Here is a 57,671-nt window from a genome sequence, read left to right on the forward strand (position 1 = left end):
ACCACTATTGATAATCGCACTACCTAACGTAATACGATGTTTCGGTATCGCTTCTGAAGATAAACCATATTGAGGGCCATAATAGAAGCCTTGAAAGATACCCACCATGACCCATGCAAACATAAAGGTCACGTAAGTTGGCATCATACCCGCAATAATGGTGAACCCACCAAAGAGCACAACCCCGGTTACTAATACTTTTTTCTTACCTAAATAGTCACCAATCATGCCTGATGGAATATTGAGTGCTGTATATCCGATAAAGAAAATACTCATAATAGAACCAAGTTGAGCTTTAGTAAGATCAAACTCAGCACCAATATTTACCATTAATGGGCCGACAATAGCGCGGCTACCATAAAGTGCAATCCAACCAAAAAAGAAGATAATGGTCAGTTTGACCCAATAAGGGACTTTGCCTTTCTCATTCACTTGTGCATCGTTCATAATGACGCTCCTGAAAGAATTTTTATTAAGACTTATAAATTAAAGTGCCAGACTGACCTTCAATAACTTGTTGAATATTTTGTAATGCACCAATATGGGCTTGTTGCCCAGTTGCGTTAACAAAATCACTCACCGCCATAATTTTTGGTCCCATTGCGCCATCAGCGACAGCCATTGGTGCAAGTTCTTCTGGTGTTGCTTCACGAATTGCGGCTTGTTCTGGTGTACCCCAATTTTTATAAATAGCATCAGCCTCTGTTAAAATAACAAAGTGCTCTGCATTTAATTCACGAGAAATTAAAGCCGCGGTTAAATCTTTATCAATAACCGCTTCACTACCAATAAATTCATTATTTGTATTATTGACTGGAATACCGCCACCACCACCACAAATAACAATATGACCTTTATCTAATAAAAGTCTTACCGCTTCGATATCAATAATCTTTTTCGGTGTTGGTGATGGCACAACACGACGGTAATGTTTACCATCTTGTTTAAATGTCCATTGATACTTAGCAATCAATTCTTCTTTATCAGCTTCATCATAAATAGGGCCAATAAATTTACTTGGATCGTTAAATGCTTCATCATTAATATCAACAGAAACACGCGTCATTACCGTTGTAATAGCTTGATCTGGGTTATTTTGATTAATTTTTTGCATCATCATATAACCAATCATACCCTGGCTTTCAGCCACTAGAATATCCAACGGATATGCAGGAACATCTTGATATGCCAGATTTTGTAGTGCAAGTAGTCCAACTTGAGGCCCATTGCCGTGTACTAATACAACACGGTACTCTTTTGCTAATTTATTAATTGTCTCTGACATTAATTCAATATTTTTATATTGATTCTCAGCAGACAAAACTTCTCCGCGTTGTAATAATGCATTTCCGCCTAAAGCAATAACAATTGTTTTCATAATTATCCGTATCCGAATGTTTATATAAATTCTTTTATTAAAAAAATTTAATCAATATGCTGTCGTTGTTTTTTAGTTTGGTAACCAATCCATAATCCCAGTAATGTATCTGCACCGGAATGATGACCAATAGAGAGTATTTCCAACATATCCTTAAAAATAATCTCTTTATTCTTTATTTTTTTACCTAGTTGAATGAGATAGGTAGAAAATATTCCCTGGGTGGCATATTCCAAATAATGCTTACTGACAACGGTGGTCAATTCAGATAAAGGGGGAGTGTTATTAAAAAAATAATTAAGTTTTTTTTCTGGCTCTGCTAAATAATGTGCAAATAACATTCCCACTAGCATATCATCTGAACTTGGTGTTAATCCGGGGCCTTTCCCTGTAAAAATGGCCCAGTTAACCGCATTGCCCACTGACTGATTATGAAATAGCTTAATTAATAACTTAATTTCACTGAGTTGCGCGATTTGGCGATAATTTTTTAATGGTCCATACAACCCTGTTGCAATCGAGGGTGAGAGCAGAGAAAAAAAACTTTCTAACCAACGCAAATCTAGTTCCGCTTTATCTTGTAAACGTAAATTCTCACTCTGACCTGCGAGTAGAGTGAGTTTATTTGCAAGTATTGCTTGATGATCTTTTAGACTCATCATGACCGAGGGATGGCACTGTTTAGCAAAATAATCGAAATCATTTTGTTTCAATAACCATCCCATCGGGCTTAATCCTCTCCCTTCGCGATGAAAAGTGATTAAGCGTTGTTGAGGGCAAATGAAATTCAAAGCATGGTCATAAATGCCCACACATTTAATCTCACCTTCAAAATCAGTGATATGCTGGCTGGTTTGAAGTGCTTGAATTTGCATAATGCCCCCTTTATTGCTGTGATTTATCGTTACAAAGTACGATTAAGCGTCGATGCCTAACTCTTCTGCCAATGCAACAATCGCTTTTTCAAAGCAACCTAAAGGTGCGCGTACAGTACCTGCACCAATCTGGCCAACACCCGGCTCTTTATGTGCAATACCCGTATTAATCAGTGGTGTAATACCCGTTTCAACAACGCGACGAGCATCTAATCCTAAACATGCACCTTGGAAATCCCAAGTTGGAATTTGCAACATCATGTTACGAGCAAGGTAGATCTCAGCCATTTCTTCAGTCACTTCACGTGCGGCATCCATACCACCTGATGCACCAACAAAGCGTGTTACACCTGGTGCTGCAACCATTGCTGCGCCACCAATACCGAAAGTTTCAGTAATTGCACTGTCACCGATATCTGGGTTTGCATCTGCTTGACTAAAACCAGAGAAGAACAGACCTTGTGGTGTATTTACTGGAGCAGTAAACCATTGGTCACCCATTCCACTGATTTTGATACCAAAGTTGCTACCATTACGGGTCATAACCGTAACGATGGTGCCTTGTTTGATTTGAGCACCAGCATCCATCGCAGCTTTACAGTAAGCCATTGCTAAGTTCAGGAAGAACTGGTCTGTAATGCTCAGGAATTTTGTTACCTTTGTGATTTCAGCATCTTCAAAATCTAATGTGCTTAATACTGGTGCCAATTGACGCAGTAACAGGGCTGAAGCAGCGATATTACGTTGGTGGAATTCATCACCCATAGTAATTGCTTGGCCCATAATTGCAGTCAGGTCGATACCATTTTCAAAAGTGGCAATCGCTGCTTTTAACACCGGCGCTAAGCTTTTTTGCATCCAATGTAGACGCTCTTGCACGTCTGGGCCGTAAGCACCAAAACGCATTACTTTACCGATACCTTCGTTCATGTTGCAGTAAGCGTAGTTACCGTGAATGTGGTTTTTAATCACCAACATTGGCATGTGAGCAGAAGTAATACCGCCCATTGGGCCTACTGCATTTACGTTATGGCAAGGGATAAACTCAATTTCACCTGCTTCTAACATCGCTAATGCTTGTTCTTCTGTTTCTGCCCAGCCTTCAAATAAAGAAGCTCCGATACATGCACCACGAACAGGGCCACTCATTTCCCCCCAAGTTACAGGAGGACCAGCATGAAGTAATTTTTTGCCTGTTTCTAAAGCCGGTACAACTTCTTTTGCTAAGTTAACATCACACCAGTGAGGACGGGCTTCACGGATACGTTCGATAACTGCTTCATTCGCTTGTTCGATAGTTGAATACATATCTGCAATTCCTTATTTCAATTTCTTTAATATTTCAGCCAGTTTTTTATTACCACCTGCGACAGGTGCCCACTGATAATGCACAACAGGAGTCCCACTCGATTGCAGATCGTCTGCAAAACTACGTAGACCAGCGTTGATCACAGAGATCCCGTTAAGCAGTGGTGACACTTCAGCATGTGCTTCTGCTGGATGTGGCTGGATTAATTCTTTTGCTAATAAAACCGCTTCTGGCAACGTATCCATAACAATAATGCCCGCTTCTTTTAGCTGTTTTTGCTGTTCGCTACGGTTTTGTGGATCGTCTTCAGTACCAGTAATGGTTGCGATGGTGATTAATGGATTGGCTTCGCCACGTTTTTCATTCAGTTTTTTGATTTCTTGTATTAACGCACCGGCAGGATCTTGAGTTGCACCATAACCAATAACAAAATCAACCAGTAACACGCCAGCTTCTGTTTTATTGCTTAGCTCACTGATAAATTTGTTACGTGTTGATGGGTCAATCATTGGGTGTGGTTTACCCTGTGTATAAAAATCATCACCCATATCGATGATTTTGTGACCATCAGCATCTAGCATTGTGCCTTGCTTATGCTCGTTATCGACTTCAACATTAAGTTTTTCAGATAACAACATGGCGCATTCAGCCGCTAGCGTACCACCGGCATAAAGACCAATGATTTTCTTACTTGTAACTTTTGGTAACTCAGCCGCGATATCTTCAACACGCGCTAATTCAGCCGCAATACGCGCTGTTTCATCTAACGTGCGAGTAAAATAGATATTGTCGTCTTGGAATTTCTCAGGTGTTGTCCCTAAAAATTGCGCCACAATCGGTTTATTATGGCGTTTCATTTCAGCAATGATTTTTTGGCGCACAGCAGGTGCGGGTGGCTTAGAAACAAAAGCAATAACACGCGTATTAGGATCTGCTGCCAGCATATTGATAGCAGTGATTGCACTGATACCACCAATTTGCTCTGTTAAATCACGACCACCTAGGCCAATTGAATGAGAAATACCTTGGCGTTGTAAAACGATTTGAGAGGTAATTTCTTGAATACCTGTACCTGATGCGCCAACAATACCAATAGAGCCTTTAGGTGCAATGTTAGCGAAAGCAAGAGGCGCGCCTGCAATATTTGCAGTACCACAGTCAGGACCCATCACAATCAGACCTTTTGCGGCTGCTTTCTCTTTTAGTGCTTTTTCATCTGCAATAGAAACGTTGTCAGAGAACAGCATGACGTTACAACCATCTTCTAAGCCCGTGTCAGCCAATTCCGCGGCATATTCACCTGCAATAGAGATAAGTAACATATTGGCATTAGTGCTTTTTTGTTTAGCGGTACGCCAGCTACGTACTGTCGTTAATTTGTTACCGCCTTTCTGACCACTTGCAATTTCAGCTAATGCTTCTTCTAAAGCAGTCGAAATCATATCGATAATGGCAGGGTCTTCTGATTCTGCCTTAATCGAAACACAGATGTCATTCGGCGTTGCTTCGTTAAACATGTCATGCCAAAAGCCGGTGACATCAAGAAGAGATTTATTCGCTGGTGTTCCCATCATGACGGAAATTTCTTCCACCTCTGGGGCTTCACTTAATTTTCGGGAAATAATCATCAGGCTAACTGAATCCTGAAAGCTCCCTTTTTTAATAAAAGCATGGATCATTATGATATCCTTAATGCATTTAATATATGTAACAGCACATATCTATTTGCATTTCGTTTTTTTGATAATAAGAAGCCTATTTGCTTAAACTGTTAAGCAATATAAATAAATGTCTGATTTATTAATTTTGAATCTCTGCGTATAAACATACTGAAGAAATATCGAAATGTAGAGTGATTGAAGTCACACTTATTTATTGTAAAAAATTTTTATTTAATCGGATGATATTTATTAAATAAATTATGATGAGGAAAGTTTATTAATTCAGAGATAAAATCAAAAATAGAAAGGCAAAATTTAACGGATCAGAAACAAAACAATGGCAATAAAAATCATACAAAACAATAGGAAACAAAATCAAAGCAACAATTTCATAACATACAGCAATAAATCATTATTATCAACAATTAAAAACAAACTCTCTTTTAACTCTATTTTTAGAATTTAGCACCTAACTTAAATTATATTTATTGTTATATAAAAACAGAAAAGGCCTCATATTTAACAAGGCCTTTTCTATGAAATAAAAATAAAATATGACTTAATTTACTGCTTAATAGCTTCAACTTGAATTTTTAATGTCATATTATCAGCCATCCCTTCTTTGACCAAAAAATCCACGCCCCAATCTGAACGTTTAATAGTTGTTTCAAAATCACCACCACAGACTGATGCATTAAATACAGGACTTTCATAACAATTAAACTTGGTTGTTGTTAATTTAACTGGCAATGTTTTTCCTTTTATCGTTAATAGCCCTTCTATAGATGTGGGTTTATTATCCGAGAAATACCATTTTGTTGATGAAAACTGAATTGTTGGGTATTTATCCGCATCTAAAATATCTGCACTTTTCACATGATTATCAAATGCCGTTAATCCCGTATTTAGAGTTTTAACTGGAATAGAAACGTTTATTTTTCCTATATTTTTTTCTGGTGAGTATGTTAAATCACCTTCAATTTCATAGAAACCACCACTGTTGGTAGATGTCCCAAAATGATCAATATAAAACATTGCCTTAGTATGCGTTGGTTCAAGTTTATATTCATTGGCTTGTACTGCTGGCACAAGTAATAATGAAGATAATACAGCCGGTAAAATAAATTTCATTATAATTTCCTAATCTATTTTTATAGAATAATGCCCATAAAGAAAATACTTTATGGGCATTTTTAAACACAGATAATATAAAGTACAAAGAGAGTTGAGAATTAATTAACGCTGAGAATCTAATATCTCGTTATTTTTTAATACATCTTGAGCTTTGCTATAACTTTCAATTAATAATTGATAAGCTGGGAAAATTTGGGTATATGCTTGCGCCCATTGTGCAGCATCATCACGGTTCCATGTCTTCTGAATTTCAGAAGCAACCGCTGCGGTATCCATTGGCACAACCCCTGCTTGAACGATACGAGCTAAGGTAATTTCTTCCGCCATTTTACTGTAAGTTCCTGATGCATCAATAACTGCAAAGACTTGATAACCCTCAGCAACAGCACTAATAGCAGGGAATGCCATACAAACACTCGTAATAGTACCAGCAATAATTAATTGTTTTTTACCGGTCGCTTTAACCGCTTCAACAAACTCAGGGTTATCCCATGCATTTATTTCACCTTTACGTGCAACATATTTAGCATGTGGTGCATTTTGATGAATTTCAGGAATTAATGGGCCATTTGGGCCTTGTGGAACAGATGCTGTAGTAATTACTGGCATATTAGCTAATGTTGCCATTTTCGCTAATACTGAAGCTCGTGCTCGTAATTCAGTCATAGGCATATCACCAACCGTTTGGAATAAACCACTTTGGTGATCAATTAATAACATAACCGCATCTTCTGGATTAATAACAGGACGTTGGCCATTAAAATTTGCTGGAGCGCTCATTTGTTTATTCCTTTTAATTAATAAATATTGATTATTAACTGAGTTAAGGAGAAATATTAAAAGATGATATCTTTATATCGTTCCCCCCTCGTTGTAATAAACAATAGTCAATTAATTAAAATATCGCTAGAGTCAATTATGATAAACACTATTCTAAAAATAGAACACTGAAACATTTTGTTATTGTTCTATTCTTAGAATAATGAAATCTATTTTTAATACTATTTAAATATATTAATTACTTTAAAATACGTCCTATAGAAATTTTATAGGAATATCATTATGAAAAAAGTTATTGGTATTTATAAAGCACCTCGTCAACATTGGGTAGGTGATGGCTTTCATGTGCGTTCACTGTTTAGTTATGGTGATCATGGTAAATATTTAAATCCATTCTTACTGTTAGATAGAGCAGGACCAACCGATTTTCCTGCCTCTCAAGGCCATAACCGAGGTGTGGGTGAACATCCTCACCGTGGATTTGAAACAGTGACCATCGTTTATAAAGGCGAAGTTGCACATCATGATTCAACGGGTGAAGGCGGTGTTATTGGTCCTGGTGATGTGCAATGGATGACTGCGGCATCGGGTATTTTGCATCAAGAATATCATTCTGATGCATTTACCAAAGAAGGGGGTGTATTAGATATGGTGCAATTATGGGTTAATCTCCCATCAGATGCCAAATCAGCACCTGCTGGCTATCAATTACTGAAAGAAAGTGCGATCCCAGTACTCCCATTGCCTGATCATACAGGACAACTTCGTATTATCGCAGGTGATTACCATGAAACTAAAGGTGCTGCTAAAACCTTTTCGCCTGTGGATGTGTGGGATCTGCAATTAAAGAGTGCAAAATCAGCCACACTGCCAACGAAAAAAGGGCGTTATGTTGGCTTAGTCGTATTACATGGTAGTGTTTATCTTGATAATCAAACCCAATTACAAACTGGAGATTTGGTTATTTTAGATAATGAAGGAGGCTCTGTTAATCTTGAAGCAATTGAAGATGCCGTTGTCTTATATCTCAGTGGTGAGCCTATTAATGAACCTGTCGTAGGTTATGGCCCTTTTGTAATGAATAGCGAAGCGCAAATCAGACAAGCCATTGATGATTTTAACCAAGGTAAATTTGGCCGTATACCTAACGAATAACGTTGTTATTTCATACAAAAACAATAGAAATCAAACGGCTCCTTATTCTATTTGGAGCCGTTTTTATATCAATTTTACTCTTTCATTGGTGACATATTTTCAGCAAGGTATTCCAATAATACTTGGATTGCAGGTAATAGCCCTTTTCTTGATGGATAAACGGCATGGATCACATCTTTAGGAAAACGCCAACTTGGCAATACCTCAATTAACTTGCCATCTTGTAACTCTTTTTCAACCACACTCAAGGGTAATCTTGTTATACCCAATCCCTTTAATGTTGCCTTATAAAGAGTCAAAACATCGGTTGTGGCTAATTTAGGGGTAACATGCTGAGTGGAAACAGAACCCGTTTCATGTGTCAGCGTTAGTGTATATTGTTGTGAGTGTTCGCTATTTGCCAAAATAGGATAATCTGCAAGTTGTTCTGGTGACTCAGGGATCTCACGTCCTTTAAAAAGCAAGGGACTAGCGACTAATACACGTCGAGAATAACCTAGAATTTTCATTGTTAAGCCTGAATCATCTAGTGGCAATGCTCTGACTCGTAATGCAAGATCAAGGCCTTCACTAATCACATCAACTGGACGATTAATGGCTAATATCTGAATATTAATATCTGGATATTTTTCCATAAAATCGACCAAAATATCTTGAATATATATTTGTAATAATGCAACAGGACAAGAGAGTTTAATTGTGCCATGAGGGTACCCTTGTGCTGAACAAATAACCTCTTCTGCAATTTCAGCTTCTGCAACCACATTTTTACATTGTTGATAAAAAGTTTGCCCAATTTTGGTGACATGAAATTGACGAGTAGAGCGATAAATTAAAGAGACATTGAGTTTCTCTTCTAAATCTGCGATACGACGACTGAGTTTAGATTTAGGTATTCCGAGTGTTTCTGCCGCTTGAGAAAAACCGCCGAACTCAACAACTTTCACAAAATAGTAGAGGTCGTTTAAATCATACTTCATTGCGTATCACCTATTAGGTTATTTTCAATATTGAGCTGAATTGTTTCAGGCAACAATATTATAGCAAAAAAAGATATTATTTTTCTTTTCTATTATTCAATTATTGTTAAAAGTATTTTTATTTTCGTAGATTAATAGAACAAAGGCGATTAGAAATAATAACACAATCTATCTTTGTTAAATGTATGAAATATGATAAATGTGATATCAAATCACTTCACTTATCACAACTATATTTTATTTCCACCTATTATTGAATTTAATGCCAACCATTAAGAAACGACAAAAATCACAGAAAAAACAAAAGGATAAAGAATCGCTCTTTATTTTAACAACATCAAGTTACATAAAAACACTTATTAAGAAAACAAGTTAACAAATAATTTTATTTTTATGACATCAGTCAATGAATGTTTAATAATATGTTAATAAGATTACTAGCAATAAAAATACTTATTAGTTTCATTTTTACTTCTGATTATTTATTTAACCTGCAACTTAATGGAATAACCTGATGAACAAATTAACTCCATTACGACCCATACCTACTTTAATCGCTGTTTCTATTACCCTTATTATCTGGTTTTTGATTCCCGTTCCAGAAGGCGTTGATCCCAATGCTTGGCATTTATTAGCTCTTTTTGTTGGGACTATCGCTGCTATTATTGGTAAAGCACTTCCTATCGGTGCTGTTTCTATAATTGCTATTGCCTTAGTGGCTGTTACTGGTGTCACTAACCCTAATTCAACTAAAGCCGCTATTGGTGATGCATTAAGTGGTTTTTCTAATGATCTTATTTGGTTAATTGGTATTTCTATTATGGTTTCAATGAGCCTAAATAAGACTGGGCTTGGTGCGAGAATTGGTTACTATTTTATTTCACTATTTGGTAAAAAAACGATTGGAATAGCTTACTCATTAGCCATTGCCGAAACAATATTAGCCCCAGTAACACCAAGTAATACTGCTCGTGGTGGAGGTATTATTCACCCGATTATGCGTTCAATTTCAGACAGTTTTAACTCTAAAGCAGAAGACGGTACAAGTGGTAAAATAGGTCGTTACCTCTCTTTAGTGAACTACAATATAAATCCAATTACTTCTGCCATGTTTATTACGGCAACAGCGCCTAACCCACTTATAGTGAGTTTAATTATCAGTGAAACTGATCCTACACATGAACTTAGTTGGTCTATGTGGGCAATTGCTGCGTTTGTGCCCGCTATCGTTTCATTAATATTAATGCCCATTGTTATCTACCTTCTTTATAAACCTGAAATAACCAGCACCCCGAATGCGCCACATTTTGCTAAAGAGCGTTTAGCACAATTAGGACCTATTTCATTACCTGAAAAAATAACCCTTGCAGTATTCGCCTTATTATTAATTATGTGGGCAGGTGTACCTGCATTGTTATTTGGTGATGGATTTAGCGTAAATGCCACCACTGCGGCTTTTATTGGTTTATCTATTTTATTATGTACGGGTGTTTTAAACTGGGATGATATTTTAAAAAATAAAGGTGCTTGGGATACCGTCGTTTGGTTCTCAGCTTTAGTGATGATGGCATCCTTCTTAGGAAAATTAGGATTAATTAAGTGGTTATCACTCAGCGTAGGGGCAAGTATTGATAGTATGGGAATTAGTTGGGTCAGTGGCATGATATTACTGGTGTTAATTTATGTGTATTCTCACTATTTCTTTGCCAGCACTACCGCGCATATTACTGCAATGTTTGCCGCTTTCTATGCCGCAGGTTTAGCACTCGGCGCGCCACCGATGTTATTAGGGTTAATTTTAGCTTTTTCCTCATCATTAATGATGTCTCTTACCCATTATGGCACAGGTACAGCACCGATTATTTTCGGCTCAGGTTATGCCTCTTTAGGAGAGTGGTGGAAAGCCGGTTTTGTTATGAGTGTAGTGAATTTAGTTATTTGGTTAACACTCGGAAGCTTATGGTGGAAAGTATTAGGGTATTGGTAAAAAAGACAAGAAATTTATCTTTACTATTTAATTAATTTAAACTTAAATGCCTAAGTATCAGCGATTATTTCATTTTTATAAATGTTTATTCAGCTCTTAGGCATTATTTATATTTAACTTCATTTTAAAAATAATGATTCAGCAATATAGTGATTTTTATTACATTCAATCCTATCCTTATCTAACTTATTATCCTCAATCTGTAAATCGCTTAGAAAATACTCTGGATCAACATCAAAAAGGTAAGATAAATTATAAAGAGTATCAGCATGAATATTAGTTACTCCATTTTCATAACGAGATTGATGCTGCTGGCTAATGCCGAGTAAAGCACCAAAATCATTACCACTCATAGAGTATCGCTCTCTCAAACATCTAATTTTTTTTCCAACTATCTTCGATATTCTCTTGTTCACAATATATCCTTAAAAATAAATTAATATGTACTTATTTTTATAAATTTATTCATATAAAATATTTACTGTTGCGGTTGAATTAGCCGAACCAGCTGTTATCTTACTACCCGTTTTAATATAACGTGCTTTCCAGTTAAAAATATAATCTCCAGATGAGACGTTATTTTGTAAACTAAGCTTTGTATTTAACCTAATCGGATTATTATTACGGTCAACTAGTTGTATCCCTATTCCCGTAGCTCTGTTTGAACCCGACAAATTTAACTTTCCTGTATTTACGTCAATATATCCAGCACTACTTGTTACAGTTGCCTTTATATTTGTTCCTGCTGCACAATTTAAGGTGATCGGAATATTAACATTTTGACTAACATCTCCAATGTTTTTAAACTGGGTATCATACCATGTGCCTAAATTGATATTATAGCTATCCGCTTTAGTGGTGCATTTTAATGAATTTACCTTTATCGCACCGATAGGTATTCTTAATGTCGATAAAATCCATCGGCTATTATTTGGTAATGTATTCGTTTGTACCATTCGTGCTAAATTTCCTGCGGTTAAAGAGTTTGATTGAGTTACTCTACCTGTTTTTATTATTTCCACAGTCCAATAAGGATTTCTAATTTCATACTTAAGATTATCTGCGAATCGACTAAACGTGGTATTTATATAACCAATTTCTGTCATCTTGACTCTAATCCCTATACCCGGAATATTGGTTGCCGCTATTTTATTTGAATTAGTTACCCATCCATTAATATAATCACCTGAAATAACGGCATTTCCGCATTTACCATCTTTTCCTGAGAATGTATTAATAAAATTTTGTTTATACGTAATTTTAAGCTCAGCAAGTGTTCGTGTTGTGGTGTCGTCATATTGAATATTAAACTCTCGATTAGGCACATTAACAATAATGTTATTAAAGTTTGGATTTTGAATGCAAGCCGCAACCGAATAAGTGGAATAAAACAAAAAACCACTTAATAACAATGATTTAGTTATTGTATCTTTCATTTTTCATCTCATTTTTTTTCAATAGAATTTTTTTAATTTCACTATCGTCTTTTTCATCGAGAATAAAAAAATCCTTTAAGTGAACACCAAATATTTCTGCATATTGATTTAATCTATCTATATTAATTCTATTAATACCTCTTTCATATCTTGATTGTTGTTGCTGGCTAACACCAATTTTTTCCGCTAATTCATCCAATGAAATCCCATACATTTTTCTGTAGTATGCAATTTTTTTACCTATTGCTTTTGATACTGGATATTTATTTGTCACATTTATCTCCTAAATTAAATATTTTTTAATTATAAAGTAATGTAAATTCAAGGTGACTTTTAAATGAGCCTGTAGTTATTTCATTACTTGTTCTAATTAATCTAGCAGCAAAGAGATATTCTGCTGTTTTTGTTCCGCTATTAATCGTAGTTTCTAATTTAGTCCCATTTTTTACATTTGTTTTATTAATGTTTTCTATCAAATTTAATGAAATATTTTTCGCTGTCCCATTATTAATAAAATAATTTCCATTATTAGGATCTGCAACACCTGTTATTGTCATTATTGCTTTCTGGGTACTTATAGGACAATTTTTTAATTTTACTGAGAAATTAATCCAATCAGTATATTGTGTACTTTTTAACTCTCTGATATTTACCTTTTTAAAATCGATTAAATAATCTTTACTAACAACTTCGCAAGGTGATACTGTCACTGAACCATAAATATTGATATTGACAGTATTTGCCATTGTAAAAAATGAAAAAAAATACAATAAAAATATTAAATTTCTCATGTTTTTCTCTTTTATAAATAAACAATATTGGCAGTTACTTTCGCTGATATTGTCCCCGGCATTCCTTTTCCTGATGGACTAAAAGCACGTGTTCGTAACCATAAATTAACGTCTGTTTTCCCATTTAATGTGAGAACTAATGATTGTTTATTTCCTAGCTTCACCGTACCCGTTCCATTCTCTAATTGCACAGCGATATTTTTAGCACTTCCTTGGTTTTTATATAGGCTATTCGCATCTGCAGTATCAGCAACACCTGAAAATGTCAGGTGTATTTGATTAATAGCTGTAGAACAATTTGTAAAATTAATATAAAAGTTATTCCATTCAGATGAGGTATTCGCTTTCTCAAATTTAGCCGCAGGAATATTTTTCAAATCAACATTAATATTACTTCCATTAGATATATTACAAGTTGAAACCCTTATATTCCCAGAGAAATTCAAGGTAATATTATCTGATGCTTTAGACCAAAAACTTATTAAAAATATATTTATTAATATAAAACTACTGACTCTTTTTTTCATTTTATTTACCTACGCGCAGAGAACACCCTTAGCTATATTTAAATTAGCCAAAAAGAGATTATCTTATTAATATGTAAACTTATGTCAGTTTATTTTTGACAAATAGCAGTGATTTTATAAAGCCCTAAATAATTAGACACTCCTGATAAATTATAATTTACACTACATTGAGCATCGTTATATTTAACAATAAATTTCCCCGATTCATTAAGCCCTGATAAATACACTTCTCCATCTTTTCCAACAATACTGTTTAATTGTAAATTATTATTAAAAATAACCTGTGCCCCAAATGGAAGTGGTTCACCGTTTTCAAATGTTAATTTTACTAATGCTCTATATCCGACATTAGCTGCAAATTTTGCTTTAACTAAAGCACCTCGGCTTGGTGAAACGGTCTGACTTGTCAGCGCCATTTCGGTATCTTCTGGTAATGCCGAAGTATCAACATCAATTGTATTTTTACGATATGGCGTAATATAAGGTACTAAAGCATAGCCATTATCATTCGTTTTAACTCCCGCCTGATTTAAAATAGCAACATCTGCGGCATCTGGAATATCAACAATAGCCGCCGTTTCTCCAAGCTGTTGCCCTAAAACAATCCCGCCAGAGTGAACAACTAAACTTCCATTTGCGCCATAATATAAATTATAATTATCCTTGCTATACCCACTTCCTCCTGACAACTCCCCGTATTTTCCCTTATAAGATGCGTTTAAATTTCCAGAAGATCCTTGATCTTGATTCGTAAAAGCTTGTTGAAGATTCCAATTTAACCGATTATTTAACTGAGATGCGGAGATGCCCACACTTCCTGTGCTCGGACTATTACTACTGCTATTCGTATTAAAGTTATAATAAAAGGTATCTTCAAAGAAACTAAATGGCACACTAACCGAAAATGCTAATTGATGATCATCTTCATTCTTAGAATAACTATCTGATTTATAAGAATAGCGATTCGTATTTTTATTATAAATATAGTTCAGCCCATAGCTTATCCCCTGCCAACTATTGTTATAACCGACTGTCGCTGATTGTGTTTTTCTCTCACTATTCCAATAATTTTCTCTAACATAACCTACAGAAAGTGAACCATAACTTTCACCTAAATTTTGATTGATCGTAATTTCAGCACGATTACGACGTCGTTCAATCTCTGGTGCATTCATTCCACTACGATATTCATCAAAAACCTCAGATAAACTGTAATATCCACCAGTAGAATAACGATATCCTGCTAACGCAATATTTGTTCCTAACGTATTTAAATTCTTGTTATATCTAAAACGATAAGACTGTCCACGCTCTGTGCTACCGTTATTCAAGGTTGAATTAGCCTGAGTGACATCAATTGATATCGCGCCTAAAGCGCCTAAATTTTGCCCTAAACCAAGAGAGTATGATTGATATTTATTACTTATTTGGCTACCACCATAAGCAGTCGCTCCATAAGGTAAACCATAAATTAAAGTCGCCTGTCCAAATTTCTTTTTTTCAATATCTTTATCATAAGAGCGATATTCTCCCCCAGTAATACTATAAGATAAATACCCTTCTCGTTGTAAAACAGGTAAAGAGGCAAAAGGGATTATTTGATGTTGTTCACTGCCATTAGACTCTTTAATTGTTACATACAAATCACCACTACTTCCCGTTGGATATAAATCATCGATTTCAAAAGGCCCAGCGGCAACCTCAGTTTGATAAATTGTATAACCATTCTGTCTGATCGTAATTTGAGCATTACTACGGGCAATCCCACGTACAACTGGAGCATATCCACGTAAGCTTTCAGGATGCATATCATCATCTGTAGCGAGTTGTATTCCCCTAAACGGCACACTATCAAAGACAGATGAGGGAGAAACACCATCACCTAGAATTAATTGGCTTTTAATTTGGTTAATACTACGAGATAAATACGTATAAACGGTATCCCATTGGCTTGAGCTGTCACTACTATTTGACCAAGTTGTATAATTTCTCAAGCGCCAAGGTCCCAGATTTATACCGGGTCTTAAATTAAGATAATTTGATGTTATATTTGAACCATTGCTCTTCCTATCATAATTTTTTGAGCCACTGTAACTGTAATTTAAGAGCAATGCGGCTATCCCATTATCAACATTATCTAAATTAACAAATCCTCTCGGTTTATTATCTAACGCAATTTGGGGAATACTTAAATACAAGCGTTGAGAATTAAAATCAAATTCGCTTTTACTATTAGGAATAATCGATAAGTCCACACATTGATCATTCGATTTTAATTGCTCTTGGTATTCTTTTGTTTTAATACCAAAACTATCAAGATCTTTTATTGATAAACATGGGATTAATTCACCATTATCTTTCTTATCAAATTTGACTTTCTTAGTACCAATTAAGTTAGTGTTAACATAAATATCAACATAATAAATACCTGCTAACTGTTCATCATTATCGAATTGAGATAGATCAATAGAGCCTTTATTGGGTAACTCTAAAAAATCCGGATCGAAGTAGGTATTTTTTGAGTTTATCTCTTCTGCATATAATGAGGCTATATAGCCTAAATATAAAAATAGGCTAATACATACTTTATTTAATTTCATATTAAAACCTAAATTTATTAGATATTATATTTTAACTTCCGATAGTTCAGTGGTTGCACCATAGTCATTAATAATCTCCCAACTTATAATGCCATGATTTTCATTATTATTAATATCAAAAGATTTTGTTGAATAAGGTTCGACATATGAAACATCATTAACAGAAAAACCATTAAATTTGACTATTTGAAAATTAATAAAGTAAGGGGTCGGGTTTTTTACATTTATTTTATTCCCATTTTTTGACCACTCTAGTTTTTTCTGTTCTTCTATAAAATTAACACCTTTCAAACCTTCAGGGCGAAAAATTAATTTAATTTGTGTTTTAAAGGCAATTTGTAATGAGTTTTCCGTTTTTTCTGTTGCTGGAATTGTTTTTATATTTAACCAAAAAAGTGATTCTCTATCTTTAGGTAATTTATTTTCAGTCAAGAATATCCTTAACGCATTAGTATTCTCACTATTTAACCTAAATAATGGAGGAGTTATAGTAAAAAAAGGTTGTTCATTTTCATTAATATCATCAATCCAAGACTGGATTAAATAAGGAATAGCATCAGGGTTTTCAACACCAATACTAACGTCTTTTTTTCCCTCGTCATAAATAACCCGAGTACCACCGATAATGACACCAGCATTCGCAGTATTTATCAGAGGTAAAATAAAAATTAAAACATACAGAATATATTTCATATTATCACCATAATTTTAAAATAAAGGATCAAATCCCTTTAATCCTTTTGTTACTACTTAATTATTTTTAATTATAATTAATTGTAAATGTTGCATTACCATTTGCAGGACCTACAGTCACTGTGTCAGATTTTGCAATATAACGAGCACGAAAATCTAAATTATTTTCCACCCCTGTTTTTAATGCATACGCTTTAGATGCTGTAAATAATGGAACTACCGTATTTGTATCATCTGTAATTTGAATACCAACTCCTGTCGCTACCCCTGTATCCTTTCTTAATGCAATAACAGTGTCGTCACCTAAGTAAGAGTCAGCATCAAATTTTACGGTTGCACTATTAATAGTTGCAGGGCAATTAATTAATTTAATTGTAAATTTCGTTGCTGCTGCTGTACTTCCTGTACTTGGTAATGCTGTTTTAGAAACTTTACCAAGATTCACTTTTAATGCATCTGAACCAGCCGCTAATTCACACGCGTTATCGATGATTTCCCCTGTAAAATCAATAGTGCCATCCGCGGCTAATGTATTATTAGCGACAAAGATAGTGGTAGCAGCAATTAATGTTGCAAGTAAGTTTTTTCTCATTTTTACTCCGATTAATTTTTATTAATAAAACCAAATTAATTAAAAATACTTAATTAACTCAGAATGTGAGTATTATCTAATTGTTTTTTATAATAAACAAGTTTTGGTTATAGCGGTATAATATTCACTTTTTTGATTTAAATCAGAATTTAAAACCAAGTAAACTCTTCATTAGTTAATTAATGAAGTTTATTTTTAATTATTTTAAATTTTCATATATTGATACAACATTGTTAAATCAAAATAAAAGTTAAATACTATTTCTTATTAATAAATGTGTTTTTTATTTCGTTTTATAACGCATATAGTGTGAATAAAGAAAAGTATTATTTTCTCTTAACAATAAAATCTACTTTTTATTCTTTTTTGATTAAATTAAATCCTTAACTTGCTATTTTTGAACAAAATTCGATTTAACTTATCAGTTACAATTTGAATAAAAAAAGAATAAAAAAATATTGCATATAAAATATATGATTTTTTTTCATTTCCATAAGCAAAAAAAGAGCAAGGTTTCCCTTGCTCTGATTTAATATCGGAGTGTTTTTTAGATAGCTATATAAATTAAATTACAACGATTAATTTTAAAACCACTTCTTATTAATCTTAATCAGCGACATTCTTATCTGGCATATAGGAACCAATATTATAAGCTTCTAATTTTGGTGCTTTATCAGAATTCAAGTCAAAATTTAATATTGTTATTGTTCCTGGTGTTGCAGGTAATAAAAACTCTGGAGATAGATTTAAAAAAACTTTGCAAGCTGCTCGAATAACCCCACTATGTACAACAGCTAATAAATCACTATCTTCTTTACGTACCCATCCTTGTAATGCAGCCCCTATGCGATCACAAAAATCAAACCAATTTTCGCCTTTAGGTGGTGTATAAGTTCCAGCTCGCCAATTTTTATATTTATCTGCATGGTGTCTTATCAGTTCTGGTTTTCTTTGTCCTGTCCATTCACCCATATTTAGTTCTCGCAATAATGGCTCTTTTATAGCTTTTGGATGACCAACAATTTCTGCTGTTTGTACTGTTCTACCTAAATCTGATGTGATAATCCGAGCTGGCGATAATAATTTAATACTCTCTTTTATCGCCATTGCTTGATTAATTCCTTTTGGTGATAAACATGAATTAGCATGCCCTTGTAAGCGCGATTCCATATTCCATAAGGTTTCACCGTGTCTTAATAAAATTAGTCTCATTATTATTCCTTAATTTAATGGTTTATAGGCCATATCCAAGAATTTGGAACCAAGTAAATATCGCGATAGAAATTACCGACGCCCCAACAAAACAAGTAATTAATCCATATTTCATTTGCTCTAATACACTAAAGTAGCCACTTGAGAAATAGATAGTATTTACTTTTGAATGTGGTGGTAGGGTAATGGTATAAGTCAGTGTAAATGACGCAGCTAATGCTAATGTAACCGGATCCATGCCCAATGTTTTAGCAAGTGCAATAATGGCTGGAATTAATATGGTTGTTTTTACTGTTTTACTCGTAAAAATTAAATGGCTATACATACAGATAAAAACAACCACAATATAGACCATTGTAGTGCTCATATTTTCTAGCCCAAGCCCATAAACCATTTTACCAATTAACCATTGCGCACCTTCTGTAGATTCTAAGGTGTTACCAGCCGCATAAGCACCTGCTGCAAATATCATTAGATCCCATTTGATATTGGCTTCATTCCACGTTAATAAACCAATACGTGGCATCAAACAGAGAATGGCAGCAATGACAGCTGTCATATAGACGCTAATTTTAAAACCAAACATATCTTGGTGATAACTTTCTGTTGCCCATAAAAAGACCGCCATTAAAAAGATATACATGGCTTTTTTCTCATTCTTGGTTAATAAACCAAGTTGTGAGCGTTCTTTTTTTAATTTCTCTAAAGAACCTTCGAAATCGACCTCTCCTTTAAAAGAGAAAAGTTTTAATCCAATAAAAAAGGAGATAGTCATTCCCACAATTGCCAATGGGAAAGAAGCAATTAGCCAATCCATATAACCAATAGAGCCACCGGCTTGTGAGTTGATAAACCCAACCGCAATAATATTAGCCGCCGTTCCTGTCATCACTCCTGATGTTGCTAATGCATCGGCTTGCACACCTTGCAACATCATTAATTTTCCGTAATTACTTTTTCCAGGAATAGCCTTATGTATTTCTAATAAGATCATACATATCGGCACCATTAATGTTGCACGAGCAGTTGTTGATGGAACAAAGAAAACTAAACAGAAGTTAATAAGAATAAGAACAAAGAGTGCTTTTTTGGGAGTCTGACCAAAATTTGTGATCATCCACAAGGCAAAACGTCTGGCAATATTTGATTTGATCATTGCAGAGGTTAAAACAAATGCTGACACCATCAACCAAATAACGTCATAGCCTAATGTACCAAAAACAACTTTTTCTTTTGCTACAGTGCCTGTTAATGGGAGTAATACAATCACTAACATTGACGTTAAATAAATGGGCAACGATCCACACACCCATAAAATTAATGCCGCACAAAAAATAGCAATCGCTTTTTGTCCTTCAATGCTTAATCCATCTGGTGTTGGCATAAAGAACAGAGTGAGTAATACCAATAAAGCTAAAGGTATTCCTATTGTTTTTAATGTTATTTTTTTGCCGTTTTGTTCTGGTGATGATGGCGCTGGTTTAGCGATATCATCTCGCTTCGCAGTCTTTTCCATAACCGGTTCCTCTTAATATGTAGGGTAGGAAGTCCAGTATAGAAATATTGAGGTATAAAGATAATTGTATTAATATATTATCATTATAAAAATAATTTATGGTATTGATATGAACTTAAGCCAATTAGATGCCTTTCTATTACTTGCTAACGGTTTTAATGTGACTGAAACTGCGGAGCGCCTATTTTGCACTCAGCCTAGTGTCAGTATAAAAATTCGAAAATTGGAAGAAGAATTACAAACAACATTGTTTGAAAGGATCAATAATCGGCTTTATTTAACGCCTCAAGGTAAGGTATATCAACAATATGCAACTCAGATTATTAATTTAGTAAAATCCTCTTCCGAGCATATGCGACAATTTGATGATCCCTCTAAAGGCGAAATTAAGTTTGGCGCTAGCCATTTTGTTGGTGTTTACCTGTTGCCACAAATTATGGCTCAATTTAGAGAGCAGTATCCTGACGTAAAACTCAGCATGGATATTTCAAGTTCAACACAACTTATCCATAAACTTGATACCCAAGAATTAGAGTTTTTAATCATGTCAGATCATATCTATTTAGATCCGACTGAATATCACCTTGATACGTTTCTTATCGATCCTCTCGTGCTGATTTGTTCTCCAAAACATTGGTTAGCCAAAAAGAAACATTGCAGATTTTCTGATATTGCATCTGAAGTTTTTCTGATCAAACCAGAGCACTCTGCCACTCGTGATTTTTTATTAGACAGGATCAAAGAAAGTAATAAAGAGATCAAAAATGTAATGGAAATAAATAGTTTAGAGGGGATCAAGCAAGGTGTTATTCATGGATTAGGAGTTTCCGTTTTATCTCGCTTATCTATTTTACAAGAATTAAAATCAGGCCTTTTATGTGAAGTTTCTTTTGATGATATTCAATTTAGTCGAGGTATTCGTTATTTTCATCATAAAGAAAAGTATATCTCTCCTGCTACTAAGAACTTCTTATCAGTCTTACAATCTCAAGCTCAGATTTTAACTAAAGATCTCAATCAGTAAATTGATTATCTAATCTCTTAGTTACCTTATTTTAGGGATATTCGCATATCAATATCTCGGCTAAATCGTTATGATACATTCCCTATTCTCTACCTTTCTCTAATATCGTTTAAAAGGATTTTATGCGTAAAACACTCTCATCCTATCACCCTATTCTTTATACTTTGAGAGTGGCGCAACGTCGTTTGTTTCGTTCGCTAAGCTGGCGATTTTCAGGCCGAAAATATAGTAGAGATGTTCAACCAGAACAACGACTTTTATACCGTTATCTAAAACACACATCTAAATTAATTAGTCGCCGTGGCGAAAGTGATATTCAATTACAATACAATAAAATTACAAATCTTAAATTAGTTGAAAAAGCACTTGATGGCGTCATTATCCATCCTGGTGAGTATTTCTCTTTTTGCTATCTAGTTGGAAAACCTAGTTATAAACGAGGCTTTATTGATGGCATGCAACTTTCTTACGGTGAGGCTAGAAAAGGTGTCGGTGGCGGAATTTGTCAGGCAAGTAATTTAATTCATTGGCTAGCACTACATTCTGAGTTAACAGTGATTGAAAAAGCTAATCATAGTTTTGATCCTTTTCCTGATGAGGGAAGAGTTCTTCCTTTTGGATCTGGCGCTGCTATTTTCTATAATTATGTGGATTTAATTTTATATAATCCAACACCTTATGATTATCAAATTAAATTACATGTAGCAGAGCATCAACTAGAAGGAGAATTGCTCTGTAACAAAGCGAGGGAGTATCGCTATCATATCTACGAAAAATCCTCTGCTTTTATTAAAAAAGGAGAGCATGTGTATCGTTGCAATGAAATTTGGCGAGATATTTATACTAAGAATAATGTAGGCGCTTTCCCTAAATTACTGAAATCTGAATTACTTTATAAAAATAGTGTTGTCGTAAAATATGATATTCCAGATGAACAATTGGATTAATCACAATGTTTTTTAAAATATTCTAAATTAAGCATCTTATTATCAATAAAAAATTACATTGTTCTTAAAATTAAGATTTTATTAAGTTGCGGTCTACTTTTTATTTTAAAGTCATTGAGTTATAAAATAGAAACCATATCTATTTATTAGAGTCAAAGAATGATAATTATGCTTCTATTTAATAGGTAATATAATGATGATAAAACTTGATTATCCACAAGAATTAGAAGTTGGTGATATCGTATTTACATGTATTGGTACCTCTTTATTTCGTCAAATTTCCTCAGCTTCTTTATGCTGGAGCAACCATGTTGGCATTATTATTGGCCATAATGGTAAAGATTATTTAGTAGCAGAAAGCCGTGTTCCACTCTCAACAACAACGACATTAACTCGCTTTATTAATCGTTCAGCTGATAAACGCTATGCAATACGCCGTTTATCAACACAATTATCCAATGAACAAAAAAATGCACTTATCGCACAAGTCCCAGAAAGATTAAATAAGCTTTACCATACAGGATTCAAATACGATTCTTCCCGTCAATTTTGCTCTAAATTTGTTTTCGATATTTATAAATCAGCGCTTTCTATTCGTGTAGGTGAAATCGAAACCTTCCAAGAATTATTAAGTAAAAATCCTAATGCTAAATTACAATTTTGGAAATTATGGTTTATTGGGCAAATTCCTTGGGAAAGAACAACCGTCACTCCAGCAAGTTTATGGCAACATCCTCATTTATCTTTAATTTATCGTAGTCATGAAAGTATTAATTAACACATCACATTAATATGCTACAAAATAAAAAGAATAACATAGCCTTCCATTCTTTTTTTATAAAAATCAGGATAAAAACCTCTCCCTTTCTTTGTAATAGGGAGAGTTTTGGTGTAAAACTAAAAAACAATATTTTGTAAATATGACTTAATTATTATTCGTCATTTAGGGATCACCATGAAATACCAAGATGTTACGAAATCACCCTGTGAGAATGCCTATTTTTTAGTTTTTAACCTCATCCACTCACCTGAAAACCGCGAAATTCTGATCGATCTTTGTAATAATTTTTCTGGTCTAATACGTAGTATGAGAACACGTTTTCCTGAATTGGAAACAAGCTGTGTAATGGGCTTCGGTGCAAATGCATGGGCTACATTATTTCCCAATCAAGCAAAACCCAAAGAGCTAAATACCTTTAAAGAAATTAAAGGTGATACTTATACTGCGGTTTCTACTTCGGGCGATCTTTTTTTCCATATTCGAGCTCTCAAAGTTTCTGCCTGTTACGAATTAGCTTCTATCATCAGCCAAAAGCTAAAGAATATTGTTACACCTGTCGATGAAGTGCATGGATTTAGATATTTTGATGGGCGTTCTATTATTGGTTTTGTCGATGGAACTGAAAACCCTGAATATGAAGATGAGCGTGCTTCTTATGCTGTTATTGGTGATGAAGATCCTGAGTTTTCAGGAGGTAGCTACGCCTTTGTACAAAAGTATATTCACGATATGGAAGCATGGGAAAAGCAGTCTCTTATCGAACAAGAAAAAGTCATTGGTAGACATAAATTCAACGATGTTGAATTAACCGATGAAGAAAAAGAGCCCGGTTCTCATAATGTTGTCACCAATATTCAAGATGAAAACGGTGATGATTTAAAAATTGTCAGAGCCAATATGCCTTTTTCCAATCCATCAAAAAATGAATATGGTACTTATTTTATTGGTTATGCACGTTATTTTTCAACAACCCGTCGCATGTTAGAAAATATGTTTGCAGGCACACCTGAAGGTCATACTGATAAATTACTTAAATTCAGCACTCCTATAACAGGTACATTATTCTTTGTTCCATCACCCGAGTTTCTGGATGATCTAGTGTAATTTATTACAAGTAGATATATAGGGTTAGTATTTATATATCTACTTTTTATTCTCAGATAGCAGTTCTATCTCTTGATTTATCTTATCCAATAATAATTCAAAATTAGAGTAAACCTGGCCATAATTATTGATATATTTCCATCCATACCAATAATTTACTCCTATTTTATAAGAGGTATCAAATACGTTATTTAATAATTTAGCTATTTCGTCATTAAGCCCTGGTTCTTTATAAGAATGAACTTTTACACCAATATAAATATTCGAGCTATCTTTTTCGATAGCAACCGAAAATTTATTTTTGTTATAATTGATTAAAACACCAACATGCTTTTCATTTATTTCGCAGTTATCATCTGAAAACGCTAACTGAGGATAATCATTTTTTATTTTATTACCCCATAAAGTAAAAACTCTCTCTACTTCTCTTATTAAGAGAGTATTTAAATTTTTTCTTAATGATTCTGTATCATTAATGATTTTCTTTATCTCATCAATGCTGTCATCAATGTAATTTTCAGATATATTTATTTCATTAAGAATATAGTCATTTATTTCATCATTCATTTTGTTTTTTTCTTCTTCATGCTGATTTAGAAATTTAATTTTCAAACTATCTTTATATTGATAAACAAAAGAATCAAAAGCTTTATTGTTTTTATTTATATGAGGATAAACATCCTTTTCTAACCATGTTAATATTTCACTTTCAAATGAAGAAAGTTTAAAATAAACCTTATTACTTTCTTTATACTTACCAAGACTCTCAGGTCGGTAACTTTCTTTTTTATGCCCCGTTAAATATAAAATAAAAATCTTCTCTTCTTGATATCCATTAGAGATAAATTTCTCAATATATCTTTCCAATTGTCGTTCTTGATCTAGTGCATTACAAACTTTACTTTCTATTATAATTGCATTAAATCCATCTTCAATACTAATATCAACTCTATTAATTTCTGTTTTAATTTTTAATTCATTATAATTAAATATAATTTCTTTCTTTAAAACCCGTTTTAAAAAAGAAGGAATAAATTTATATTCATTACCTTTTTTATTGTTTAATATTTTCTTTAAAATAATACTATGTTTATTTTCATTAATATTAAGCACATCAACTAAGTTAGTAGAGCATAAAAGATTATCTTCTAATTCATCATGTTTTAGAGCTGTATTTCTTGCTAAATTTATAATGGCTGAGTATTTCTTTTTTACCGATTCATCACAAAAATCTTCCTGTTTATTAAAATCAGTCATATGCCCTCTTAAAATAAAAAACCATCATAACGATGGTTTTTTATCTGAATCAATTATAAACCAAATACATTGACGTAAAATTCTTTGCCATCATCCGTACTTTCGATGGTATAAGTAATTGGAATCGAGTTCTTACCGCCTTTACCTTCAAAAGAAAGTTCAGCCGCACACGAATAAGTATCTCTTTTTTCGTCATGTTCACGAGTACGCACGCTTTCCACTTTTATCTTAATTTGATCTATCACTGCGGCCATTTTTTGATCACGTAATTCATCTTTCGTAATATCGACCACTAAGTTCTTTGCTTCAGTGCTATCACAATTAGGTGTTCCATCACCACATCCAACTAAAGGTAACGTTAATGCGCCTAATAATGCTAATTTTAGAATTCGAGTTTTCATACTGATTATTTCTTCCTTGCTGACAAGATAAAATATTTTTTAATATTTTACCTAATAATTATCTTGCAACAATATCGAGTTATAATAGTTAGAATAAGATCACGATAGAAATTAATATTAAAATTTCAAGACAATCATTAAGTAAAATCAGTGGTTTTTAACACTAATATTAATCTACTTCTGCCACTTGTGTTCTCATCACACCAATAATATCAACTCGAATATTACGAGTGTCTGCTCGACCTTTATCATCAACGGCACGTATGCGGTAGCGGCCACTTTCTTTTGGCTGCCACTCTATTGAACGTTGATTGGTACTGTTTCCCAAATAAGCATCATCAACAAACCAGTAAATAATATTACTGTCATTATCTGCTGTTGCATTAAATACAATGGACGTATTTGGCACTGATGCTCGTCTTAAGGTATAGGTTGTATTTCGTAATGGCGATAATATGCGAGGAGGTGTCCCTGTCACGGCCATATCTCCATTTTTACAATGAGCGGTAGAAGGAGGTGTTCGCTTTGGTAGCCCTGCTTGAGCAAATACTTTGGCTAAATCAGAAGGCCAATATTCAAAAATTTCGATATTTACCTGATCTTCATTATATGGTGGACAGACAACCTCTCCTGTTATTTTATCAATTGCTAAAGGCCGATAAATAGTATCCACTTTAATCGGTGATTTTCCTGGAATAAACCATGTTTTACCCTTACGTTGACACCATGGTGTAGGTAAATTACCACTCGCCAAACAAATATCGACTTGTTTAATATTTTCAGGCAGTTTAAATCGAGGCTCTTTTAGTTTCGGATAGTCTGCAACTATATTATCTATAATATTAAAAAATAGAGGTGCAGCAGCTTCTGCGCCAATTAATGCGCTATTTCCTTTACCATCAAAGTTACCGATCCAAACCACTAAAACATAGGGGCCAAAGATCCCACTACTCCATGCATCACGAAATCCCCAAGAGGTGCCTGTTTTCCAATAAATGGGTAAAGTCATAGATTTTTGAGCAAGAGTATCATCGGGTCTTCGATGTTGCCCTAGCATATCTAGCGTGATAAAGCTTGCCTCTTCACTTAGCAATCGGATAGGTTTAGCAATAGTATCCGTACTTTGCATTCTTAATGGTTTAAGCTCTCCCCGATTAGCTAATATTCCATAAAGCTTTGCTAACTCTTGTACCGTAATTTCACCACCTCCAAGCACCAGCGATAAACCATAATGTTTTTCACTGGCCATATTACTGACACCCGACATTTGTAAAAACTGATAAAGCGTAGGCTGTTTCAATTGTGAAGCAATAGCTACCGCGGGAATATTTCGACTATAATTGAGAGCTTGAGTGGCAGAAATAGGCCCTAAAAAACGTAAGTCAAAGTTCTCTGGCGCATAACTGCCAAAGGTAGAGGGTACATCTTTTAAAATTGTTCGGGGATGTAAAATGCCTTGCTCTAATCCTAATGCATAGATAAAAGGCTTTAATGTTGAACCCGGTGAACGCTTGGCATTAGTTCCATTAACTTGCCCATGAATATCCACATTATAATAATCTGCCGAACCGACTAGCGCTTTAACTCCCATATCTCGTGTATCAACGAGGATCACCGAAGCATTTTTAACACCAATATGTTTATTTCGCTCAATAAAGGCATCAACCTGCTTTTCAACTAATCTCTGTAATGAAAGATCAAGCGTTGTCACTATAGTTGTGGGTTTTCTTGGATTAAATTTTTCTTGTTTTTCTATTTGTTCCACTAAATGAGGGGCTATATAAGGCATTTTTTCTGGTTGACGTAACTGAAGAGGCAATTGGAAGAGTGCAGATAAATTGGCATCTTTAGGGTGCTCTTTTAACCAATAATCATAAAGCTGGTTACGTGTTTTCATTAAAGAGAGACTAATACCATCGGTATTTGGTTCTATCCGGTAACTGGGTGATTGAGGTAATACGGCAAGTGTTAACGCTTCGGGTAATGTTAATTCTTTAGGATTTTTATTAAAGTAAATCAGGCTTGCTGCCCCAACACTCTCTATATTTCGCCCATAAGGTGCATAGTTAAAATACGCTTCCAAAATATCATGTTTTGAATAACTGAGTTCTAATTGGATAGCACGTAATACTTGAACCAGTTTTCCCCCTACATTTCGCGTATTTAATTGCCAATGCATACGCGCTAATTGCATTGTAATAGTAGAGCCACCTTGTAATCGTTCACCATAAATATAACTGACGAAAAAACCACGAATTAAACTGTAAGGGTTAAAACCTGTATGATAATAAAACCAGCGATCTTCATATCGCATGGCGCTCTCAACCATTAAAGGCGAAATGTCGTCTAAATCTGTCCATAACCGATAGCGTTCATCATTAGCAAGTGTTAAGCGAAGTAGGTTGCCATTGCTATCATAATAAGCCGTTGAAGATAAGAACCCCTCTGAAAGTGCTGGATGAGGAAATAATCGGAACACTACACAAAAGAGGGCGACTAAGAAGCCACCCATCAAAATATTTTGTAAAACACGCCGACTCCTGATCATTTTAAAATAACCAAAAACCGGCGTTTGAAACCCAATTTAATTTCATTTTACATTGCCATTATTTTGCGTCGGTTTATTAACAGTCATAACGCCTTTACCAACAGCTAATGCTTGTATTTCTCTATCATACATCGCTTCTGCAAATGCTGGCGGTATTGTAAACACCCCAGAATTAGTCGCTTTAATTTGATAAACGAATTCTTGTACCTGTTGGCTAGCTGTACCATAAATAATGACTCTATCTTCTCGAATATCACTGTATTCTGGTGACCAGCGTGTTCCTTTTGATCCGGTTGGTGACAACCATTCCACTTCAGGGTTATCAACATCATCCATTGATTGTTGTACAACCTCAAATCCTCCCGGAAGTAAGTCCACCAGCACAACATTATCAACGCCCTGCTTTGCATTGGCTCTAACTTTTATATGTACATAAAGCTTTTCGCCTAATGTTGCACTATTTACAGACTCACCCTTTTCATTCACGTAATCACGAGAAATTTCTAATCCTTGTGAAAGCGCTTCTTTAGGTTGCTCGCTATCAAAACCAGACTGTGTGACAACATACCAAGCAGGATTATTTGTTGGGTTATTAAACAAAACTTCGTTAATACCTGCACCAAACTGGCCAATCGCAGTTGCATTTGTCATCGATGAGATCACTATTGGCGGATTTTCACCTTTTTTAGCACTCACAGTTAATGGTTGTGCTGATGCTGTGGTGTTTTGGATCTGTTTAGTGTAATGCTCTAACGCCAAAATACTCATCGCTGATGATTGTGTGGTATAGCGCTCTTCTTTAAAGCTCAATACCATATTCTCTAAGAGCTGCGGTGGAATATCAGCTGCTTTTTCAGGGAAATGTTTCACAATCAAATACAATCTTGTACTGTCTAAAACCAGTGGATCTAAATAGTTTTTCGACCACCACGCCTTACTATAAGCCTTGCTTAGCTCTTGCCATGTGGGTTTTAACAACTCGTCAGCTTGTTTATCCATTTTCAACATTTTATAAGAAGCTGCTAAATATAAAGCACCTAAATCACTCTGCCATGTTTTTGGATAATTCTTTTGCATACGCGTTTGAATAGCTGCTATTTCACTGGTAGTGACTTTGCCTTGACGCGTTAACAAATAGACTGCAAAAGCACGCATTCTAAGTTCATCTTGATTATTTAACCCTACATTGACGGCAAGCTTAGTTAAATATTCATTGGATGATCGCAATAGCGTATCAGATACAGGGTAATTTGCTTCTTGTGCCTCTAGTAAAAATTGAACCACATATAAGGTGACAAAGGGATCTGTCGATGGTGTAGAGCGCCATGTTCCTATTGCTCCTTGCCCATTTTGACGAGTGAGTAATGTCGCCATTGTTTGTTCAAGTTGAGAACGAATTTTACCTTGTGAATAGATAGCCTTCATTTCAGGATTACGTTGATGGAATAATAACGGTACTGCCTGACTGGTTATTTGCTCTGAACAATTATAAGGATAATTAGCAAGGTATTGTGCTAATGCACTACTGAGCACCAAAGGAGAGTAAGAAACACGCGCATCTCTATTGGCATATTCATCATACATTTGGCGAATATACGTGACACTCTGCTCTTTTCCATCCATACGGCCTAAGCTTGATTGAGTTCGATAAGCTGAAGCAGGGCGAATAGAGAGAGCCACCGTCCGTTGAGTTACTTTACCTTCTGTATTCACTGAGAAAGTGATAGCGCCATTACCCAATTGCGATTTCGCTTTTAGTCTAAAGGAAACCACCGTTTCTTTTTTCTCACCTAATTCCAATTGATAACTCTTTTGTCCTATCACCTCTAATTGAGGCTCTGGTGTTATCATGACATCTAGTTTTGTTTCAACGCCATTAAGATCAGTGAGATTATTTGCAATACCTAAAGTCACATCAAATTCATCATTTGGTGCAACAGTCGTCGGTATATGTGGGCTTAATACAAAATCATCACGCACTGTAGTATAACGTTGTGCATTCCCTATACGGTTTGGGGTAACAGATACTGCCATTATGCGGATCTTGCCATTAAAATATTCAGGCACTTTATAATTAAAGACCGCTTCACCCTCTACTTCCGTAATACCAGACCAATAGGCCACAGGTTCTTCTTTTTTACGTTTGAATGGATTTAAATAGAGATCAACACCTTCTCCTGCATCTCCACCCGGTGCCGAAGTCAGTGACATCATTTTGCTAAACTCAGGCAAGATAAGATCGAGTATTTGTGTGCTTTCAACTTCTAATGATCGTTTACGGAAGAAGTAATCCAATGGATCTTTTAATTTATATCGTGCAACTTGTAAAATGCCTTCGTCAACAGCAAATACAGCAACTTGTTGTGGAGTCTCTGTTTTTACGGTGATCGGCAAAGTCTCGCCTGGCTTGATAATCTCAGGTGATTGCAATTCAATATTAGCTTGAAAATTTTCACGACTCACTTTAAACGGTATAACACCATAGCTAAGTGGACTCATAAATATTTCGTCAGAGTTAATATCTCGAACAAATTGGACATTGATATAACCATTACCTTGTAAATCATCTGGAACACGGATCTTTTGTACTGAACTTGTTGTTGATGATGTAAACCACTGCCAATGATAAACCTTATCTTTTTCTATAGTGATAATGCCACTGCCGATATAAGGCGCATTAATGGCAATTTCTATTTCTTCACCAGCTTTGTATGTGTCTTTGTTTAAAGTAAGTTGTAGCTCAGCTTCGCGATCAAGGGATCGCGTAACATTCGCGTTTCCTGCGACCGTATAATTGATGCGGTTGAGTACATTACCTGCTTTATTTTTGACTAATAATACAAAATTACCTGGTGTTTGCGTCTCTAATAAAAAGTGGCTACCTTTTTCATCAATAGAAAATGGGACTTCATTAATAAAAACTTCTTTTAATTTAGACTGATATTTATAAACACCCGAATTTTGACGAGTTAAAACAGAAAGGTATTTTTGCTCATAACGTTCTAGTGTGAGTGCCTCTTGAGTAACTTGTTTTAATGTTGGATCAATGGCGATAAAATTGAGATTACGTTGTGCATTTTGATTGATATAGTCAAGTGTTCCATCTGCTTTTACCCCAACGAGATAATCATGAGGAGATACCATTACACGGGCCGCCGCAGTGACTGAGCGACCACTTCCTGCATCAAAAGCTTCAGAGATAAGTTGTAATTGATAAGTTGCATCATCATAGGACTCTAGCCCTAAATCAATATCAGCTATCCCTTCATCATTTGTTGTCGTCTCTTCTAACTCTGTTTCAAAACTATCGTGATTACGGCGGTTTTCATAAAAACGATAATCAGAATAGCGTGAGAAATTAGGATAAATTGGTCGTAACGTTAATTTGGACACAACACGTCTATTTTGTGCAGGCGTACCAAATAAATTTTGTACGTCAATTGATGCTTTTAATTCAGAAGGTTTAACCCACCCTTGTTGCCTATTAGGTTTCAGATTAAGTGCAACTTTAAGTAAGTCAGGTTCAAATTCTTTAACGACAATACTCGTACTGCCTAATAAACTGGCATCTTCGTTATTCTTACCCACCAAGTAAAGATAAATATTCCAATCTCCAGTAGGCGAGTTTTCTGAAGTGGTATAACTCAATTCATTAAAACCAAATTCGTTTAATGTCATGGACTTATTTAACATTAATGTATTACGAGGATCACGAATTTCAACACGTAGAGGTACTCCATCAATAGCCGTTTTCCAGTCAAATGTCCGTGTAATTAGCCCTATATTGAAAGTTTCACCAGGCCTATAAACACCTCTATCAGAAAAAAGAAAACTATCAAGAGTGCGGGGATCTTTGGGCGTATCATCGCCATAAACATCAAAGCGAGAAAGGTTTAATTGTCTATCGTAATAAGCATTTGTCGGTAAAAATGAAATATCCCCTTCTTTTTCAACTAAAAAGAGAACCGCAGTTTGTTCATTTCTAAAGTCTTTAAGCGTTGGAAAAGCAACATGTCCATCAGCATTAGTTATTTTGCTAAGTAACGTTGTTCCATTTTTAGCAATGACAGAGACTTTCGCATTACTAACAGGTTCACCACTATAAATAGATTGTACAAAAACATCTCTTGAACCGTTAATCGAGGATTTCGCGATAATGCCTAAATCAGTGACAACAACAAAGCGAGCATCAGAAACCACTTCATCATCGCCCTCTTCATAATACTCTTCGTTTTCATCATCTGTTCTTGATGCTTTATTCGGATCCCAAGAAGTCAGTTTTAATAAAAATATGCCACGCTTAGCATTAGGATCAGCAGATAAATAGCGACTTAAATCAATTCCCTTGTATTGAGTTTCACCTTTATTTTCGTTGTTCAGTGCTGTTTGATAAGTAAAATGCTCTGTAAAATATTCATCATTTAGACGGTTAAAATTCGTTGAAGTAAAATATTTATCTTTAAAAGAAACAATATGCTGTAACTGATTTGGAATAACTCGCTTAATATCTAATTGTAACCCCGGAAGATTACGAGCAGAAACGGTGATCCGTTTATCTCCTGTCATAGAAAGTAAAGCACCTTCAGATACAAAACTCAGCATTTGTGGGTAATCAGGGACGCTGACGATTTGATAACGATCTTCTTTTAATTGGTATCCTCCAACAGAAGTTATTCCACTTGAGATTTTAACCAATAGATAGCGATAAGCAGGTGCATTATATTTAAAAGCAAAGGTAGCCTGATTTTCTTGCTCATTATCACTTATCTCAAGTGTTAATTTTTCTGACTGAGCAAGAATAGTTTTACTAACATCATTCAAATTCCAATCGTAATAATCATCTTCACCTTGGTTAAGGTCAGCATTTTGTATTTCTAAATTGTGTTGAGGTAATAACCATGCACTAACTTCATTTTTTATCTCTTTCTCATTCAACGCATCATTTAAAGAAACAATAAGCACACGCGCATCTTTACCATTTTCAGACTCAACAAGCTCACTTTCTATATTGGAAACACTAAGGCTATATAAACTTGGAACATCCACACCATAGGTTTTTTCTTTTGATGTTGAGTTTGCTGTCACTGTACTCGCAACACCTGGTGCAATCTTAAGGAACACTTTGCTACTAATATCTTTTAGCGCTAACTGTTCAGAATGAACCCATGCCGTTAATTTTTTATTATCATAATTAATAACGTATTTTAGCTTCTCATTATCACCATATTTCATTGAAAGCCGTTTTTCAAAGCTCTGAATATCAACAGGGGCATTAAATGAAATTTTAATAATGGCATGCTTTTGAGCAGGATTTTGAGGATCTTGATAAAACTCACTATTTCCTAAACGATAATCAAAAATAGACGTTTTAAATTCATATTTTTTTAATTTAAGTGAAAACTGGGGCGCTAATAACTTAGCTTCATCAAGTTCTATTTGATATTTGCTTCCCATTGCAAATGGTTTTTTCGCTGTAAAAACAAGAGTCGAACCATTTTGCCAATGCCAATTCCCTTCAATAGCTGGCGTTAATGTCACGCCTTCAGTGACTTCTTTATCAATAAGTGTAATAGGTGCAGCAGAACGTGAAAAAGATAACGTTATTCTCTGTGATTGAGGATTGTCGCTGGCATAATTAATTGGCGCAGGGGCAGTCAGTTTTATATCAACTTTTTGTACAACAATGGGAGCAACATCAATAGGAACAGGGCGATTAAGATAACTGTGGTAACCGTAGTAACTACCAAATGACATGACTAGAAGAAAAATAATAGAACCTAATACCGTTTTCGGGTGGTTCACCATACCCTTTTCAATATTTCTCAAATGCCGAGCAACAAAACTAACCCATATAGGTGTACTCCATTGTATTTGTCCTATAAACGGGCTAAGTATTTTCTCAAGAAGACGAATACAAAAAACAATAATCCAGCCAAATAAACGGATCAGTTTAAACGGAAGACTAAGTAAAAAGCGCAATACATCCATATAGGTAGTCCTAGATTGCCCTGATAAAAATATGTTATTTTTATCAATAAAATTAAGTCAAAATCGAAATAAATAGGGTTGCTGTAAGTGAATAAGCATTAATACTTATTAATAAATAAGTCTATAAAGACAGATTACATTTTTAATATTTTTTTCCTAGCATTCAACTCTATTTCAAGACTCTTCTGAACTTTAGTTTGAGTCATCTTTTTCTAATAATCATTTTATGTTTAATAAAATACAGAATAAAAGACAAATTTTGCGAGAAGAATCGCACTATTAAAGTGCGATTTACATTTTTACAGCGTAAATATCACTTCGCTATTAAAGAATTATAATTCTCTATCAAATATTTATACTCATTTGAAATAGTATTTATGCTACTTGATATATCTTTCTTCTCATTGAGTTTTTTCTCTAATACTTTTAACTCAATGACAAGTTGTTGATATAATTCTAAATACTTTTTAACTGAATAATCAGTACCTTTCATATTTTCTTTATTCAGCAACGCTTCATTACCAAATGTTTTTTCTAATTCAATTGATTGCGCTTCAATTTTGGTAATTGCCGCAGAGAGTGTAGCCACATCTATTTTATCTGGGTTCATTGAATCAAGTGTGTTGGTTACTGTATCCAGTGATTGCATAATTTGATAGCGAACAACCAAACCTTCTTTTTTCACTAATTCAAGCTCTTCAATATGCATTGCTTGATAATAGTTTTCATATGCGTCAGCAGCTTTTTCTTTCTCATCGATTAGTTTGGCATAAGCATTTTTCACGTCTTCATACAAATTACTGGCTTGTGCAAAATCATCTAAACGATAAGTCTCCTTTACAACCAGATAATCCCCAAGCTTTAGCAATTTTTCATATAAATCAACATAACTTTCACCATAAGCATTACCTACAGCATCTAATTCTGGAAGTGTAGGGGAAAGCGTTTTCATAAATTCAAAAGATTCTTTAGCTCGCTCTGCTCCTGAAACACTCAAATACATAGAGAAAGCACTCCTAACAGGCATTATCGCACTACTCGCTTTCATTTTTTTTATTTGGTCTGTTTCTGTTTCAAATACTTTGAAAGGTGTTAAATCAATGCTTTCACCATTATCAGAACTTAAACTTGTTAAAACTGTTTTCGTATTATCTAAAAGATTAACGTTAATTGTACCTGAAATTCTGCCCGTTTTTTTCTGTATAATGGTGCCAAAATCTTCGTTAAACGTTGCTAACCACAAATTACCTTTTTCAATTTTCTGACTAAACTGAACTTTATCAGTTTGAGTATTTTTTGAATCAGGCTTAGATTGTGTTGTTTGCTCTGTTTTATTTTTATCTTGCGAGGATGTTCCTGTATTCGAATTTTCATTTGAATTATCACAACCTACTGCTGATATTAATAAAATACTTATTATCGATGCTAATATGCTCTTTTTCATAATCCCTCATTATATTATTAAGTAATTTACTTGCTATAAACTATAATGAGTTTAATAATTAATGACTATTATTTATTACATTTATTTCAAACATCACAGCAACACTCTTTATAAGAGTATTTTAAGACGATTAATAACGTATATATACTTAAGTGCGTTGTTATATCTTTATAAATATTTTTTAAGCGTTTATATATATCCTATATAAGTGTTTCAACTGGCAACTTAATTAACTCTGTAGGCGATTTACTTAAAATAACAAATCACCATAATCGTCCCATTCGACCATTTCCATCAGAATTTACGACTCATAATGTGACTCTTTATATTTATTTTTTGTTTAATTATCCATAAGATACCCTATTACTCTTATAGACTCTGGTTTTTTACATCTATTAAAAATTGAAGAATAGTTAACAAACTCTTTTTATGCGGGTTGTACCGCGAAAGAGATGATTTTCTGATGTTTAATATTTAAATATTTACCTTACTTTTTAATTTGCGTATTTATTGTGTAAAAGATATCCCATTTTGTTTATTAATGTAATTAAATATCTTTCAAATCAATATGTAATAAATTAAAAACAATGAATTTTCAGAAAAGTGCAGATTGCCATTAACGGTTAATCAACGATATTATAGTGAATAAAATTATTCCACTCTTGGTCTAAAAAGATATTTGTATCATTAAAACAACAGACTGAAACCTTGTGATATGATCGAACAAAGCTTGTGAAATAAAGCGACATTCAGTGTAACAATAGATTTTCACAAATAACTTAAAATTCAATACGTTAAGACAGACAACAACATGACTGACATTCAACATTTAGACTCCCACACACCAATGATGCAGCAATATCTGAAAATTAAAGCAGAGCATCCTGAAATCTTGTTGTTTTACCGTATGGGTGATTTTTATGAACTGTTTTTTGACGATGCTAAAAAAGCCTCTCGCTTATTAGATATTTCATTAACAAAACGAGGTCAGTCTGCGGGGCAACCTATTCCTATGGCAGGAGTTCCTCATCATGCTGTTGAGAATTATCTCGCTAAATTAGTACAATTAGGTGAATCTGTCGCTATTTGTGAGCAAATTGGTGATCCTGCAACAAGCAAAGGCCCCGTTGAACGCAAAGTTATTCGTATTGTGACCCCCGGTACCGTCACAGATGAGGCCTTACTTGAAGAACGCCAAGACAACCTTTTAGCCGCTATTTGGCAAGATAAAAATGGTGCATTTGGTTATGCTACATTAGATATCACATCCGGGCGTTTTCGAGTTACTGAAATGCCTGATAGTGAAAGCATGATGGCTGAATTACAACGTACCCATCCAGCAGAATTACTTTATCCAGAAACCTTTGAATCAATGGCATTGATTGAGCGCCAACAAGGCTTGCGTCGTCGCCCTATTTGGGAGTTTGAACCTGAGACAGCAAAACAACAGCTCAATCTACAATTTGGCACTCGTGATTTAACAGGTTTTGGTGTTGAGAATGCACATCTCGCGCTCTGTGCTGCTGGCTGTTTATTACAATATGTGAAAGATACGCAACGCACCTCTTTACCTCATATCCGTAGCATTACCATGGAACGCCCTCAAGATTCGATTATTTTAGATGCGGCAACTCGTCGCAACCTTGAATTAACACAAAATCTTGCGGGCGGCACTGATAACACACTGGCATCTGTACTTGACCTTTGTGTTACCCCTATGGGAAGCCGTATGCTAAAACGTTGGATACACACACCATTACGCCAACGTGAACAACTCATTAAACGTCAAGATGCAATTAGTGCATTGCAGCCTCTCTATTTTGAGTTACAGCCTTTTTTACGCCAAATCGGCGATTTAGAACGTGTATTAGCACGTTTAGCGTTACGTTCAGCACGCCCTCGTGATCTATCTCGTATGCGTCACGCTTTTCAGCAATATCATGATATTCACCAAGTGCTTGAACAAGCGGATATGCCTTACATTAAAGAATTACAAAAGCGTATTAGCCAGTTCGATGAATTATGTGAACTACTTGAACAAGCTATTGTTGAAACACCGCCGGTATTAGTACGTGACGGAGGTGTTATTGCATCAGGTTATAATGCTGAATTAGATGAATGGAGAGCATTAGCCGATGGAGCAAGTGATTACCTTGATAAACTTGAAATTCGTGAACGTGAAAAATGGGGTATTGATACACTTAAAGTTGGCTTTAATGGTGTACATGGCTATTACATTCAAGTAAGTCGCGGGCAAAGCAATTTAGTACCTATGCACTATGTTCGCCGTCAAACATTGAAAAATGCTGAACGTTATATTATTCCTGAGCTAAAAGAGTATGAAGATAAAGTCCTGACCTCGAAAGGTAAGGCGCTGGCGATTGAAAAAATGCTCTATGAAGAGATTTTTGAAAAATTATTGCCACACCTTACTGCATTACAACTCAGTGCAGAGGCTTTAGCAGAAACAGACGTTCTCTCTAACCTTGCAGAGCGCGCTGAATCATTAAATTATACTCGCCCAGAATTAAGTGAGAAAACAGGTATTCAAATCTCAGGAGGACGCCACCCTGTTGTTGAACAAGTCCTTAGTGAACCTTTTATTTCTAACCCATTACAATTGGCACCTCAACGTCGCTTATTAATCATTACAGGCCCGAATATGGGGGGTAAAAGTACTTACATGCGACAAGCTGCTTTAATTACTTTACTTGCCTATATAGGTAGCTTTGTTCCTGCAAAAAAAGCATTAATTGGCCCTGTTGACCGTATATTTACTCGTGTGGGAGCTTCTGATGACCTTGCTTCTGGCCGCTCTACCTTTATGGTGGAAATGACCGAAACAGCCAATATTTTGCACAATGCGACTGAAAACAGCTTGGTCTTAATGGATGAAATTGGTCGGGGTACATCAACTTATGACGGATTATCTTTGGCTTGGGCTTGTGCTGAAAACTTAGCTAATCGTATTAAAGCAATGACACTCTTTGCGACCCACTATTTTGAATTAACCACGTTACCTGAAAAACTTGAAGGCACTGCAAACATTCACTTAGATGCTGTCGAACATGGTGACACCATTGCCTTTATGCATAGCGTTCAAGAAGGTGCCGCAAGTAAAAGTTATGGTTTGGCTGTAGCCGCATTAGCGGGTGTTCCTAAAGAGGTTATTCGCCGGGCTAAACAGAAATTAAAAGAGCTTGAAATGCTATCTGGCCACTCTGGTTCCGGTCACGTTGAAACGTCACAACTGATGTTGTTAACAGAGGCTGAACCTTCTGCGATTGAATTAGCTTTAGATAAAATCGATCCTGATGCTCTAACACCACGACAAGCTTTAGAACAACTTTATCGATTAAAAGAAATGTCCAAATAAGACATAAAAAATCAAATAAATAAATGATAAAAAATGGCGCAGTGTTTATCTTCATTGCGCCATTTTTATAACAGTTTTCTATTTTTATCACTGATAATTACACTGTTTCACTTATGCAACTCGCTGTTATCTCGTTTTTTATTTTGTCATTATCTTTTGAGACTGCATTTTTAAGCTAAAATAATCAGAGATAAATCCCACGTCAATTGATTGATGCATGACTATATTTCAGTCGCTCACCCAATAACAATAAAGTGTCATCATCACCATAGTTGTCAAATAAACGAATAAATGAAGATAACGCGGGATTAAACATCATATCGTCAGTGATTTTCTCATAAGAAGTATAATTTTTTGTTTTTAATGAAAAAATCAGCGTAACTTTATCATCATTACGGCCTTTATTTAAAATCAAATCGTTACTACTTATCATCAAATCATTTAGATATTTATAACCACTTTCATAGAAAGTTTCTACATTTCCATCAGCTTGGCGCTGAACAACAGAATAGAGCTCACGAGAAGCATGTTGAGCAATAAAATAGATATCACCTTTATCATTTTGAGCAACTTCTTTAACACGCAAAGGAAGCCAACGTGTTTTTGTCACTTCTTTATTAACTAAATTTAATGTGATTTCTAATGTGTTTGTTGTGTAATGATGATTATAAAAAATAACGAGAGAATCACCCGATAAGGCATAATGGAATTGTGTAAATTCACCAAAGTCCTCTGCATAATACTGCTTAACAAGATCTTCTGTATTAATGGAATATTCCCAACTCTCTCCCTCATCTAAACTTGTCATTATTGTTTTATTGTCAACTAACACTAATTGCGATGTAGCCTCTGAATATAATAATTTCCCTCCAATAAGCGCTAAAGGAAAACGGTAATAGCCATTATTACTCTCTTGCCAAGGAATTAAATCATCAAGCATAAACTTAGTTAAGTTCATTACTTGCCGTCCCTGCTCTGTAAATAGAATACACTTTTCAGGAATACAATAGGCGTTATAAAAGCTACCTTGCCCCTGTGACACAAAACGAGTACCTTCTTTGTCAGAAAAATAGAGTGTATATTTTCTCTGGTTATCTTGGCGATAGAGTCGGCCATAAAGATCAACATCATATCGCCCTTGATCCGATTCTGTTTTAATTAAGATACCACTTGGTGCATTAAATGTATTACGCCAATCATAACGAGAATAATGATAGGAAGATAAATCCGCATCTTTTTCATTTTTCCATTGCCACTTAGTGGCAAAACCGTGAAAAAGTACGCCATAAAAAAGGAGCAAGCTTAAAATAAATAAACCAGTGATGATAATAAAGGGTTTACGGAAAAAAGGATTCATTGACTTAACTCCGTAACATAAAGCAGCTTTTTATTTTCAACACATCGCTGTTGGAGCAAAAAATAGGTTTGATAACTACAGTTACCCTTTTGTGATAGTAAAATATAAAGATTCGAAAATAAGGCAATTAAAAAAGCAAATCCTGTCATTATTGAACCGTAGATGATCCCCATACCTAAAAAAGTATCACCAACAAAAAACCAGTCCCATTTATCCCAATAATTACCATTATCGTAAACATCTGAAATAGAAAAAATAGCGAACAACGAGAAAATAAAGGCGCTGATTAATCCTGTAATTAACAACGATAATCTTTTAGTTCGCTGATGTCCAAGATACATCTGCCCTGAAATTGAATAAGCACCATTATCAGTATGATTATAAATACCTAAGACAACTGGCCCAGAGTTTTTATCTTCTTCTTGCCAAAAGAATAATTCAACATCATCACCATCAGTCAAAAATAAATTATGATCAGAATAAAATAAACGTTCTTTATAACTAAATATAAATGGATGTTTATCAATCTGACAGGATATTTGCATCACCACACTCTCTGCGTTGCGGGAGTGTATTTTAATTCTATCAACATGATGAAGTTTTATTTTCCCTCGTACTTGCTGTACTTTACTTTGTTTGATGTGAAAGGTTGGTTTTTTGCGTGTTATATGCTTTAACAGTGGTATTGTTTTTATTTCAGGAATAATCAGTTGTTCACCATCTGGAGCAGTAATATCTTGTTTAGCCATTATTTTATCCAACGCTTTAATTCTTTTTTTATGCTTAGGTCTAATACGCTGAAAAAAACGATAGGCTTTTTCTCCGATATAACTCACTCCAACCATTACAGCACCAAATGAAATAACCATGGAAACGATGATGAAGAAATTAGTCTCTAGATAAAGTAAAGAATAATAGCTCCATCCACTCCCAATTACAGTAAGAACAAAAGCAAGTAATAACCATTTTTTCTGTTTAGTGGTAAGTGTAAAAGTTCTTTCTGGCTCAAGCCTTCCTTTGCTGTCATGATAAATCCATTGCACCCATAAACTGCCGTCATTAAGCAATTCAGCACAAATTTTAAGCTCATCGCCTTGTTTTAAACGTTTCAGAAAATCTTGAGAGTGAGTGAAATCATCTTCATTAAGATAAAACACTTTACCTGATGCTATTAATCTCACCATTCCTTTCGGTGAGGTTTTATTTTGGTCAAAATGGCAACTCTCTAATTTGACGTTTAAAAAATAATCTTTCATATCTTCCTTTATCTCTTTTACCAGATTAACGAGATGCAACACCACGCTCTTGTTTTATCTTGTTAAATCACATAATACAAGATAAAGAAAAGCCGATTAGCAACTTACTAATCGGCTTTGGCAATAACAATATATTGGAAGCTGTAGACAGAAATAAAGGCTAGTTATGCTTTGAAAAGAGCTTCAATACATAACCCCTGACTTTGCAGAATGTCTTTTAGTCGGCGTAATCCTTCAACTTGGATTTGACGAACTCTTTCTCTTGTCAGACCAATTTCTCTACCAACATCTTCTAAAGTTTCAGCCTCGTAGCCTAATAATCCAAAACGGCGCGCCAATACTTCACGTTGCTTAGGATTTAATTCAAATAACCACTTTATGATATTTTCCTTGAGGTTATTATTTTGAATTGTCGCCTCAGGCCCTTCTTCATTTTCGTCAGAGATAATATCGAGTAAGGCTTTATCTGAATCCCCCCCAATTGGGGTATCAACAGAAGTAATACGTTCATTTAAACGCAACATCTTACTTACATCTTCAACTGGTTTATCAAGCGTTTGTGCAATTTCTTCAACACTAGGCTCATGATCAAGCTTATGTGCTAGTTCTCTTGCAGTTCTTAAATAAACATTCAGCTCTTTAACGATATGAATGGGCAGACGAATGGTACGAGTTTGATTCATAATGGCACGTTCTATGGTTTGACGTATCCACCATGTCGCATAAGTTGAAAAACGAAAACCTTTTTCAGGATCGAATTTTTCAACTGCACGGATCAGTCCTAAATTCCCTTCTTCAATCAAATCAAGCAGGGCAAGACCTCTGTTTGTATAACGACGAGATATCTTAACAACTAAACGAAGGTTACTTTCTATCATTCGTTGTCTTGAAGGAATGTCACCACGTAACGCTCTACGGGCAAAAAAAACTTCTTCCTCAGCGGTCAGCAACGGAGAATAACCAATTTCTCCTAAATAAAGCTGAGTTGCATCAAGCGCACGCTGATTGACTCCTTCAATTAGTTCAATTTCGTCTTGAGCATCAGACTCATTTTCTGCCTCTTTTGCAGCAACTTCATCGAACTCTTCCATGTTCTCTTCAATTTCATCTGTATATAACTCGTCTACTCTTAGCGTACTTTGGCTCATCAGCTGCTCCTACCCTTGATAATTTAGGTAAACGACGTTTGATTAAAGTCTGTTTACCAGTTTATCGCTGTGTCACGACACAACGGGTTTACTGATTTTCCCTTGTAACGAATTACAAAATAAAAGATAACATAATCTATTTTACTGTTAATTTTATCTTTCTTTATTCAATAAATAACTTAACTATTGAGTGCAGGTTATTAACAGTTTTTTTATTATATTTACGTATGTTTATCTATACGTAAAATTACTTCACTTAATGCGCTAGCTGTAACTATTTGTATCTAAAAAAATAAATAAAAACCCAGAATAATAAAATAATACCAAATAATTTTTATTATTTACTATTATTAAAAAGATAATCTAATAAAGAAAATACCCTTTTAAACAAGAGGTTATTTTATAGCTCATCCTTTAGTAATAACGAATCTTTATTCATTTTTTATATAACATTTTTTAGCATACGCATTCATTGGTTGAGAATCAACCGTCTAATTTAACGTTATCTATAATTTTATATCGACCTCTCATTTTTACTTATCATTAATTAAGCAGTTTTACTTAGTTAAAATGTATTTTTTTTCAATATTTTAATTAATTACAGATAACAAAAAGCCCTCTCCTTTTTATAAAAGAGAGGGCTTAATTTTAGGATTATTCACTATACGAGTTAAAAATCACTTATTTATTTTTTAGGTAAATAGCTCATTGGATTAAGTGATTTTTCTTTATAACGGATCTCAAAGTGCAGTCGGACAGAGCTTGTTCCTGAGCTACCCATCGTCGCAATTTGCTGACCTGCATTCACATTTTGTTGCTCACGTACCAAGATGGTGTCGTTATGCGCATATGCACTAAGGTATTCATCATTATGCTTAATGATAACAAGGTTACCATAACCACGTAATGCGCTACCGGCATAAACCACTTTACCTGCCGCCGTTGCAACTATTGGGGAACCTTTAGTACCACCAATATCGATACCTTTATTGCCTCCTGGAGCACTTGAATAACTTTCGATTATCTTACCTTGTGCTGGCCAAATCCACTTACCAGAAACCGCTGTTGGTGCTGGTGTTGCTGCCGTAGTGGTATTCGTGTTGGTTGTTGGTGGCGGAGTCGTTGTTTTCGGCGGTGTTGTTGCCGGTTTAGTGATCAATGGCCCCATTGATGTGTTATTTGTCGGTTTCGTTTGAGCCGTTTGAACACCAGCACTACTTGGTTGATTGATAACGGATGTATTCACATTCGTATTGGTTCCCGTATTGACTTGACGGTTACCAATATTCAGCACCTGTCCCACATTTAAACTGTAAGGTTCTGGAATATTATTCATTGATGCCAGCTCTTTTACATCGCTATCTGTTATCCACGCGATATAGAACATGGTATCACCCCGTTTTACTGTATAGGTATTGCCGCTGTAATTCCCTTTAGGAATACTGTCATAATTGCGGTTATACACAATACGGCCAGAACCATCTGTACCCACATTTTGAGTCGCTACTGATGTTTGTGAACGAGGTTGGTTTTGAGGCTGATATGTGCCCTCATTAGATGAAGTACTATTCACCTTAATTGAAGGAGGAGGTGACGATTGTAAAGGGGTCGTTCTTTCAACCGGTGTCGCATTACTGTTAGTCATCACAGGCGCGGTTGAGACCGTGTTATTTGAAGAGCTATCATTTACAGAGGTAATGGGTGCAGGACGATAAGGTGTATCTGCACAGCCTGTTAATGCAAATCCAATTACCGAACACATGATTGCCCAGCGGACATGCTTAATTGGGCTTTCTGAATTCATACTTCCTTCTCCCTTTAAAAAGGCATTAGCATCTAGCAATTTGTCGAGTTAAACAAAAAGACTGCAATTTTTTGAAAATGTTTCATTTATTAGTGCAGATTACGACAAGCTATTAAAAAGCAGTAATAAAAAGCGGTCAGATTTATCTGGAAGTTATGCTAACTCACCTGAAATTAAAGGAACAAACCTAACAGCTTCTATAGATTGATAGTGAAAATCATTACCTAAACGTCGGATAAACTTCAGTATTTGTTGCTGTTCGCCTACAGGTATTATCATCCTGCCACCATCAGCTAATTGCATCAATAACTGTTGTGGTACTTCTGTTGCACATGCTGTCACTATTATGGCATTAAAAGGCGCTTTTGATGACCACCCTTCCCATCCATCACCATGGCGTGTAGAAATATTATGTAAATCAAGATGCTTAAAACGTCGTTTAGCTTGCCATTGTAATATCTTTATACGCTCAACAGAGCTGACATGATGGACTAAATTTGCTAAAACAGCCGTTTGATACCCAGATCCTGTTCCAATTTCTAAAACAGAATCCGTACTTTGTAATTCTAGTAGCGTTGTCATTTTAGCAACAATATAAGGTTGTGAAATAGTTTGGCCATTACCAATAGGTAAAGCTGTATTTTCATAAGCCTTATGAGAAAGCGCTTCATCAATAAAGAGCTCTCTGGGTACTTTACTCATTGCTTCCAGCAGGCTTTCATCCTTGATACCATGCTGTTTTAACATTGTCAGTAAGTCTTTCATTGACCGACTTAACATGTTTTTTTGACCTCTGCTTTATTTAACCAATTTTGTAGTAAATCTAGTGCTTTGTATGCTGTTAAATCGACATGTAAGGGTGTAATCGACACATAACCTTCGTCAACAGCAGCAAAATCTGTATCAGGGCCTACATCGTTTTTTTCGCCTGGAGGCCCAATCCAATAAAGGCTATTTCCTCTAGGATCAGTGTGAGTATAAACGTGCTGTGAAGCATGACGACTCCCACAACGTGTGATACGAAACCCTTTTACTTCATTTAGTGGAATATCTGGCACATTAATATTGAGAATATTCCCGGCTCTTAAAGGTACTTGTTGTAACATTGCCAACACGTCACAAGTGACTTGAGCCGCCGTCTCAAAGTGCGTTTCACCATCTAATGAGACGGCAATCGCAGGTAAACCTAAAAAACGCCCTTCTGTTGCCGCTGCCACTGTCCCTGAATAAATAACATCATCACCTAAATTAGGGCCATGATTAATACCGGAAACCACAATATCAGGACGAGGGCGCACTAAATGATTAACACCAAGATAAACACAATCTGTTGGTGTTCCTTCAACAATCGCGATATCGCCATTTTCCAGCTCTTGCTTGCGTAATGGCCGGTCAATTGTTAAAGAGTTAGAGGCGGCACTACGATTACGATCAGGTGCAACAATTTGTATATCATAGCGCTGGCGTAATGCTTTAGCGAGGGTCTGTATTCCTTTCGCCATCACACCATCGTCATTACTCACCAATATTTTCAGCATCATCATTCCCTAATAAAATTAATTCACGTACAACGCTAGTTGCAAAGCTTCCTGCAGGTAAAAAGAATGACAGAGAAACAGTGGTGTCGTCTACCCAATTCCATGACATATTTTCTGGTAACACATTGATAGCACGTCTGGTATTATCAACTCGCTCTTGTCGAGCCAATGACCATAATGTTTCATATTCTGCCAGATTTTCAGTTTCAAAATCCAATGCTTGTGCTTGTGTACCTAAATCACCCTTGCCCGGTAAAGGTGCAGTAATATGAACATCATGTTCTTCATAGCGAGTTTGTGTGGAAGTGAGTTCAGCTTCATCGACAACAAACCAGCTGCCTCGTCCATGAAGTTGCATTGCATCTCCGAGTATCACTTTTGAGTATAAATCACACTCTAATCTTTTACTGACAAGATGATTGAACATGGCACTGCGTGCTGCTGAAAGATAAAAACTGCGTTTACCACGCTCTTTAACACGAATTTCATCGGTTGCCCAACGCACCGCTTGGCGTAAGTTTTCACCATTACGCCCAAATCGTTGAGTACCAAAATAGTTAGGAATACCTTTAGCTTTAATTTGAGCTAAACGTACATCAACAAAAGTACGGTCTGAGATTTCTCTCAATACCAATGTAAAGTGATTACCTTTTAATGTTCCTATACGTAATTTACGTTGTTGGCGAGTTGTTTCTAAAATTTCACAACCTTCTAAAACAAACTGACTTAAGTCGGGCATCTCTTTACCCGGCATACGCAGACAAAACCATTGTTCGGTAACAGCATTTCTGTCTTTTAGTCCAGCATAGCTTGCATCTCTAGGGTGAATACCCACAAATTTTGCCAGTTTTTCAGCAACAAAAGCGGTGTTACATCCGGTTTTCCTGACTTTCACCATGACATGCTCACCTTCACCATCGAGGGTGAAACCAAGATCTTCACGGACAATAAAATCTTCAGGAATTGACTTCAATAAACCTGTTGCTTGTGGTTTTCCATGTAACCAATGGAGTTCTGGTAATTCACTCATTCAGGTAATGACTCTTTTATTAATAAAACAACAGCTTCACAAGCAATACCTTCTTTTCTACCCACAAATCCAAGTTTTTCAGTTGTTGTCGCTTTTACATTGATATCATCAATATGACAATGAAGATCTTCTGCAATATTGACACGCATTTGTGGTGTATGAGGTAACATTTTAGGAGCTTGAGCAATAATAGTGACATCTAAGTTACCAATTCGGTAACCTTTGGCTTTTACGCGTGAAAATGCTTCTCGAAGTAATACACGGCTATCAGCACCTTTATACGCCGGATCAGTATCAGGGAACAACGTACCAATATCCCCCATTGCCACTGCGCCTAAAATAGCGTCAGTCACCGCATGCAATACAACATCGCCATCAGAGTGAGCTAATAAGCCTTGTTCATAAGGAACTCTGACGCCGCCAATAATAATAGGACCTTCACCACCAAATTTATGTACGTCGTAACCGTGTCCAATTCTCATTTTATTGTGTGTTCCTTATATTGGTGATTTGGCGTGAAAGAAAAAACTCTGCAAGCGCCAAATCTTCTGGCTGAGTCACTTTGATATTGTCTGCACGCCCTTTCACTAATAGAGGTTCATATCCAGCAAATTCCATCGCTGATGCTTCATCAGTAATAGTTGCATTTTCTGAGAGTGCCATTTCTATATTTTGTTTTAATAACGAGGCAGGAAAGAACTGTGGCGTTAAAGCATGCCATAGTGTTGTTCTTTCTACTGTTTGTTCAATATGATTATCTTGTTGATGGCTACGTTTCATCGTATCACGTACAGGAGTTGCAAGAATACCACCGCAAAACTGTGGATCTGAGAAGTTTTCATCAATTAATTTAATAAGATGATCAAGGTCGCCAAAATACAAGCAAGGCCTCGCTGCATCATGGACAAGAGCCCAAGTCTTTTCAGAAAAATGCTGAGTGACGTACTCTAAACCCGATAATACAGAGTCCGCTCGCTCTCCTCCACCATTAACTGTAATGATCCTTTCATCTTGTGCTAAAGGTAAGGCTTGAAAATAATGATCATCTGGGCTAATTGCCACAATAATTTTCATTATGCGTGGGTGTTTTAATAAAGCATTAATGGTATGTTCAAGAATAGTCAATCCACCAATCTTCAAATATTGTTTTGGGCAGATTGATTGCATTCGACTTCCGATACCAGCTGCTGGAATAACGGCAACAATAGGAAGAGTAGAGTTTGTTATATTCATTATGGTATTTGTATCAGGACACACTATTAATTCAATAAATTAACGACGTGGTTGAGACTTATCATTCACAATACGGAAGAAGGTCTCATTAGGCTTAATCATCCCTAATTCACTACGAGCGCGCTCTTCTAACGCTTCTTGCCCGCCATTGAGGTCATCAATCTCTGCAAATAGACGATCATTACGCTCTTTTAACTGCGTATTTTGCGCCAATGCAGATTCAACTTCTTGACTTACTTTGTTGTAATCATGGATACCATTTTTACCTAACCACAATGAATATTGTAGCCAACCAAGTAAAATCAGAAGTAAGACTGTTAATTTCCCCATTACCACCCCCAAGATTAATGGGCTAATCATCCCACAACTCAACCACAGACGCCACAAAAGCGCTGGAATATATTACATTATTATTTGTATTCAGCTCACTATAAACGTGAGGCTCTTTTGTAATATTCAGATAAAGGCTTAATTTTTTCTTATTAAGATAAGCCAGAATAGAGTTAATTGATAAATAAATCCATTTTAGATGAAAAGACTTAATGATATTTAAACAGGGGGTGATGATAAATGTGCCTCACAAAATTAATGTATTGATATCTCTACACATTTATCCTTTTTATGCGATATTTGTGTAGAGATAATTAAATTTCACTTCAAAATTAACGGTAGATTTGATTTTGCTGTAGATAAATGAGGATTTGCTGAGTAAGTTTATTAATAGAGAGTGTACCATCTAAATGTAATTCAGGGTCAACAGGGCGTTCATAAGGTGAATCAATTCCTGAAAATTGTTTTATTTCACCACGTCTTGCCTTTTGATAAAGCCCTTTCGGATCACGAGCCTCACAAATATGAAGGGGGGTATCGACAAAGATCTCAATAAATCGACCTTGCTCAAAATGGCTCCTAACTTGTTGCCTATCTTCTCGATAAGGTGAGATAAAAGCGGTTAAAACAATAAGCCCCGCATCTACCATCAATTTAGCTACTTCACCCACACGACGGATATTTTCATGCCGATCCTCTTCGCTAAATCCAAGATCACGGCATAATCCATGACGTAAATTATCGCCATCTAATAAATAAGTGTGAATTGGCGAATCGGAGTGTTGATAAAGTGCTTGCTCTAATGCATCAGCCAACGTGGATTTACCCGATCCTGATAGCCCAGTAAACCAAAGCACACATCCTTTGTGTGCCTGCTGTGATTCGCGTTCGTTTAATCCAATTTTATGCGAATGCCAGATAATATCTTCGCTTATCATCTTTATTTTCCTCCAAGAAGATCTCTTGCTCCCCAATGAGGAAAATGACGACGAATAAGCTGATTAAGCTCAACTTCAAAAGCATCGTATTGTGTCGTAGTTTGTATAGGCGTATTGCGAATTTCTCGGATAAGCCCAGCCCCTACCGTGACATTGCTTAACCTATCAATAAAAATAAGCCCCCCCATATCGGCATTGGCTTGATAGTTATCAAGCACCAAAGGCTCTTCAAATGAGACTTCAACACTACCTATTGCATTTAAACTTAAGTTATCTGTAACTTGTTGAGTAAGCTTATTAACATCCACTTGATAATGAATATTCTCTATTTTTGCTCGGCTCTTTTTACCTGCAATCTTGATATCAAGTATGTGCCCTTGAACTAAGGGTTGCTCTGACATCCATACCACATCTATCAATGCATGAGTGCTAACATTGGCAGTTGTATCACTACTATCAACAATAATATCGCCACGACTAATATCAATTTCATCAGTTAAAACTAGTGTAATAGCTTGTCCTGCACTCGCTTGTGTTAAGTCACCATCAAAAGTAACAATACGTTTGATAGTAGAACGTTGCCCCGAAGGTAATACTTTGATTTGTTGTCCTTGGTAAAGAACACCAGAAGAAATTGTGCCACTATATCCTCTAAAATCTAAATCAGGGCGATTTACATATTGCACAGGAAAACGTAGCGATTGTGTAGATGCTCCCAATTTAACTGGCGCATCTTCTAATAATGAAAGCAACGTTTTCCCTTGATACCAAGGCATATTCAAGGAAGGTGAAACGACATTATCACCATCAAGCGCAGAGATAGGTACAAATTCAATGGTTAGATCTGTCGGAAGTTGATCGGCAAATTTAAGATAATCTTGTTGGATCGAATTAAAAATAGCTTGTTGGTGATCCACTAGATCCATTTTGTTAATTGCCACAATCAGATGGCGTATCCCCAAAAGTGTGCTGATAAAACTGTGACGTCGTGTTTGCTCTTGTACACCTTTACGAGAATCGATCAGCAGAATAGAAAGCGTACTGGTTGATGCGCCTGTCGCCATATTACGGGTATATTGCGCATGTCCGGGTGTATCAGCAATAATAAACTTGCGTTTTGCCGTTGAGAAATAACGGTAAGCAACATCAATAGTGATCCCTTGCTCCCTCTCTGCCGCTAATCCATCCACCAGCAAAGCAAGATCGAGCTTTTCACCTTGAGTACCTATTTTTTTACTTTCCGTTTGTAATGTAGAAAGCTGATCTTCATAGATCTGCCTTGTATCATGAAGCAAACGTCCAATTAATGTGCTTTTACCATCATCAACATCACCACAAGTTAAAAATCGTAATAATCCTTTGTTTTGTTGCATTTTAAGATAGCTTTCCACACCACCAAAATGTGCAATTTCGCCAGCAATAAATTGATTTGTTTTCACGGCTGCAAGTCCCATATATCCTCCAATTAAAAGTAACCTTGGCGTTTTTTCAGCTCCATTGAAGCGGACTGATCACTGTCAATTAAACGTCCTTGTCGTTCACTGCTGGTGGAAATCAGCATTTCCTCAATAATGGCGGGTAGCGTTTCGGCTTGTGAAGGAATGGCTCCAGTTAATGGCCAGCATCCTAAAGTTCTAAATCTCACTTGTTGCTGAGTGATAACTTCACCCGGCTTAAGATCAATTCTGTCGTCATCAACCATAATTAATGTGCCATCACGCTCAATAACAGGTCTATTTTTTGCAAAATAAAGAGGAACAATATCGATATTTTCTAAATAGATATATTGCCAAATATCGAGTTCAGTCCAGTTAGATAATGGAAATACTCGAATACTTTCGCCTTTATTAATTTGACCGTTATAGTTTTTCCATAATTCAGGTCGTTGATTTTTCGGATCCCAACGATGAGATCTATCTCTAAATGAATAAATACGTTCTTTGGCTCGTGATTTTTCTTCATCACGACGAGCACCACCAAATGCCGCATCAAAGCCATATTTGTCTAAGGCTTGCTTTAACCCTTCTGTTTTCATGATATCCGTATGTTTTGCACTACCATGAATAAACGGATTAATTCCAAGCTCTTCACCTTGCGGATTGCGATAAACCTTAAGATCAAAACCATATTCTTTAGCTGTTTTATCTCGAAAATCATACATTTCTCGAAATTTCCAGCCAGTATCAACATGTAACAAAGGAAAAGGTAATTTAGCGGGATAGAACGCCTTGCGTGCTAAATGCAACATCACCGAGGAATCTTTGCCTATTGAATAAAGCATGACGGGATTTGCAAATTCAGCGACAACTTCACGCAGGATATAAATACTTTCTGCTTCTAATTGCTGAAGGTGCGTTAACTGTGTTTCATTCATAACAACCTCGTTTAGGCAAAATGAACCAAAGATGAATGGTGCGAAGGTAAAGACGGATAAGCGTGTCTATCGCCAAACCACGCAAGTTGATGGTGCAATGCAGCAACCTCTCCTACAATCAGGAGAGCCGGAGTTGGTGCTTTTTCTGCCAATTGTGCTAATTGCGTTAGGTTACCCGTGAAAACTTGCTGATCACGGCGTGTGCCACAACTGATAACAGCGATAGGCGTTAATGGAGAACGTCCGAGTTTAATTAAACGCTGACTAATCAGTTCTGCTTTTGCCGTTCCCATATAAATAGCGAGAGTGTGATTAGCTTGTGCCAATGATCCCCAATCAGGTTCAATACCATCAGCTTTACAGTGACCCGTCATAAAAGTAACGCTTTGAGCGTATTGTCGATGAGTTAATGGTATCCCCGCATAAGCGCTTGCTCCGCTGGCAGCTGTGACTCCAGGTACAACCTGAAACGCAATCCCATGCGCGATAGCAATTTCAATTTCTTCGCCACCACGTCCAAAAATAAAGGGATCTCCCCCTTTTAACCGAACAACTCGTTTACCTAATTGCGCATATTTCACAATCAGTGCATTCGTTTCCTCTTGAGAAACACTGTGATGTCCAGCTCTTTTGCCCACACAAATAGTGTCAGCATCACGTCGTACAAGCTCTAAAACCTCTGGACTCACTAAACTGTCATAAAGGACAACTTCAGCTTGTTGAATAACCTGTAAACCGCGCAGTGTTAATAAACCTGCATCACCTGGCCCTGCTCCAACTAATGCAAGTTCACCTTGTTGGCTCTCTTTTTGTTTTAGTTGTTGTTCAAGATGGGCTTCTGCTTGAACCAATTGATCACTCGCCACTAAAGTGGCAAATTTACCACCGAAGGCTTGCTCCCAAAAACGACAACGCGCTTGAAAAGTATCTAAGTGTTGTTTCACTTTATTGCGCCATTTTCCTGCTATAGTCGCCATTGTGCCTAATGAACTTGGCAATAAGGCCTCTAACTTTTCACGTATCATACGAACTAAAACAGGCGCTTTTCCCGCAGATGAAATCGCGATCAAAATAGGATTTCTATCAATAATGGCAGGAAAGATAAATGAGCATTGAGGTTGTGAATCCACAACATTGACAAAAATATGTCGTGCTTGTGCATCAAGATAAACTTGCTGATTAAGCACATAGTCATCCGTAGCCACAATAACCAGCATCATTCCTAATAGATGTTCAGATTGATATTTTGCTGACACCCATTCAATTTTATCTTGCTGATAAGCAAGATGTAATTCATCACACAACTGAGGTGCAATCACTCTTAAGCGAGCACCTGCTCTTAATAACAGCAAAGCTTTACGCGCGGCGACATGACCACCCCCCACCAATAACACCGGGCGTTCTTTTAATTCCACAAATAAGGGTAGGTAATCCATACGCGTATCTCACCTTCGTTGTTCACTTTATGAGTAATGACTATAAAAGGTGCTTTAGGGCTTATGAAATGACAAAAAGCTATGTGATGGAACAGAAAGGAATAAGGAAAAATAAAATAATTTCAATAAGTTAATTTTTTAAAAACGACAAATAGGGCAATAGATTGAACTATTACCCTATTTATTTTATTGATAAATAATGGCGTTATTCGTGTAACCCACACTCACGTTTTAAGCCAAAAAAACGAGTTTCTTCTTCACTCATACCCTCTTCCCATTTTCGGGTTGTATGAGTATCACCCACAGAGAGATAACCTTGCTCCCATAAGGGGTGATAGGGTAAATCATTTTCTTTAAGATATTGATGAATTTGCTTATTATCCCAATCTACTATCGGTAAAAACTTAAAGATCCCTTTTGCGATTGAAAGCACTGGCAAATGCTCACGACTTTTAGATTGTTGTCGGCGAAGACCTGCAAACCATGTTTGAGCCTGTAACGTTTTTAATGCTCTTTCCATCGGCTCAACTTTATTGATGTTGTTATATCGCTCAATACCGTCTATGCCATTTAACCAAAGTTTACCGTAACGGGCTTCTTGCCAAGATGAAGATAATTCAGCTCGATACACCTTTAAATTAAGTTGTAACTGTTGAGTCAATGTATCAATAAACTGATAAGTCTCAGGAAACAAATAACCCGTATCTGTCAAAATCACGGGGATATCAGGATATTGCCTTGTGATTAAATGCAAACAGACTGCGGACTGAATACCAAAACTAGAGCTTAGTACATAAGCTTTAGGCAAATGAGCTAAAGCCCAAGTAATACGTTCAATAGCGGTGAGTTGCTCAAGTTGTTGATTAATTTCAGCTAACGTTTTTTGTTGTTCTTCTATCGATAATAATCTTAATTGTTCAAGCTGAAATAAACTCATACCGCCTCCTGTACTTCATAAAAATCCACGGCAGAGTTGAGTACAGGTTTAACAACATCAGTGCGAATAAGAAAATCGCCGAAACCTTCATTATTATCACGAGAAGATGCCCATTCACCAATCAGCGTATCAAGTATTGCGATGATTTCTTGTGAGGTAATATTTTCACGATACATTCTAGGTATGCGTGTACCAATACGATTACCGCCTAAATGTAGGTTATAACGATCAGGGGCTTTTCCCACCAGCCCCACTTCTGCAAGCATTGCTCGACCACAGCCATTTGGGCATCCAGTTACGCGTACAACAATGTGCTCATCACTGATGCCATGTTTTGTCATTAAGCTATCAAGTGTGTCGGTGAATGAGGGTAAAAAACGCTCAGCTTCTGCCATCGCTAATGGGCATGTTGGGAAAGAAACACACGCCATCGCATGTTCACGCAGTGGTGTAACTTGGCTATTGATCAAACCATATTGACGAGCAATTGCCTCAATATTGGCTTTTTCATTCTCAGGTACACCTGCCACAATTAAATTCTGATTAGCCGTAAGGCGAAAATCGCCTTGATGAATTTTAGCGATTTCAGCGACACCTGTTTTTAATGGAGCATCAGGCGTATCAATCAACCGGCCACTTTCAATAAATAAAGTAAGATGCCATTTATCATCAACACCTTTTAACCAACCAATCTGATCGCCTCTATGTGTAAATTCATAAGGTCGAATAGCCTCAAAAGTGACACCTGAACGGCGTTCAACCTCTTGTTTAAACGTCTCTACACCAACGCGTTCTAATGTGTATTTTGTTTTTGCATTTTTGCGTTCAGTTCGATTTCCCCAGTCACGCTGAGTTGTCACAATCGCCTCAGCAATTGCTAAGGTTTTTTCAATAGGGATATAACCAAATTCACTGGCTAAGCGAGGAAAGGTTTTCTTATCGCCATGTGTCATGGCTAAACCGCCACCCACCAGCACATTAAATCCGACAAGATGCCCATTTTCAGCAATCGCAATAAAATTCATGTCATTCGCATGCAGATCAACATCATTATGAGGCGGGATCACCACTGAGGTTTTAAATTTCCGTGGTAAGTAGGTTTCCCCCAAAATAGGCTCTTCGTCTGTAGTTGCAACTTTCTCTTTATCTAACCAGATTTCCGCATAAGCATGAGTGCGAGGTAATAAGTGTTCTGATATTTTTTTCGCCCACTCATACGCTTCTTGGTGTAATGAAGATTGTACTGGGTTTGAAGTACATAGGACATTACGGTTAACATCATTCGCAGTAGCTAGAGAATCCAATCCTGTGGCGGCTAACATTTGATGAGCAGGTTTTACATTGCCCTTTAAAATGCCGTGAAATTGAAAAGTTTGGCGATTAGTAATTCGAATACTACCGTAAAGCGTATTTTCCGTCGCAAACTTATCAATGCTAAGCCACTGTTTAGGCGAAATAATGCCACCGGGCAAACGACAACGTAGCATCATGGCATGGCGAGGTTCTAGCATTTGCTCTGCACGTTCAGCTCGAATATCTCTGTCATCTTGTTGATACATGCCATGAAAACGAATTAACAAAAAGTTATCGCCTTCAAAGCCACCGGTTAAACCATTTTGTAAGTCTTCTGTAATAGTGCCGCGTAAAAAGTGACTCTCTTTTTTCATGCGTTCACTATCAGCCAGTTTCCCTTCAACCACTAAGGGCGCTTGAGTGTGTGATTTCATTTAATAGACATCCCTCTGATAACGCCTTTCTAGACGTAGCTCACTTAAGTATTCATCTGCTTCTTCAATATTTTTATTGCCACACTCCATCACAATATCTAACAACGCCTGTTCAACATCTTTTGCCATTCGTGACGCATCACCACAGACATAAAGATAAGCACCTTGCTGTAACCATTGCCAAATCTCATTGCCACGTTCACGCAATTTATCTTGTACATAAATTTTATGTGCTTGATCTCGTGACCATGCTAAATCGATATGAGTTAACAGACCGCTTTTGACATAACGTTGCCATTCCACTTGATAGAGAAAATCTTCTACAAAATGAGGATTACCAAAAAATAACCAATTTTTACCTGTTGCCGCGTCATTTTCGCGCTGCTGCATAAAGCCCCTAAAAGGTGCAATGCCTGTGCCTGGACCAATCATAATGACAGATGCAGTGTTATCTTCAGGGAGACGAAAATGTGCATTTTTCTCGATAAAAACATTGACACTATCGCCTTCTTTTAAGCCATCAGCTAAAAAACCAGAGGCGCCGCCGGTATAAGCGCGCGAATTAACGTCGTAACGTACAACCCCTAAAGTAAGGTGAACTTCCTCTTCTACTTCTTGTTGTGATGAAGCGATAGAATAAAGGCGTGGTGTTAATGGGCGTAAAATATCCACAAAATCTTGTGCCGTTGGTTGAGCGCAATATTGGCGCACCATCTCATTAATAGGGTGTTTGTCTGCATATTGCTGAAGCTTTGTTTTATCAGCCACCAATGACAATAAATCTTCATGTCGTGTAAGTTGTGCATAAGCCTTGACGATAGGCGCGCTATTTTGTGTCAGTTCACAATGATGTAATAAGGCCTCTTTTAAGGTGAATGTTTGAGATTTTAACGTGACAGGTTCATCACCCTTTAGCCACAACAAAGCAATAAGTTCATCGACTTTTTCAGATGAGTTATTAAACCAAACTCCCAGCGCATCACCGGGTTGATATTGTAAATCAGAACCTTCAAGACTGATTTCAATATGACGAATATCTCTATCTGAATTTCGACCTGTGATTTTTT

At 35.9% G+C, this 57,671-nt stretch carries 47 protein-coding genes (2 of these 47 cut by a window edge); 7 read left to right on the forward strand and 40 right to left on the reverse strand.

Features of this window, described 5'->3' with window-relative positions:
* The 7 genes from ABN256_RS16005 to ABN256_RS16035 all read right to left on the reverse strand — a co-directional run.
* Positions 1–447 carry the start of an MFS transporter gene (locus ABN256_RS16005; RefSeq protein ID WP_196553881.1) on the reverse strand. It extends 798 nt beyond the left edge of the window, so only the first 447 of its 1,245 coding nucleotides appear in the window; its start codon is at positions 445–447; the stop codon falls past the left edge of the window.
* 25 nt (positions 448–472) lie between these two features.
* Entirely contained in the window at positions 473–1,378 is a 906-nt protein-coding gene (locus ABN256_RS16010) for a carbamate kinase (protein ID WP_197269944.1), read from the reverse strand.
* 47 nt (positions 1,379–1,425) lie between these two features.
* Entirely contained in the window at positions 1,426–2,253 is an 828-nt protein-coding gene (locus ABN256_RS16015) for an oxamate carbamoyltransferase subunit AllH family protein (protein ID WP_196553879.1), read from the reverse strand.
* Positions 2,254–2,295: 42 nt separating this feature from the next.
* Complete coding sequence (locus ABN256_RS16020; protein WP_072070147.1) at positions 2,296–3,561, reverse strand: YlbE family protein; 1,266 nt, start codon at positions 3,559–3,561, stop codon at positions 2,296–2,298.
* 12 nt (positions 3,562–3,573) lie between these two features.
* On the reverse strand, positions 3,574–5,241 hold the full coding sequence (locus ABN256_RS16025; protein WP_349439733.1) for an acyl-CoA synthetase FdrA: 1,668 nt from the start codon (positions 5,239–5,241) through the stop codon (positions 3,574–3,576).
* Between the two features lie 546 nt (positions 5,242–5,787).
* Positions 5,788–6,354, reverse strand: a complete 567-nt coding sequence (locus tag ABN256_RS16030) for a YceI family protein (RefSeq protein WP_196553877.1) — start codon at positions 6,352–6,354, stop codon at positions 5,788–5,790.
* Between the two features lie 105 nt (positions 6,355–6,459).
* Positions 6,460–7,137, reverse strand: coding sequence for a hydrolase (locus ABN256_RS16035; protein WP_072070150.1), 678 nt, complete (start codon positions 7,135–7,137; stop codon positions 6,460–6,462).
* 282 nt (positions 7,138–7,419) lie between these two features.
* Here ABN256_RS16035 and ABN256_RS16040 point away from each other — a divergent pair, with 282 nt between their 5' ends.
* Positions 7,420–8,292, forward strand: a complete 873-nt coding sequence (locus tag ABN256_RS16040) for a pirin family protein (protein ID WP_349439734.1) — start codon at positions 7,420–7,422, stop codon at positions 8,290–8,292.
* A 74-nt stretch (positions 8,293–8,366) separates the two neighbouring features.
* Here ABN256_RS16040 and ABN256_RS16045 read toward each other — a convergent pair whose 3' ends face one another.
* Positions 8,367–9,272, reverse strand: coding sequence for a LysR substrate-binding domain-containing protein (locus ABN256_RS16045; RefSeq protein ID WP_349439735.1), 906 nt, complete (start codon positions 9,270–9,272; stop codon positions 8,367–8,369).
* 514 nt (positions 9,273–9,786) lie between these two features.
* Here ABN256_RS16045 and ABN256_RS16050 point away from each other — a divergent pair.
* A complete protein-coding gene (locus ABN256_RS16050; protein ID WP_196553874.1) occupies positions 9,787–11,259 on the forward strand; it encodes an anion permease in 1,473 nt (490 codons plus the stop codon).
* Between the two features lie 119 nt (positions 11,260–11,378).
* Here the strand turns inward: ABN256_RS16050 and ABN256_RS16055 are convergent, their stop codons facing one another.
* The 10 genes from ABN256_RS16055 to ABN256_RS16100 form a co-directional block, all read right to left on the reverse strand.
* On the reverse strand, positions 11,379–11,675 hold the full coding sequence (locus ABN256_RS16055) for a helix-turn-helix domain-containing protein (RefSeq protein WP_196553873.1): 297 nt from the start codon (positions 11,673–11,675) through the stop codon (positions 11,379–11,381).
* 45 nt (positions 11,676–11,720) lie between these two features.
* Positions 11,721–12,695, reverse strand: coding sequence for a fimbrial protein (locus ABN256_RS16060; RefSeq protein WP_197269943.1), 975 nt, complete (start codon positions 12,693–12,695; stop codon positions 11,721–11,723).
* The gene (locus ABN256_RS16065; protein ID WP_115350812.1) at positions 12,676–12,969 is read right to left on the reverse strand and encodes a helix-turn-helix domain-containing protein; all 294 of its coding nucleotides are present in this window, start codon (positions 12,967–12,969) and stop codon (positions 12,676–12,678) included. The genes ABN256_RS16060 and ABN256_RS16065 overlap by 20 nt, the downstream gene beginning before the upstream one ends.
* Positions 12,970–12,994: 25 nt before the next feature.
* Positions 12,995–13,486: a fimbrial protein gene (locus ABN256_RS16070; RefSeq protein WP_072070157.1), complete on the reverse strand. Its 492-nt coding sequence runs from the start codon at positions 13,484–13,486 to the stop codon at positions 12,995–12,997.
* Positions 13,487–13,497: 11 nt separating this feature from the next.
* Complete coding sequence (locus ABN256_RS16075; protein ID WP_072070158.1) at positions 13,498–14,013, reverse strand: fimbrial protein; 516 nt, start codon at positions 14,011–14,013, stop codon at positions 13,498–13,500.
* Between the two features lie 89 nt (positions 14,014–14,102).
* A complete protein-coding gene (locus ABN256_RS16080; RefSeq protein ID WP_196553871.1) occupies positions 14,103–16,613 on the reverse strand; it encodes a fimbria/pilus outer membrane usher protein in 2,511 nt (836 codons plus the stop codon).
* A 24-nt stretch (positions 16,614–16,637) separates the two neighbouring features.
* Positions 16,638–17,306 (reverse strand): fimbrial biogenesis chaperone, encoded by a 669-nt coding sequence (locus tag ABN256_RS16085; RefSeq protein WP_196553870.1) that lies wholly within the window; start codon positions 17,304–17,306, stop codon positions 16,638–16,640.
* A gap of 67 nt (positions 17,307–17,373) precedes the next feature.
* Positions 17,374–17,898 (reverse strand): fimbrial protein, encoded by a 525-nt coding sequence (locus tag ABN256_RS16090; protein WP_072070161.1) that lies wholly within the window; start codon positions 17,896–17,898, stop codon positions 17,374–17,376.
* Between the two features lie 606 nt (positions 17,899–18,504).
* Positions 18,505–19,110, reverse strand: coding sequence for a histidine phosphatase family protein (locus tag ABN256_RS16095; RefSeq protein WP_196553869.1), 606 nt, complete (start codon positions 19,108–19,110; stop codon positions 18,505–18,507).
* A gap of 22 nt (positions 19,111–19,132) precedes the next feature.
* A complete protein-coding gene (locus tag ABN256_RS16100) occupies positions 19,133–20,626 on the reverse strand; it encodes an SLC13 family permease (protein WP_072070163.1) in 1,494 nt (497 codons plus the stop codon).
* A 109-nt stretch (positions 20,627–20,735) separates the two neighbouring features.
* Here ABN256_RS16100 and ABN256_RS16105 point away from each other — a divergent pair, with 109 nt between their 5' ends.
* From ABN256_RS16105 to ABN256_RS16120, 4 genes are all read left to right on the forward strand, one after another.
* The gene (locus ABN256_RS16105) at positions 20,736–21,650 is read left to right on the forward strand and encodes a LysR family transcriptional regulator (protein ID WP_349439736.1); all 915 of its coding nucleotides are present in this window, start codon (positions 20,736–20,738) and stop codon (positions 21,648–21,650) included.
* Between the two features lie 122 nt (positions 21,651–21,772).
* The gene (locus ABN256_RS16110; protein WP_349439737.1) at positions 21,773–22,597 is read left to right on the forward strand and encodes a VanW family protein; all 825 of its coding nucleotides are present in this window, start codon (positions 21,773–21,775) and stop codon (positions 22,595–22,597) included.
* A 196-nt stretch (positions 22,598–22,793) separates the two neighbouring features.
* Positions 22,794–23,375: a YebB family permuted papain-like enzyme gene (locus tag ABN256_RS16115; RefSeq protein WP_072070201.1), complete on the forward strand. Its 582-nt coding sequence runs from the start codon at positions 22,794–22,796 to the stop codon at positions 23,373–23,375.
* Positions 23,376–23,552: 177 nt separating this feature from the next.
* Positions 23,553–24,482 carry a Dyp-type peroxidase gene (locus tag ABN256_RS16120; RefSeq protein ID WP_196553866.1) on the forward strand — a complete coding sequence of 310 codons (930 nt, stop codon included), beginning with the start codon at positions 23,553–23,555 and terminating at the stop codon, positions 24,480–24,482.
* A 39-nt stretch (positions 24,483–24,521) separates the two neighbouring features.
* On the opposite strand, the gene ABN256_RS16125 is transcribed toward ABN256_RS16120, so the two are convergent.
* From ABN256_RS16125 to ABN256_RS16145, 5 genes are all read right to left on the reverse strand, one after another.
* Positions 24,522–25,739 (reverse strand): PDDEXK-like family protein, encoded by a 1,218-nt coding sequence (locus ABN256_RS16125; RefSeq protein ID WP_196553865.1) that lies wholly within the window; start codon positions 25,737–25,739, stop codon positions 24,522–24,524.
* A 53-nt stretch (positions 25,740–25,792) separates the two neighbouring features.
* Positions 25,793–26,140, reverse strand: a complete 348-nt coding sequence (locus ABN256_RS16130) for a hypothetical protein (RefSeq protein ID WP_072070169.1) — start codon at positions 26,138–26,140, stop codon at positions 25,793–25,795.
* A gap of 169 nt (positions 26,141–26,309) precedes the next feature.
* On the reverse strand, positions 26,310–28,688 hold the full coding sequence (gene pbpC, locus ABN256_RS16135; protein ID WP_196553864.1) for a penicillin-binding protein 1C: 2,379 nt from the start codon (positions 28,686–28,688) through the stop codon (positions 26,310–26,312).
* Positions 28,689–28,730: 42 nt separating this feature from the next.
* Complete coding sequence (locus ABN256_RS16140; protein ID WP_196553863.1) at positions 28,731–34,676, reverse strand: alpha-2-macroglobulin family protein; 5,946 nt, start codon at positions 34,674–34,676, stop codon at positions 28,731–28,733.
* Between the two features lie 313 nt (positions 34,677–34,989).
* A complete protein-coding gene (locus tag ABN256_RS16145; RefSeq protein WP_349439738.1) occupies positions 34,990–36,120 on the reverse strand; it encodes a YiiG family protein in 1,131 nt (376 codons plus the stop codon).
* 811 nt (positions 36,121–36,931) lie between these two features.
* Between ABN256_RS16145 and mutS the strand changes: the two genes are divergently transcribed.
* Positions 36,932–39,496 carry a DNA mismatch repair protein MutS gene (gene mutS, locus ABN256_RS16150; RefSeq protein WP_197269934.1) on the forward strand — a complete coding sequence of 855 codons (2,565 nt, stop codon included), beginning with the start codon at positions 36,932–36,934 and terminating at the stop codon, positions 39,494–39,496.
* Positions 39,497–39,698: 202 nt separating this feature from the next.
* Here the strand turns inward: mutS and ABN256_RS16155 are convergent, their stop codons facing one another.
* From ABN256_RS16155 to cysJ, 17 genes are all read right to left on the reverse strand, one after another.
* Positions 39,699–40,853 carry a hypothetical protein gene (locus ABN256_RS16155; RefSeq protein WP_349439739.1) on the reverse strand — a complete coding sequence of 385 codons (1,155 nt, stop codon included), beginning with the start codon at positions 40,851–40,853 and terminating at the stop codon, positions 39,699–39,701.
* Positions 40,850–42,109: a hypothetical protein gene (locus ABN256_RS16160; RefSeq protein WP_196553859.1), complete on the reverse strand. Its 1,260-nt coding sequence runs from the start codon at positions 42,107–42,109 to the stop codon at positions 40,850–40,852. The genes ABN256_RS16155 and ABN256_RS16160 overlap by 4 nt, the downstream gene beginning before the upstream one ends.
* 164 nt (positions 42,110–42,273) lie before the next feature.
* Complete coding sequence (rpoS, locus tag ABN256_RS16165; RefSeq protein WP_023582671.1) at positions 42,274–43,257, reverse strand: RNA polymerase sigma factor RpoS; 984 nt, start codon at positions 43,255–43,257, stop codon at positions 42,274–42,276.
* A gap of 685 nt (positions 43,258–43,942) precedes the next feature.
* Positions 43,943–45,061 carry a murein hydrolase activator NlpD gene (gene nlpD / locus ABN256_RS16170; RefSeq protein WP_196553858.1) on the reverse strand — a complete coding sequence of 373 codons (1,119 nt, stop codon included), beginning with the start codon at positions 45,059–45,061 and terminating at the stop codon, positions 43,943–43,945.
* A 153-nt stretch (positions 45,062–45,214) separates the two neighbouring features.
* Positions 45,215–45,841: a protein-L-isoaspartate(D-aspartate) O-methyltransferase gene (locus tag ABN256_RS16175; RefSeq protein ID WP_072070178.1), complete on the reverse strand. Its 627-nt coding sequence runs from the start codon at positions 45,839–45,841 to the stop codon at positions 45,215–45,217.
* The gene (gene surE / locus ABN256_RS16180) at positions 45,835–46,599 is read right to left on the reverse strand and encodes a 5'/3'-nucleotidase SurE (RefSeq protein WP_072070179.1); all 765 of its coding nucleotides are present in this window, start codon (positions 46,597–46,599) and stop codon (positions 45,835–45,837) included. Before surE ends, ABN256_RS16175 begins: the two co-directional genes overlap by 7 nt.
* A complete protein-coding gene (gene truD / locus ABN256_RS16185; protein ID WP_349439741.1) occupies positions 46,577–47,629 on the reverse strand; it encodes a tRNA pseudouridine(13) synthase TruD in 1,053 nt (350 codons plus the stop codon). Before truD ends, surE begins: the two co-directional genes overlap by 23 nt.
* A complete protein-coding gene (gene ispF, locus ABN256_RS16190) occupies positions 47,626–48,111 on the reverse strand; it encodes a 2-C-methyl-D-erythritol 2,4-cyclodiphosphate synthase (RefSeq protein ID WP_196553856.1) in 486 nt (161 codons plus the stop codon). The genes truD and ispF overlap by 4 nt, the downstream gene beginning before the upstream one ends.
* A 1-nt stretch (position 48,112) precedes the next feature.
* Positions 48,113–48,862, reverse strand: coding sequence for a 2-C-methyl-D-erythritol 4-phosphate cytidylyltransferase (gene ispD, locus ABN256_RS16195; RefSeq protein ID WP_196553855.1), 750 nt, complete (start codon positions 48,860–48,862; stop codon positions 48,113–48,115).
* A 39-nt stretch (positions 48,863–48,901) separates the two neighbouring features.
* A complete protein-coding gene (gene ftsB, locus ABN256_RS16200; protein ID WP_072070183.1) occupies positions 48,902–49,192 on the reverse strand; it encodes a cell division protein FtsB in 291 nt (96 codons plus the stop codon).
* Positions 49,193–49,524: 332 nt separating this feature from the next.
* Positions 49,525–50,130: an adenylyl-sulfate kinase gene (gene cysC, locus ABN256_RS16205; protein WP_197269930.1), complete on the reverse strand. Its 606-nt coding sequence runs from the start codon at positions 50,128–50,130 to the stop codon at positions 49,525–49,527.
* Positions 50,131–50,132: 2 nt separating this feature from the next.
* Positions 50,133–51,584, reverse strand: a complete 1,452-nt coding sequence (cysN, locus tag ABN256_RS16210) for a sulfate adenylyltransferase subunit CysN (RefSeq protein ID WP_349439743.1) — start codon at positions 51,582–51,584, stop codon at positions 50,133–50,135.
* Positions 51,585–51,595: 11 nt separating this feature from the next.
* Positions 51,596–52,504: a sulfate adenylyltransferase subunit CysD gene (gene cysD, locus ABN256_RS16215; protein WP_109409747.1), complete on the reverse strand. Its 909-nt coding sequence runs from the start codon at positions 52,502–52,504 to the stop codon at positions 51,596–51,598.
* An 11-nt stretch (positions 52,505–52,515) separates the two neighbouring features.
* A complete protein-coding gene (cysG, locus tag ABN256_RS16220) occupies positions 52,516–53,940 on the reverse strand; it encodes a siroheme synthase CysG (protein WP_349439744.1) in 1,425 nt (474 codons plus the stop codon).
* Between the two features lie 205 nt (positions 53,941–54,145).
* A complete protein-coding gene (locus ABN256_RS16225) occupies positions 54,146–54,877 on the reverse strand; it encodes a phosphoadenylyl-sulfate reductase (protein WP_196553850.1) in 732 nt (243 codons plus the stop codon).
* Positions 54,874–56,604, reverse strand: coding sequence for an assimilatory sulfite reductase (NADPH) hemoprotein subunit (gene cysI, locus ABN256_RS16230; RefSeq protein WP_196553849.1), 1,731 nt, complete (start codon positions 56,602–56,604; stop codon positions 54,874–54,876). Before cysI ends, ABN256_RS16225 begins: the two co-directional genes overlap by 4 nt.
* Positions 56,605–57,671: the 3' portion of an NADPH-dependent assimilatory sulfite reductase flavoprotein subunit gene (cysJ, locus tag ABN256_RS16235; protein ID WP_349439745.1), read on the reverse strand. Its footprint extends 745 nt past the window's final position; only the last 1,067 of its 1,812 coding nucleotides appear in the window; its start codon lies off the right edge, out of view; it ends in the stop codon at positions 56,605–56,607. It lies immediately after the preceding gene.

This window comes from Proteus sp. fly-1008, from assembly GCF_040140305.1.
Taxonomy (GTDB): Bacteria; Pseudomonadota; Gammaproteobacteria; order Enterobacterales; family Enterobacteriaceae; genus Proteus; species Proteus vulgaris_B.

Coding starts and splice junctions, on each gene's coding strand:
- ispD (WP_196553855.1), bottom strand. CDS start 48,862: ATGAATATAACAAACTCTACTCTTCCTATTGTTGCCGTTATTCCAGCA.
- ABN256_RS16070 (WP_072070157.1), bottom strand. CDS start 13,486: ATGAGAAATTTAATATTTTTATTGTATTTTTTTTCATTTTTTACAATG.
- mutS (WP_197269934.1), top strand. CDS start 36,932: ATGACTGACATTCAACATTTAGACTCCCACACACCAATGATGCAGCAA.
- surE (WP_072070179.1), bottom strand. CDS start 46,599: ATGCTGAAAATATTGGTGAGTAATGACGATGGTGTGATGGCGAAAGGA.
- pbpC (WP_196553864.1), bottom strand. CDS start 28,688: ATGATCAGGAGTCGGCGTGTTTTACAAAATATTTTGATGGGTGGCTTC.
- cysG (WP_349439744.1), bottom strand. CDS start 53,940: ATGGATTACCTACCCTTATTTGTGGAATTAAAAGAACGCCCGGTGTTA.
- ABN256_RS16225 (WP_196553850.1), bottom strand. CDS start 54,877: ATGAGTTTATTTCAGCTTGAACAATTAAGATTATTATCGATAGAAGAA.
- cysI (WP_196553849.1), bottom strand. CDS start 56,604: ATGAAATCACACACTCAAGCGCCCTTAGTGGTTGAAGGGAAACTGGCT.
- ABN256_RS16095 (WP_196553869.1), bottom strand. CDS start 19,110: ATGAGACTAATTTTATTAAGACACGGTGAAACCTTATGGAATATGGAA.
- ABN256_RS16075 (WP_072070158.1), bottom strand. CDS start 14,013: ATGAAAAAAAGAGTCAGTAGTTTTATATTAATAAATATATTTTTAATA.
- ABN256_RS16175 (WP_072070178.1), bottom strand. CDS start 45,841: ATGTTAAGTCGGTCAATGAAAGACTTACTGACAATGTTAAAACAGCAT.
- ABN256_RS16020 (WP_072070147.1), bottom strand. CDS start 3,561: ATGTATTCAACTATCGAACAAGCGAATGAAGCAGTTATCGAACGTATC.
- ABN256_RS16115 (WP_072070201.1), top strand. CDS start 22,794: ATGATAAAACTTGATTATCCACAAGAATTAGAAGTTGGTGATATCGTA.
- ABN256_RS16100 (WP_072070163.1), bottom strand. CDS start 20,626: ATGGAAAAGACTGCGAAGCGAGATGATATCGCTAAACCAGCGCCATCA.
- ABN256_RS16155 (WP_349439739.1), bottom strand. CDS start 40,853: ATGAATCCTTTTTTCCGTAAACCCTTTATTATCATCACTGGTTTATTT.
- ABN256_RS16050 (WP_196553874.1), top strand. CDS start 9,787: ATGAACAAATTAACTCCATTACGACCCATACCTACTTTAATCGCTGTT.
- ABN256_RS16110 (WP_349439737.1), top strand. CDS start 21,773: ATGCGTAAAACACTCTCATCCTATCACCCTATTCTTTATACTTTGAGA.
- ABN256_RS16010 (WP_197269944.1), bottom strand. CDS start 1,378: ATGAAAACAATTGTTATTGCTTTAGGCGGAAATGCATTATTACAACGC.
- ABN256_RS16105 (WP_349439736.1), top strand. CDS start 20,736: ATGAACTTAAGCCAATTAGATGCCTTTCTATTACTTGCTAACGGTTTT.
- ABN256_RS16125 (WP_196553865.1), bottom strand. CDS start 25,739: ATGACTGATTTTAATAAACAGGAAGATTTTTGTGATGAATCGGTAAAA.
- ABN256_RS16060 (WP_197269943.1), bottom strand. CDS start 12,695: ATGAAAGATACAATAACTAAATCATTGTTATTAAGTGGTTTTTTGTTT.
- ABN256_RS16035 (WP_072070150.1), bottom strand. CDS start 7,137: ATGAGCGCTCCAGCAAATTTTAATGGCCAACGTCCTGTTATTAATCCA.
- truD (WP_349439741.1), bottom strand. CDS start 47,629: ATGAGTGAATTACCAGAACTCCATTGGTTACATGGAAAACCACAAGCA.
- ftsB (WP_072070183.1), bottom strand. CDS start 49,192: ATGGGGAAATTAACAGTCTTACTTCTGATTTTACTTGGTTGGCTACAA.
- nlpD (WP_196553858.1), bottom strand. CDS start 45,061: ATGAATTCAGAAAGCCCAATTAAGCATGTCCGCTGGGCAATCATGTGT.
- ABN256_RS16145 (WP_349439738.1), bottom strand. CDS start 36,120: ATGAAAAAGAGCATATTAGCATCGATAATAAGTATTTTATTAATATCA.
- ABN256_RS16090 (WP_072070161.1), bottom strand. CDS start 17,898: ATGAGAAAAAACTTACTTGCAACATTAATTGCTGCTACCACTATCTTT.
- ABN256_RS16120 (WP_196553866.1), top strand. CDS start 23,553: ATGAAATACCAAGATGTTACGAAATCACCCTGTGAGAATGCCTATTTT.
- ABN256_RS16080 (WP_196553871.1), bottom strand. CDS start 16,613: ATGAAATTAAATAAAGTATGTATTAGCCTATTTTTATATTTAGGCTAT.
- ABN256_RS16025 (WP_349439733.1), bottom strand. CDS start 5,241: ATGATCCATGCTTTTATTAAAAAAGGGAGCTTTCAGGATTCAGTTAGC.
- ABN256_RS16030 (WP_196553877.1), bottom strand. CDS start 6,354: ATGAAATTTATTTTACCGGCTGTATTATCTTCATTATTACTTGTGCCA.
- ABN256_RS16085 (WP_196553870.1), bottom strand. CDS start 17,306: ATGAAATATATTCTGTATGTTTTAATTTTTATTTTACCTCTGATAAAT.
- ABN256_RS16160 (WP_196553859.1), bottom strand. CDS start 42,109: ATGAAAGATTATTTTTTAAACGTCAAATTAGAGAGTTGCCATTTTGAC.
- ABN256_RS16040 (WP_349439734.1), top strand. CDS start 7,420: ATGAAAAAAGTTATTGGTATTTATAAAGCACCTCGTCAACATTGGGTA.
- ABN256_RS16140 (WP_196553863.1), bottom strand. CDS start 34,676: ATGGATGTATTGCGCTTTTTACTTAGTCTTCCGTTTAAACTGATCCGT.
- cysD (WP_109409747.1), bottom strand. CDS start 52,504: ATGAATGAAACACAGTTAACGCACCTTCAGCAATTAGAAGCAGAAAGT.
- ABN256_RS16015 (WP_196553879.1), bottom strand. CDS start 2,253: ATGCAAATTCAAGCACTTCAAACCAGCCAGCATATCACTGATTTTGAA.
- ABN256_RS16130 (WP_072070169.1), bottom strand. CDS start 26,140: ATGAAAACTCGAATTCTAAAATTAGCATTATTAGGCGCATTAACGTTA.
- rpoS (WP_023582671.1), bottom strand. CDS start 43,257: ATGAGCCAAAGTACGCTAAGAGTAGACGAGTTATATACAGATGAAATT.
- ispF (WP_196553856.1), bottom strand. CDS start 48,111: ATGAGAATTGGACACGGTTACGACGTACATAAATTTGGTGGTGAAGGT.
- cysC (WP_197269930.1), bottom strand. CDS start 50,130: ATGATAAGCGAAGATATTATCTGGCATTCGCATAAAATTGGATTAAAC.
- cysN (WP_349439743.1), bottom strand. CDS start 51,584: ATGGGACTTGCAGCCGTGAAAACAAATCAATTTATTGCTGGCGAAATT.
- ABN256_RS16045 (WP_349439735.1), bottom strand. CDS start 9,272: ATGAAGTATGATTTAAACGACCTCTACTATTTTGTGAAAGTTGTTGAG.